Annotated in this window: 54 protein-coding genes and 1 tRNA gene (1 of these 55 running past the window's edge); 22 read left to right on the top strand and 33 right to left on the bottom strand. The window is 51.4% G+C overall.

Annotated features, from left to right (window positions below; translation table 11 throughout):
• From hemN to FH755_RS06520, 4 genes are all read left to right on the top strand, one after another.
• Positions 1-579, top strand: partial view of an oxygen-independent coproporphyrinogen III oxidase gene (gene hemN, locus FH755_RS06535; protein ID WP_292439804.1) — the end only. Its footprint begins 801 nt before the window's first position; the window shows 579 of its 1,380 coding nt (coding positions 802-1,380); its start codon lies beyond the left edge, outside the window; it ends in the stop codon at positions 577-579.
• 140 nt (positions 580-719) lie between these two features.
• Positions 720-2,453 (top strand): chloride channel protein, encoded by a 1,734-nt coding sequence (locus FH755_RS06530; protein ID WP_292439802.1) that lies wholly within the window; start codon positions 720-722, stop codon positions 2,451-2,453.
• A 38-nt stretch (positions 2,454-2,491) separates the two neighbouring features.
• Positions 2,492-2,578: transfer RNA gene (locus tag FH755_RS06525), tRNA-Leu, on the top strand.
• Positions 2,579-2,867: 289 nt separating this feature from the next.
• Entirely contained in the window at positions 2,868-3,083 is a 216-nt protein-coding gene (locus tag FH755_RS06520; RefSeq protein WP_292439800.1) for a YdcH family protein, read from the top strand.
• A 337-nt stretch (positions 3,084-3,420) separates the two neighbouring features.
• Here FH755_RS06520 and FH755_RS06515 read toward each other — a convergent pair whose 3' ends face one another.
• The gene (locus tag FH755_RS06515) at positions 3,421-5,703 is read right to left on the bottom strand and encodes a retention module-containing protein (RefSeq protein ID WP_292439799.1); all 2,283 of its coding nucleotides are present in this window, start codon (positions 5,701-5,703) and stop codon (positions 3,421-3,423) included.
• A gap of 319 nt (positions 5,704-6,022) precedes the next feature.
• Here FH755_RS06515 and FH755_RS06510 point away from each other — a divergent pair, with 319 nt between their 5' ends.
• On the top strand, positions 6,023-6,211 hold the full coding sequence (locus FH755_RS06510; protein WP_292439796.1) for a DUF6435 family protein: 189 nt from the start codon (positions 6,023-6,025) through the stop codon (positions 6,209-6,211).
• Positions 6,212-6,419: 208 nt separating this feature from the next.
• On the opposite strand, the gene FH755_RS06505 is transcribed toward FH755_RS06510, so the two are convergent.
• Positions 6,420-7,115: a VC0807 family protein gene (locus tag FH755_RS06505; RefSeq protein ID WP_292439795.1), complete on the bottom strand. Its 696-nt coding sequence runs from the start codon at positions 7,113-7,115 to the stop codon at positions 6,420-6,422.
• 348 nt (positions 7,116-7,463) lie between these two features.
• Here FH755_RS06505 and FH755_RS06500 point away from each other — a divergent pair, with 348 nt between their 5' ends.
• The 3 genes from FH755_RS06500 to FH755_RS06490 are packed head-to-tail and all read left to right on the top strand — an operon-like array spanning position 7,464 to position 10,013.
• Positions 7,464-8,867, top strand: a complete 1,404-nt coding sequence (locus FH755_RS06500) for a cytochrome ubiquinol oxidase subunit I (protein WP_292439793.1) — start codon at positions 7,464-7,466, stop codon at positions 8,865-8,867.
• Positions 8,868-8,869: 2 nt separating this feature from the next.
• Positions 8,870-9,889 carry a cytochrome d ubiquinol oxidase subunit II gene (gene cydB / locus FH755_RS06495; RefSeq protein WP_292439791.1) on the top strand — a complete coding sequence of 340 codons (1,020 nt, stop codon included), beginning with the start codon at positions 8,870-8,872 and terminating at the stop codon, positions 9,887-9,889.
• Positions 9,873-10,013 (top strand): hypothetical protein, encoded by a 141-nt coding sequence (locus tag FH755_RS06490; protein ID WP_292439789.1) that lies wholly within the window; start codon positions 9,873-9,875, stop codon positions 10,011-10,013. The genes cydB and FH755_RS06490 overlap by 17 nt, the downstream gene beginning before the upstream one ends.
• A gap of 76 nt (positions 10,014-10,089) precedes the next feature.
• On the opposite strand, the gene FH755_RS06485 is transcribed toward FH755_RS06490, so the two are convergent.
• The 3 genes from FH755_RS06485 to FH755_RS06475 form a co-directional block, all read right to left on the bottom strand.
• Positions 10,090-11,085, bottom strand: coding sequence for an L-histidine N(alpha)-methyltransferase (locus FH755_RS06485; protein WP_292439787.1), 996 nt, complete (start codon positions 11,083-11,085; stop codon positions 10,090-10,092).
• Between the two features lie 14 nt (positions 11,086-11,099).
• Entirely contained in the window at positions 11,100-12,371 is a 1,272-nt protein-coding gene (gene egtB / locus FH755_RS06480; protein WP_292439785.1) for an ergothioneine biosynthesis protein EgtB, read from the bottom strand.
• Between the two features lie 235 nt (positions 12,372-12,606).
• Complete coding sequence (locus FH755_RS06475) at positions 12,607-13,230, bottom strand: arylesterase (protein ID WP_292439783.1); 624 nt, start codon at positions 13,228-13,230, stop codon at positions 12,607-12,609.
• Between the two features lie 26 nt (positions 13,231-13,256).
• On the opposite strand from FH755_RS06475, the gene FH755_RS06470 reads away from it, so the two are divergent.
• Positions 13,257-13,934 (top strand): ABC transporter ATP-binding protein, encoded by a 678-nt coding sequence (locus FH755_RS06470; protein ID WP_292439781.1) that lies wholly within the window; start codon positions 13,257-13,259, stop codon positions 13,932-13,934.
• A gap of 2 nt (positions 13,935-13,936) precedes the next feature.
• Positions 13,937-16,396 (top strand): FtsX-like permease family protein, encoded by a 2,460-nt coding sequence (locus tag FH755_RS06465; RefSeq protein WP_292439780.1) that lies wholly within the window; start codon positions 13,937-13,939, stop codon positions 16,394-16,396.
• Between the two features lie 69 nt (positions 16,397-16,465).
• Here the strand turns inward: FH755_RS06465 and FH755_RS06460 are convergent, their stop codons facing one another.
• Positions 16,466-16,642, bottom strand: coding sequence for a hypothetical protein (locus FH755_RS06460; RefSeq protein WP_292439779.1), 177 nt, complete (start codon positions 16,640-16,642; stop codon positions 16,466-16,468).
• A gap of 178 nt (positions 16,643-16,820) precedes the next feature.
• On the opposite strand from FH755_RS06460, the gene FH755_RS06455 reads away from it, so the two are divergent.
• The 5 genes from FH755_RS06455 to FH755_RS06435 all read left to right on the top strand — a co-directional run bounded on the left by FH755_RS06455 (position 16,821) and on the right by FH755_RS06435 (position 23,614).
• On the top strand, positions 16,821-17,438 hold the full coding sequence (locus FH755_RS06455) for a DUF2238 domain-containing protein (RefSeq protein ID WP_292439777.1): 618 nt from the start codon (positions 16,821-16,823) through the stop codon (positions 17,436-17,438).
• A 98-nt stretch (positions 17,439-17,536) separates the two neighbouring features.
• Positions 17,537-18,997, top strand: coding sequence for a sensor domain-containing diguanylate cyclase (locus FH755_RS06450; protein WP_292439775.1), 1,461 nt, complete (start codon positions 17,537-17,539; stop codon positions 18,995-18,997).
• Positions 18,998-19,158: 161 nt separating this feature from the next.
• Positions 19,159-21,537 (top strand): phosphoketolase, encoded by a 2,379-nt coding sequence (locus FH755_RS06445; RefSeq protein ID WP_292439774.1) that lies wholly within the window; start codon positions 19,159-19,161, stop codon positions 21,535-21,537.
• Between the two features lie 4 nt (positions 21,538-21,541).
• Positions 21,542-22,747 (top strand): acetate kinase, encoded by a 1,206-nt coding sequence (locus FH755_RS06440; protein WP_292439772.1) that lies wholly within the window; start codon positions 21,542-21,544, stop codon positions 22,745-22,747.
• A gap of 123 nt (positions 22,748-22,870) precedes the next feature.
• Entirely contained in the window at positions 22,871-23,614 is a 744-nt protein-coding gene (locus FH755_RS06435; RefSeq protein ID WP_292439771.1) for a DUF4168 domain-containing protein, read from the top strand.
• Positions 23,615-23,678: 64 nt separating this feature from the next.
• Here FH755_RS06435 and FH755_RS06430 read toward each other — a convergent pair whose 3' ends face one another.
• Entirely contained in the window at positions 23,679-24,194 is a 516-nt protein-coding gene (locus FH755_RS06430; protein ID WP_292439770.1) for an ankyrin repeat domain-containing protein, read from the bottom strand.
• Positions 24,195-24,586: 392 nt separating this feature from the next.
• Between FH755_RS06430 and FH755_RS06425 the strand changes: the two genes are divergently transcribed.
• Positions 24,587-26,035, top strand: coding sequence for a catalase (locus tag FH755_RS06425; RefSeq protein ID WP_292439768.1), 1,449 nt, complete (start codon positions 24,587-24,589; stop codon positions 26,033-26,035).
• A 171-nt stretch (positions 26,036-26,206) separates the two neighbouring features.
• Positions 26,207-26,512 (top strand): hypothetical protein, encoded by a 306-nt coding sequence (locus FH755_RS06420; RefSeq protein WP_292439766.1) that lies wholly within the window; start codon positions 26,207-26,209, stop codon positions 26,510-26,512.
• Between the two features lie 110 nt (positions 26,513-26,622).
• Here FH755_RS06420 and FH755_RS06415 read toward each other — a convergent pair whose 3' ends face one another.
• Positions 26,623-27,033, bottom strand: coding sequence for a hypothetical protein (locus FH755_RS06415; protein WP_292439764.1), 411 nt, complete (start codon positions 27,031-27,033; stop codon positions 26,623-26,625).
• A gap of 314 nt (positions 27,034-27,347) precedes the next feature.
• On the opposite strand from FH755_RS06415, the gene FH755_RS06410 reads away from it, so the two are divergent.
• Positions 27,348-28,445 (top strand): GGDEF domain-containing protein, encoded by a 1,098-nt coding sequence (locus tag FH755_RS06410; RefSeq protein ID WP_292439762.1) that lies wholly within the window; start codon positions 27,348-27,350, stop codon positions 28,443-28,445.
• A 27-nt stretch (positions 28,446-28,472) separates the two neighbouring features.
• Here FH755_RS06410 and FH755_RS06405 read toward each other — a convergent pair whose 3' ends face one another.
• The 12 genes from FH755_RS06405 to FH755_RS06350 all read right to left on the bottom strand — a co-directional run bounded on the left by FH755_RS06405 (position 28,473) and on the right by FH755_RS06350 (position 39,156).
• A complete protein-coding gene (locus FH755_RS06405; protein WP_292439760.1) occupies positions 28,473-30,188 on the bottom strand; it encodes a pilus assembly protein TadG-related protein in 1,716 nt (571 codons plus the stop codon).
• A 9-nt stretch (positions 30,189-30,197) separates the two neighbouring features.
• On the bottom strand, positions 30,198-30,470 hold the full coding sequence (locus FH755_RS06400) for a DUF3613 domain-containing protein (RefSeq protein ID WP_292439759.1): 273 nt from the start codon (positions 30,468-30,470) through the stop codon (positions 30,198-30,200).
• Positions 30,471-30,481: 11 nt separating this feature from the next.
• A complete protein-coding gene (locus FH755_RS06395; protein ID WP_292439758.1) occupies positions 30,482-31,147 on the bottom strand; it encodes a hypothetical protein in 666 nt (221 codons plus the stop codon).
• On the bottom strand, positions 31,147-32,073 hold the full coding sequence (locus FH755_RS06390; RefSeq protein WP_292439757.1) for a type II secretion system F family protein: 927 nt from the start codon (positions 32,071-32,073) through the stop codon (positions 31,147-31,149). The genes FH755_RS06395 and FH755_RS06390 overlap by 1 nt, the downstream gene beginning before the upstream one ends.
• A gap of 1 nt (position 32,074) precedes the next feature.
• A complete protein-coding gene (locus FH755_RS06385) occupies positions 32,075-32,977 on the bottom strand; it encodes a type II secretion system F family protein (protein ID WP_292439756.1) in 903 nt (300 codons plus the stop codon).
• Positions 32,977-34,263, bottom strand: coding sequence for a CpaF family protein (locus FH755_RS06380; RefSeq protein WP_292439755.1), 1,287 nt, complete (start codon positions 34,261-34,263; stop codon positions 32,977-32,979). The genes FH755_RS06385 and FH755_RS06380 overlap by 1 nt, the downstream gene beginning before the upstream one ends.
• Entirely contained in the window at positions 34,260-35,489 is a 1,230-nt protein-coding gene (locus FH755_RS06375) for a hypothetical protein (RefSeq protein ID WP_292439753.1), read from the bottom strand. Before FH755_RS06375 ends, FH755_RS06380 begins: the two co-directional genes overlap by 4 nt.
• A 6-nt stretch (positions 35,490-35,495) precedes the next feature.
• Positions 35,496-36,860: a type II and III secretion system protein family protein gene (locus tag FH755_RS06370; protein WP_292439751.1), complete on the bottom strand. Its 1,365-nt coding sequence runs from the start codon at positions 36,858-36,860 to the stop codon at positions 35,496-35,498.
• Between the two features lie 2 nt (positions 36,861-36,862).
• Positions 36,863-37,825: a Flp pilus assembly protein CpaB gene (gene cpaB, locus FH755_RS06365; protein WP_292439749.1), complete on the bottom strand. Its 963-nt coding sequence runs from the start codon at positions 37,823-37,825 to the stop codon at positions 36,863-36,865.
• A 110-nt stretch (positions 37,826-37,935) separates the two neighbouring features.
• Complete coding sequence (locus FH755_RS06360) at positions 37,936-38,415, bottom strand: TadE/TadG family type IV pilus assembly protein (RefSeq protein ID WP_292439747.1); 480 nt, start codon at positions 38,413-38,415, stop codon at positions 37,936-37,938.
• Between the two features lie 16 nt (positions 38,416-38,431).
• The gene (locus tag FH755_RS06355; RefSeq protein WP_292439745.1) at positions 38,432-38,959 is read right to left on the bottom strand and encodes a prepilin peptidase; all 528 of its coding nucleotides are present in this window, start codon (positions 38,957-38,959) and stop codon (positions 38,432-38,434) included.
• Between the two features lie 14 nt (positions 38,960-38,973).
• Entirely contained in the window at positions 38,974-39,156 is a 183-nt protein-coding gene (locus tag FH755_RS06350) for a Flp family type IVb pilin (protein WP_292439743.1), read from the bottom strand.
• A gap of 465 nt (positions 39,157-39,621) precedes the next feature.
• Between FH755_RS06350 and FH755_RS06345 the strand changes: the two genes are divergently transcribed.
• The gene (locus tag FH755_RS06345) at positions 39,622-39,831 is read left to right on the top strand and encodes a hypothetical protein (protein WP_292439741.1); all 210 of its coding nucleotides are present in this window, start codon (positions 39,622-39,624) and stop codon (positions 39,829-39,831) included.
• Positions 39,832-39,842: 11 nt separating this feature from the next.
• Here the strand turns inward: FH755_RS06345 and FH755_RS06340 are convergent, their stop codons facing one another.
• From FH755_RS06340 to pqqA, 7 genes are all read right to left on the bottom strand, one after another.
• Positions 39,843-41,384 (bottom strand): S8 family serine peptidase, encoded by a 1,542-nt coding sequence (locus tag FH755_RS06340; RefSeq protein ID WP_292439739.1) that lies wholly within the window; start codon positions 41,382-41,384, stop codon positions 39,843-39,845.
• Positions 41,385-41,386: 2 nt separating this feature from the next.
• Positions 41,387-41,959 carry a hypothetical protein gene (locus FH755_RS06335; protein ID WP_292439737.1) on the bottom strand — a complete coding sequence of 191 codons (573 nt, stop codon included), beginning with the start codon at positions 41,957-41,959 and terminating at the stop codon, positions 41,387-41,389.
• Complete coding sequence (locus FH755_RS06330) at positions 41,952-42,509, bottom strand: sigma-70 family RNA polymerase sigma factor (protein ID WP_292439736.1); 558 nt, start codon at positions 42,507-42,509, stop codon at positions 41,952-41,954. Before FH755_RS06330 ends, FH755_RS06335 begins: the two co-directional genes overlap by 8 nt.
• 9 nt (positions 42,510-42,518) lie before the next feature.
• A complete protein-coding gene (locus tag FH755_RS06325; protein WP_292439734.1) occupies positions 42,519-43,562 on the bottom strand; it encodes a hypothetical protein in 1,044 nt (347 codons plus the stop codon).
• Between the two features lie 58 nt (positions 43,563-43,620).
• Positions 43,621-45,669 carry a hypothetical protein gene (locus FH755_RS06320; RefSeq protein ID WP_292439732.1) on the bottom strand — a complete coding sequence of 683 codons (2,049 nt, stop codon included), beginning with the start codon at positions 45,667-45,669 and terminating at the stop codon, positions 43,621-43,623.
• 92 nt (positions 45,670-45,761) lie between these two features.
• Positions 45,762-47,090, bottom strand: coding sequence for a hypothetical protein (locus FH755_RS06315; protein WP_292439730.1), 1,329 nt, complete (start codon positions 47,088-47,090; stop codon positions 45,762-45,764).
• 369 nt (positions 47,091-47,459) lie between these two features.
• The gene (gene pqqA, locus FH755_RS06310; RefSeq protein WP_081443609.1) at positions 47,460-47,531 is read right to left on the bottom strand and encodes a pyrroloquinoline quinone precursor peptide PqqA; all 72 of its coding nucleotides are present in this window, start codon (positions 47,529-47,531) and stop codon (positions 47,460-47,462) included.
• A 182-nt stretch (positions 47,532-47,713) separates the two neighbouring features.
• Between pqqA and FH755_RS06305 the strand changes: the two genes are divergently transcribed.
• Positions 47,714-47,914 (top strand): hypothetical protein, encoded by a 201-nt coding sequence (locus FH755_RS06305; RefSeq protein WP_292439728.1) that lies wholly within the window; start codon positions 47,714-47,716, stop codon positions 47,912-47,914.
• 22 nt (positions 47,915-47,936) lie between these two features.
• Here FH755_RS06305 and FH755_RS06300 read toward each other — a convergent pair whose 3' ends face one another.
• Entirely contained in the window at positions 47,937-48,887 is a 951-nt protein-coding gene (locus FH755_RS06300) for a LysR family transcriptional regulator (RefSeq protein WP_292439726.1), read from the bottom strand.
• A 117-nt stretch (positions 48,888-49,004) separates the two neighbouring features.
• Here FH755_RS06300 and FH755_RS06295 point away from each other — a divergent pair, with 117 nt between their 5' ends.
• Together FH755_RS06295 and oadA are read left to right on the top strand one after the other, a co-directional pair.
• Positions 49,005-50,420 (top strand): acetyl-CoA carboxylase biotin carboxylase subunit, encoded by a 1,416-nt coding sequence (locus FH755_RS06295; RefSeq protein WP_292439724.1) that lies wholly within the window; start codon positions 49,005-49,007, stop codon positions 50,418-50,420.
• Positions 50,421-50,447: 27 nt separating this feature from the next.
• A complete protein-coding gene (oadA, locus tag FH755_RS06290; protein ID WP_292439721.1) occupies positions 50,448-52,241 on the top strand; it encodes a sodium-extruding oxaloacetate decarboxylase subunit alpha in 1,794 nt (597 codons plus the stop codon).
• Positions 52,242-52,298: 57 nt separating this feature from the next.
• Here the strand turns inward: oadA and FH755_RS06285 are convergent, their stop codons facing one another.
• The 5 genes from FH755_RS06285 to FH755_RS06265 form a co-directional block, all read right to left on the bottom strand.
• On the bottom strand, positions 52,299-52,844 hold the full coding sequence (locus tag FH755_RS06285; protein WP_292439719.1) for a Slp family lipoprotein: 546 nt from the start codon (positions 52,842-52,844) through the stop codon (positions 52,299-52,301).
• An 87-nt stretch (positions 52,845-52,931) separates the two neighbouring features.
• On the bottom strand, positions 52,932-53,795 hold the full coding sequence (locus tag FH755_RS06280) for an HDOD domain-containing protein (protein ID WP_292439717.1): 864 nt from the start codon (positions 53,793-53,795) through the stop codon (positions 52,932-52,934).
• Positions 53,796-53,800: 5 nt separating this feature from the next.
• Complete coding sequence (locus FH755_RS06275; protein ID WP_292439715.1) at positions 53,801-56,056, bottom strand: EAL domain-containing protein; 2,256 nt, start codon at positions 56,054-56,056, stop codon at positions 53,801-53,803.
• A gap of 385 nt (positions 56,057-56,441) precedes the next feature.
• On the bottom strand, positions 56,442-56,825 hold the full coding sequence (locus tag FH755_RS06270) for a DUF6173 family protein (protein ID WP_289285362.1): 384 nt from the start codon (positions 56,823-56,825) through the stop codon (positions 56,442-56,444).
• A gap of 105 nt (positions 56,826-56,930) precedes the next feature.
• Positions 56,931-57,578 (bottom strand): TOPRIM nucleotidyl transferase/hydrolase domain-containing protein, encoded by a 648-nt coding sequence (locus tag FH755_RS06265; protein ID WP_292439713.1) that lies wholly within the window; start codon positions 57,576-57,578, stop codon positions 56,931-56,933.
• Positions 57,579-57,671: the final 93 nt, after the last annotated feature.

Raw genomic sequence — 57,671 nt, 5'->3', positions numbered from 1 at the left:
GGCGAAAAGCTGGATATTCTGCAAAGCACCATCGAAAAACTGACCGATGCAGGCTATGTTTATATCGGCATGGATCATTTCGCCAAGCCGGACGATGAGCTGACTCTTGCACAGCAGAAAAAGCAGCTTTATCGTAATTTTCAGGGTTATTCCACCCATGCTGAATGCGATCTGATTGGTTTCGGCGTCACCTCTATCAGCATGATCGGTGACTCATACAGCCAGAATGTCAGAACCCTGCTGGAATATGACAGCGCTATCAAAGCCGCTGATCTTGCCATCTTCCGGGGTGTCGAGCTGGATCAGGATGACAAACTGCGACGCGACATCATCTCCCAGCTGATCTGTCACTTCTCACTTGATATCGCCGACATTGAACGCCGCTACCCAATCGATTTTGCCGAGTATTTCCACACGGTCTTCCCGCAACTGGAACAATTTGCCCGTGACGGGCTGTTGCAGTATAACGGGGAACACATTGCGGTATTGCCGGCCGGGCGTCTGTTGATCCGCCATATCTGTATGGCTTTCGATAAATACAGTCAGGTCACACAGCAGCGCTTTTCCAAAGTAATTTAAATCCGGCAAGCACACTTAGCCAGTCAGCACCGCTTCAGCTACACTGAACTACAGCAATCGCGGTCCCTTCTTCCACGGAGGATATCGGGGAGGGGGCGCCGCAACTCTAATACTTATTCTAAACGGGTAAACTAGGCGAGATGCTGGAGAAAATCAGACAATATTTCATATTCGGTGATTCGGCAGTCAAACTCTACGGCCTCGCTATCCTCACCGGCCTGTTGGCAAGCCTCGTTATCATCGCCTTGCGGCTTTTTATCGACTCCGGCCAGATTCTGATTTTTCCCACCGCCAAAGTCGAAGACTTTGCCAACCTGCCCTGGCCATGGGTGCTGGGACTACCGATAGCTGGCGGACTGTTAATTGGCTTGCTACTTTACGGGCTGAAACCTGAGGAACGTAACACCGGCGTCGTCCATGTCATTGAACGGCTATCCTCACATCAGGGTCGACTGCCCTGGCAGAATGCTTTACGCCAGTTTTTCGGTGCCGGTATTGCCCTCATTACCGGTCACTCAGTCGGTCGTGAAGGTCCCAGCGTTCACCTGGGCGCGGCCAGTGGCAGTCAGCTTGCCACCCTGCTGGAACTGCCCAATAACAGTGTACGCATTCTGGTCGCTTGTGGCGCCGCTGCCGCCATCGCTGCCTCATTTAATACCCCTGTAGCCGGTGTGATCTTCGCGATGGAAGTCATCATGATGGAATATCACATCGCCAGTTTTATTCCGATCATCCTGTCTTCGGTAACCGGTGCGGTATTGAGTCGCCTAACCTTCGGCGAAAGCGCGATTTTTGCCAATTTATCAGCCGACATGCAGTCTTTATGGGAAATTCCTTACATCGTACTGATGGGCATTGTTATCGGCGGCCTTGCTACCCTGTTCCTGCGCAGTCTCAGCTTTTTCTCCGGTCTGTTCCTAAAGCACCCGTTCTGGCTGCGTACCACCTATGCCGGTATTCTGGTGGGACTCATCGGCTTGTTAGTGCCCGAAGTCATGGGCATGAGCTACAGCATTATCAGTGGCATCTCGACCAATGAAGCGGCTTTATCCGCATTGATTGTGCTGATGATGCTGAAACTAGTCCTGTCCACAGCCTGCGTTGGGTTCGGCATTCCCGCCGGGCTAATTGGTCCGACCCTGGTTGTTGGGGCCTGCGCCGGCGCCGCATTGGGTATTGTCGGTAGCGCGGTATTTCCGGACCAGTCTTCCACCATGACTTTCTATGCGGTTATCGGCATGTGCGCGATGATGGGGGCCACGCTCAAAGCGCCACTGGCCGCCTTACTGGCCATGCTCGAACTCACCGGTAATCCCAATATTATTCTGCCCGGCATGCTCGCTATCGTTTTTGCCAGTCTGATCAACCATGAATACTTCAAACAGGATCCGCTGTTTATGAAACTGCTGCGCACCCGCGGGCTAGATTATCGGCATGATCCGATCACCCAGACCTTGCGCCGAATCAGTGTCGCCAATGCCATGCAGCGTAACTTCATCATCCTGTCACAACATGTCAGCACGCAGGCTGCCGTGCATGCCCTTGAGTCGAACCCTGACTGGGTCTTAATCAAAAATGAAAAAGAAACCGTGGCCCTGATGCCGGCCGGTGATCTGGCCCGTGCCGTCAGTACCGAGGAAGGCGAGGAAATCGATCTGATGCAGATCCCGGCCAACCGTCGCAATGTGCATAAAATCTCGCTACACACCAGCCTGCGCGAGGCGGTCGAGGTATTAAATCAGAATGACGTGGAAGCGCTGTATGTGACCCGGATGACAGCCCCGATGATCGAAAGAACCTACGGCATCCTGACCCGTGAAACCATCGAATCACACTACCAGTTACCTTATGCTGTGACGGCCAAACACCAATAGTCCAATCTCAGTTAATGCGTTATAATGCGCGGCTTGTTGCCCAGGTGGTGAAATTGGTAGACACAAGGGACTTAAAATCCCTCGGCCTTGCGGCCGTGCCGGTTCGATTCCGGCCCTGGGCACCATCAAATATCAAAGCCTCGATGCGGAAACGTGTTGGGGCTTTTTTTATATCAAAATGAGATTTCTCTAAATGAGAAAAAGCTCTCTCATTGAAGTTATGAAAATGCCCATTTCGAATTAACGATCAAGCCAAGCAGTTTGATGATCTACATCAATGACAAGATCCCGCCAGACTCCTATGCTTAATGCATTAAATTAACAACTGAAGAGGCTTAACACATCTAACCAAGGCTCTATCAGCACTGATAATCAGCAATTTCTTTAAGCGAAGAAACATATTGGAGATAAAACATGTTCCCCGAACATCGTGACCTGATCACCAAACTTAAAAATAAGGATCACCATTTCACACAGCTGTTTGAAAAACACAACGAACTTGACCAGAAAATTCAAAACATGGAAGCACAGATTGTGCATGTAAGCCATGATGAGATTGAGGGGCTTAAAAAACAGAAACTGAAAATCAAGGACGAATTGTTTGCTTATTTAGAGTCGCTCAGTTCTTAATCGCTCGTCGTGGAATTTCGCGCCGAAGAATATGCAGTATTCATAAGTTAAACTGCGGTAAAGCTCAGAATAGTCTCGAAAAAAGCGCTATAGGTTCAGCCAGAGTATCTATGGCGTGGTAAGCCTAGAAAGACTGGTATTTCTAGGGCCTAATCCCCCTCAAAAACCTCGAGTTCTAATTGAATCCCTTGGCCTTGCGGCCGTGCCGGTTCAGTTCCGCCCCTGAACGCCATCAATAATTCAAAAGCCCAATGCGGAAACGCATTGGGCTTTCTTATTTTCAATCGATAAAAAAGGGTAAGACGCCACGCTAATTTAGCATGGGTTGATAACTATCTCAGCTTTGCTCAACCACTAAATCACCATCAATAATCAGTGTGGAAAGATCGGTAAAGTCACCTGCTACAACAATCGTTTGTGTTGCTGTTGCTGTATCTTGCGCGGCATCACCATTATTGTAAACTTCAAAAGTGGTGTGAGTGCCATCAAAGCTTGCTTTCAGGTAATCATCGAGGCTGTGTACACCACCGATATCCAGTGCGCCTTCCGGATCCAGAAGCTGGGATATATCAATCACATCACTGCCTTGCTCAAAGTCAGTCAGTGTATCAGTGCCCGATTCTCCTGCATCCCAGACCAAGTGATCATTACCGTCACCAGTGGTAATAGTATCGTCACCACTACCACTTTTGATGACATCATCTCCACTGGTACCCATCAGTACATCATCTGAAGAAGTCCCTGTGATAGCTTCCAGTGATAATTCAGAGCCATATTCGCCCTTCAGAACAAGGTCAAAAGACTGACTGGCTGAATCTCCATCTGTATCCTCAATTTCAACAGTGATACCGTGATATTCGAGATCACCTGGGACAGTCTGCAGTGTTGTCGTCACTGAAATATCGTTTAGACGAAATCCATCATTATGATCCTGAGCCGAGGAATCACTTTCTACGTCCACAGCCCAGAATGAGCTGCTGCCAGTGAGATTGGAGCCAAAACCATTGAGTTCATCAATATGGATCAATTGATTGGATTCGGCTGAGACCTGAAACGTCTCATAGTCAGTCATGGCTTGATCATAATAGACGGTAATGTTGAGTCCAACATTACCCTCGGAAGGCCCGCCTGTGAAACCATTCGCCACAAAACTAAAATTGCCGACAGGGCGATCAAACGTGAATGTGATCGACTCTGAAACATCAATCTGATTGTCATCTACAGCCCAGCCTCTGTTACTGGGATTAACCTCATCTTGAGGCTCGTTTGCCACACTATCGCCATCGCTGCCAGTAATCGCTACATTCAAGTCTTCAGTATTGATATATTTGACCAGTTCGGGGCCTGAGGCAGTGGCCGATTTCGTCAGCAATGGAATCGTTTGCGTATCATAGTCACGGTTGAATACCTGTAAATTGTCGTGACCATCCGCATTCAAGGTCAATGTTGCAGCGACCTCCTCCCCATCGAAGAAATTGATAATGATACTGTCCTGACTCTGAGAGACGACTTCTGCGTTAACGCCATCAGGGATGGTGACGGCAGCGTTCTCAAAACCATCTGCACCCAAAACCCAGTCAGCCAGCTGTATATCGTCATACACCATTTGATCCGGCTCAGAGTTATATGCCGTTACCGATACCAGTGTGCCGGTATCTGCATCATCATTAACCACTCTGAATACCGGGGAGTCATCGATCACTTGAAACGCCACAGCCACGGGTGAGGAGAAGTTAATACCATCATCAGACACAGCCAGACTGAAAAAGTCTTTTTCGTCGGTATTTTCAATATCAACAGCTGGATTAGTGAGGTGATATTCGAATATCGCTTTGCCTGTCTCACTGTCGTAATCAATGATAATGAGCTGGCCGTATTGCCCCTGAATCAGGTTGTCGCTGCCCAGGTCATCAATGTCGATGGTAGTGCTGTTAATTTTGACGTGGGTAATGTCATCAACCCCATCAGGGTCGAAAAGTGAGAAGCTTCCCGTCATTGTGTGAATGGTTTTGCCAACGTTTGAGCCTGACGGTAAGCCGGCTTCAAAAAGCAGGCCGGTCTGCCCTTCATTCACAATGAGTGTAGGGGGCTGATTCTCTACCGGCACATCATTGTCTGGCTGATTGACAGGATCATTACCCTCTTGCTCAGTGACGATAATGTCTTCTTCAGGAAAGCTATATTGATTCGTCACGCCAGTTGTATCAAAACCGGCTTCCGGGGTAACTTCAGGGTTAAGGTAATCGACAAAAACCGCCTCATGTCCCTCATTGCCAGTTTGAACTCCGGCACCTGCTGCCGTTGCCTCTTCATTGACTGTCGGATCCCCCCCTTCCAACAAGGCCTGCTGAATAGCTTCAACATCCGCGCTGGTTGATTCCTCAACTGTTTCTGAGAATGAAGCGTCATCTATCAGGCTTTTTAGTGAAACCTCTGAGTTTCTGCCTAGATCTATTGTTTGATTATTGGCCAGACCAATTTCGACAAGACCATCTTCACCAGTAATGATGACGTCATCATCGAAAATTGGGTCTTGTATCCGAAGCGTTCTCGAGTCATTGGTGTTAGTTGCAATGACATCTCCAGATAGTGCTGTGACTGTACCCAATTGCTTAGCCATGACTACTCTCCTCAAATGCAGGTCTGGGCTTATTCAGATTATCATCATGTAATCATATACATGTTGCGTCTTCCACCCCGATTCGGCCCCTATCTTATCAGCAATTACATATAAACCTCAGTAAAAATAAGGTTTTTATTTATCTCTATGTAATTGCCATCCGTATTTGAGTCAAATTGGCTATCCAGCTTGAATGTTCATGAAACGGTTCTTGAACGTTTATTTACGATGTTGGTCTTCTTATATCCAATGGTAACCGTCAATCAATATCGTGATCGTCTGCTAAACCTAAAACCCTCTACTAACAGGTAGCTCATCCATGCTGTCATTTTTCAAATCTGTCCCCCTCAAAAAGCTAAAAAAGGCTCATGCTAAGAAGCTGGAACAGGCAATGCATGCGCAAAGAAAAGGAGACATACGCAGTTTTGCCACAATCACCAGTGAGGCCGAGGAGTTGAAGCGAGAAATCCAAAAATTACAACAGGAGTCTGCTCAGGAAAAAGCTTGATGAGAGTCACTCAGCCTTGCTCATACCGCCTGATTCAGACCGCGCTTATGAATATACTTTTTTAGCCTGAAAGCGGAAATGTAAAAGCTGTCTAATCGATCAAAGCTGAGAGTCTTCAGAGGCTTTGTGTGAGTGTTTAATCAGCCACTGCTCACTAAAGGCTGTCTCATTCAAAGCGACCATACTCAAATCAACATGGAATAGAGGACTACTTAGACCGAACGACCTGTTCCAGCTTGAGCCCGGTCAAATCACGAATGCTTTGCCATAAATAATAAAGTATGCCCATTGTCATGAGCATCGATGGCACAGCAATAACCGGATAACTGTACAGGGTCAGCTGGCCCAGTTCCTCATTGAAGGCCTCGGTCCCGGCCGGACTTGTCACTATGGTTTTGGCCAGGACATAATTCATGACAGCCGAAAAAGCAAAAGACCCCGCCACAAAATAAGTGGCCTTCATCAGGCGATCTTCAAACTGGTGACGGTTATTGGATTGCTCCAGCTTCTCTTCAATGAGTTTGATATTCATCACCGCCGGGTTGTACAGAAAAGTTCTCACTAAAGGATAAGGCGTAAATACAGAGAGCAGCACCGCAATACCAATCAGCCCGGGCACAGCTGCCTCCTTAACCGCCAGCCATTTCACATCCAGCGCCAGCAGGCCAATACCCCCTGTCAGTAAAATGCTGATCAAACCCAGCAAGGCGATAAAGTTAAATTTTCGATACTTGATCAAATCAAACAGGCCCCAGCCCAAGGGAAAAGCAAGTGCAATAATTAAACCGCCTGTGGGCCCGAAATACTCCTCTGTACTGAATTTCATCAGAATAATGGAAGGTAGAATGATACTGAGCAGGAGGTCCAGCATCGAGTTGGATTTCTGATTTGGTGATCTATTCATTTGTCTTTTTGCGTTAATTTTTTTATTTCTCAAGCCCTGGTCATCAAGACAACCAAGCAGCAGAGAAATTGCTTGGCCAAACTTTATAAACTGACTTTTTCTGCCTTCAATTTCGCTTAAATGCCCGCTAAATGCTACCGGTCCGGGTTAAAAAAGCAATTGAAAACGCCACATAATCTCAAACAACGCTCCGAATAATTCGCTTTTGTTCACTCCACTCCGGTCACCCTGCTGAACACAACATAAAATTTCTTTCTATATTTATGCATAATCCTGAATATTATTGTCTTGGCTGCGAGTCACATATTTGACTTGCTGACTCTGCGAATATGATGAATGGGATTTGAAATGACCGGACTGGAACTCGACCCCGTACTGCTTTCTCGATTGCAATTTGCTTTCACCATCAGCTTCCACATCATTTTCCCGGCATTCACCATCGGCCTGGCCAGTTGGCTGGCGGTGGTGGAAGGACTTTACCTGAAAACAGGGCGTCAGGTTTATCAGGACATCTACATGATGTGGATAAAAATCTTCGCGGTCTGTTTTGGTATGGGGGTGGTCTCCGGAGTAGTACTTTCCTACCAGATCGGCACCAACTGGTCGGTTTTCTCGGACAAAGTCGGCAATGTCATTGGCCCCTTGCTGGGGTATGAGGTGTTAACGGCATTTTTTCTGGAAGCTTCATTCCTGGGCATCATGCTGTTTGGCTGGGGCAGAGTCAGTCAAAAAATGCATTTCGCATCAACCGTCATCGTAGCTATCGGCACCATCATTTCTGCCTTCTGGATCTTGTCGGCCAATAGCTGGATGCAAACACCGCAAGGTTTCGAGATCGGGGCTGATGGCATCCTGTATCCCACCAATTGGTTGGAGGTTATTTTCAACCCCTCTTTTCCTGTCCGTTTTTTTCATATGCTGACCGCGGCCTATCTGACCACGGCTTTTGTTGTCAGCGGTGTGAGCGCATTCTATTTATGGCGTAAAGTCCATATTGAACATGCCAGGGTCATGTTTGCCATGGCGATGCTGATTGCGGTCTTTGTCGCACCGGTGCAACTGCTGATTGGCCATGCGCATGGTGAAAACACCCTGCATCATCAGCCGATTAAAGTGGCTGCCATGGAAGGTAACTGGGAACAGGGCGCAGATAAACCGCTTTATCTGTTTGGCATACCCAACGAAGAGAATGAAAGCACGGATTACGGCGTGACGATTCCTGGCGGTGCCAGCTGGATATTGACGGGTTCAACCGATGGCATCATTCCCGGACTCAAGGATGTCCCGAAGGATGAGCGCCCGCCAGTATCGGCGGTTTTCTGGTCATTCCGGGTGATGGTCGGTATCGGTATGGCCATGATTTTCACCGGTATTATTGCCGTCATCCTGTTCTTTAAAAAGCGCTTATTCGAATCCAGAAAGTTTCAGCTCTGGTGTATGGCCATGACGCCCAGTGGCTTCATTGCTGTATTAGCAGGCTGGTTTGTGACCGAAATCGGTCGGCAACCCTTCATCGTGTATGGGGTATTAAAAACGAGTGAGAGCATATCACCCGTGATAGCTGAACAAATATTTCTGAGTCTGTTGATATTCATTGTGGTGTACACAGTGATATTCGGCGCCGGCAGCTATTACATTCTGAAACTGATTGCAAAAGGTCCGCTGCAGTCCAGGCAGGCGGAAGGCTATTATCAACATGGCCATGAGAACATTGCTCCGCTCATTGCCAGTGATCGTTCAGGGGGTGCGTAATTATGTTTGATTTTTCATCATGGCTGGACTTGCCTCTGATCTGGGCCGGGTTGATTGCTGCCGCAATATTCATTTATGTACTGCTCGACGGCTTTGATCTCGGCTGCGGCATCCTGTTTCCCTTCGCGCCGTCTGATAAATCCCGCGACACCATCATGAACTCTATTGCCCCTTTCTGGGACGGCAATGAGACCTGGCTGGTGTTAGGCGGAGGTGGGCTATTTGCGGCTTTCCCGCTTGCTTACGCAATACTGATGCCCGCGTTTTACCTGCCGGTGATATTGATGCTACTGGGGCTCATTCTAAGAGGTGTCGCCTTTGAGTTTCGTTTTAAAACCGAAGGACGCGACCGCAAGCTATGGGACTTATCCTTTCACGTCGGCTCCATGCTGGCTGCTTTTATGCAGGGGGTTATTCTCGGCAATATTGTCCAGGGCGTTGATGTTGCTCAGCGAAGCTTTGCAGGCGGCCCGCTCGATTGGGCAAATGGCTTTGCCACGGTGACCGGCATAGCGCTGGTCTTTGGCTATGCACTGATTGGTGCAACCTGGCTGATCTGGAAGACTGAAAACGACACGCAAATCTGGGCGCGGCGAATTGCCAGTTATGTCAGTGCCTATGTCATTCTCGGGATGCTTATTGTCAGTGTGTATATGCCCTTGAGTGATGCCCGCATCGAGACACTCTGGTTCAGTTTACCCAATATCTTCTATCTGGCGCCGATTCCAATTCTGACGCTGGCCGCGTTCTTGCTCCTGTGGCGGACAATACACAGCAGCCGGGAAGTGAGTCCGTTCTTGTTGACGATGGTGATATTTCTGCTGGGCTATGTCGGTGTGCTGATCAGCATCTATCCCTGGATAGTGCCTTTCAGCTTTACGCTATGGGATGCGGCGGCTGCCGCCACATCACAGTCTTTGCTTCTGATCGGAACCGCCGTGTTGCTGCCGGTTATTCTGGCCTACACGGCCTATAGCTATTATGTTTTCAGAGGAAAGACCAGTGATGAAATGCATTACTGATTTCATTAACCGGCATTTTACCAAGAAGCAGCGTCAGTGGATCTGGTTTGTCGCCTTGTGGTGCTTTGGTCTGATCGCTGCCTTTACGCTGGGCAGCTTGATCAGAATACTGATGGGCTTATGAACAACGCCTATGCTTCATATTAAAAACGCTGTGCTGGTGGTTTGTAATGAGTCCCTCAGAATTTGTCCTTTCTCACTTACCCGTTCCTCAAGGTCACCTGCCACAGTGAGTCGATAAAACGATCCTGTTTATCACTGAAATTTTCAATGCGCTTGTAACCTGTTTGCTTACAGAGGGAGTCAATTTCAGCCGGCAGAAATTTAAAGGAATACTCCAGGTGCAAGGGCTCAAAGGCTTCAAACTCAAATTCCTGCTGCAAGGCCTCGATAAAGACTTTTTGTTCTCCAAGTGCCAGCAGATAACTCTCCATGGCGCCCAACTCGGGGTTGTAGACAGCATAATGCTGGAAACCTGACAGATCGAAATTGCCGCCCAGTTCGCGGTTGATCCGGGCCAGCAGGTTCAGGTTGAGATCACGGGTGTAGTTACTGGAGTCACTGTAGGCGTTAATGAGTTCATTGATGTTTTTTTTCAGATCAAAACCGATCAGCAGGTAATCGTCAGCGTTGAGACTGCTCCAGAGTCGACGTAAAAAGGCTTTGCTTTCAGTGTGGTTGAAATTGCCGATATTGGATCCCAGAAATAGCACCAGCTGGCGTTTCGATGTGCGTCCTTTAAGAAAGCGGAGTCCCTCAAAATAATCACCGATCAGGCCGTGAACACTGAGGTTGGGCCGCTCCAGAATGGTCTCACCGAGCATATCAATCGCTTTTTCGGAGATATCGATGGCGTGAAAGTTGACTTTCACTCCGGCCTCGAGAAAGCGGTTGATGACCAGTTCACTCTTATGACCGTCACCGGCACCGAGTTCGATAATATCAATCTCATCTTCGCCCAGCAGGGCGGGCAGATACGGGCTGTGGCTGTCGAGTATCTCGTACTCGGTGCGGGTGAGGTAATAATCCTCGTGCTGACTGATAGCCTGAAACAATTCACTGCCGGTGTCATCATAAAAATACTTGGCTGACAGGTATTTCGGATCACTGCTCAGTCCGGTGAAGACGTCGGCAGCAAACTGTTCCAGTTCCTGTTGATCGTCATTATTCACTTGCGCTAATTGCGATACATTCATCAGTCTTCCTTTGCTTAATGATGTTTGGCCAGCTTGATACCGGAGAACATCCATCGCTGTTCCGGTTGATAGAAATTCCGATAGCTGGCCCGATAATGACCGGCCGGGGTAGCAACACAGCCCCCACGCAAAACGAACTGATTACACATGAACTTGCCGTTATATTCGCCTAACATGCCAGAATAGGGCTGATATCCAGGATATGGAGAATAGTGACTGGCAGTCCAGTACCAGACCTGGTTAATGGCTTGCTCAGCACGATTGGGGTGGAGCAAAGCCGTTCTGGGCGATAACATTTCAGGCTGTTCTTCAAGCCAGAGTTCCAGTTCGGCTTCAACCGGCAGACGACAGCCCTTCCAGCGGGCAAACGCATCCGCTTCGAAGTAGCTGACATGCACGACGGGTTCATGCGCTGGCACGGGCTTAACACCATGCAAGGTGTACTGATGCCAGATTCCATCTTTCTTGAACCAGTAAAAAGGCGCGGTGATCTGATTATGCCGCACCCAGTCCCAGCCCTGACTTAACCAGAGTCCGGGGTTGCTATAGCCACCAGCGTCAATAAACTCGATGAATTCTCCGCAGCTGACCGTATTGTCTCGCAGGGAGAACCGATGCAGATACTGTTTATGACGAGGGGTCTCGTTATCATAGGCAAAGCTATCGCCTTCGTGACCGATCTCATAGATGCCCTCAGGAAATTCCGTCCAGTGCTCTGCCACCTCGGGGGCCGACCAGTGCGCTTCGGTGTAGGCAGGCATGGAAAGATTGGTCGCCAGAATGCGCTTGATATCCATCAGCAACAATTCCTGATGTTGCTGCTCGTGATTGAGACCCAGCTCCAGCACTTCCAGCATCTCACTGTTGCTGATTTCCTCATCGAGCAGATGCAGCAGACACTTATCCACGGTTCGTCGATAGTTGTAAATCTCGTCCACGGTTGGACGCGACAACTGACCCCGTTCACTTTGCAGCCAGTGCTCGCCGGCCGACTTGTAATAAGAGTTGAAAAGGCGGGAGTAATCCTCGCTGAAAACCTGATAACCCTGACTAAACTGCTTGAGAATGGCCTGTTCAAAAAACCAGGTGGTATGGGCCAGGTGCCATTTCGGTGGACTGACCTCGGCATGCGGTTGCACCACAAAATCTTCTGTCTGTAACGGCGCACAGAGAATCAGTGAATGATCACGCACCTGCTGATAACGCTCAGAGAGGGTATAAGCGCGGGAAAGACTGTGTTCTGCTCTCCCGGCATTGGTATTTAGTGCATCAGTTTGAATGTTCATGTCGTCCTTTATAGTTTTGCAGCTATTAGTTAACGATTTACGAACTTACTGAGTAAACAACCTATCACGGTTGCCCGGAACCGGAGCGATAACTGCCTCACAGAGATGAAGTTTCCAGTCACCCGGTCACTTTGAGCCAGAAAACAACCGTTATAGTCGAAGACAGCTTGGTTGGCAGGAGGTTCTATCTGTTTCGAAATTACCCGCCCTGCTCAGCGCTGAACTCATCCTCTGTTTATTCCGAGTTATCCAGCAAGGTTTGCAGTTGAGGATAAATATTCTGCAGCACCACCGGTTGGCCGTCTTTGTTGGGATGAAGGCCGTCGTCCTGCATCAGGCTCTTATTAAGGGCCACCCCTTTCAGCATAAAAGGCACATAGGCCAGTTGGTATTCTGCTGCCAGGTTCTTGTAGAGATTGAAAAACATCTCTGTATAACGTTTGCCGTAGTTCAGGGGGATCTGATTGCCAACCAGCAGCACTTTGGCATTAATTTGATGCGCTTGCTCAACCATGGTTTTCAGGTTCTGGGTGGTTTGCTGCAACGGATAGCCCCGCAGCGCATCATTTGCGCCTAATTCCAGAATCACCCAGCGGGGCTGATGCTCTGAAAGCAACTTATCGAAACGGGCCAGGCCGCCTTGTGTGGTCTCACCGCTGACACTGGCATTGATGACCTTAACCTCGGGGTGTGTTTCAGAAAGTTGATTCTCCAGTAAACTTACCCAACCGGCTTCTGGTCGCATGTTGTGGGCAGCGCTGAGACTGTCACCCATCACGAGCAATGTCGAGGCTGATGCCAGCTTGCTCAGGCACAGCCCAACAACCAGAAAAAGCCAGATTTGTCTTTTAAACAACATAAAACCCTTTTACAAAGTGAAACCACATGGCAGTTAAGACAGCAATAAAAGTAAAAAATTTAACCCATACTGTCACTGCCAACACCGGCGACTTAACGATATTGAAAAAAATCAATATGGAAATCAAGGAAGGTGAGTCGGTGGCGATTGTGGGTGCTTCCGGTTCGGGTAAATCAACATTACTCGGTCTGTTAGCCGGTCTTGATATCAATACTTCCGGCGAGATTTATCTTTATGACCACGCTTTTTCTGACATGGATGAAGAAGCGCGTGCGCTGTTGCGCGGGCAATATGTAGGCTTTATTTTCCAGTCTTTTCACCTGTTACCGAGCCTGCAGGCGATTGAAAACGTGATGTTACCCGCCGAATTAAAAGGCGATAAAAATGCCCGTCAGAAGGCAGAGGCTTTACTGGCGAAAGTCGGTCTGTCCGAGCGTCTGACCCATTATCCCAGCCAGCTTTCCGGCGGTGAGCAGCAACGTGTTGCGATTGCCCGGGCCTTTGCTTCCAGCCCCAGAATCCTGTTTGCCGACGAACCGACCGGGAACCTGGATGAAGGTAACGGCAGCATCATTATTGATCAGTTGTTTGAGCTTAATCGCTCCCAGGGAACGACATTGGTAATGGTCACGCATGACAATGAACTGGCCAAAAAATGTGATCGGCAGCTGGTGATGTCTGCCGGCCAGTTGCTGGAACACTGATTATGCAGTTTGCCATACGCTTACTGCTGAGAGACCTGCGAAGCGGCGATATTCTCACGCTGATTATCGCCCTGATTATTTCCGTCAGTACGGTCACCGCCATCAGCCTGTTTATCGACCGTTTACAGCTGTCTTTCGAAAAAGAGTCCGCCAGCCTGATGGCCGCAGATCGTCTGATTCGAAGCGATGACGCGATTCCTCAAATCTGGCGTGATAAAGCGCGTGAACTCTCGCTGCAACAGGCCGAAAACACCTCTTTCAGAACCATGATTTTCGCCGGGGAGGCTTTACAGCTCAGCCTCTTGAATGCCGTCACCGACACGTATCCACTGAGAGGCCAGTTTCTGGTCGACGACACCCTGTTCGGTGCTGGCAAAACCACCCGCCAACCGCCGCAGCCAGGCAAGATATGGCTGTCATCGCGGCTTGCCAGCCTGCTCAATGTGCAACTGGGTGAACAGGTCGAAGTCGGTGAGACCACTTTGACGGTCGCCGGCTATCTGGTCAGAGATCCCGGTTCCAGCAGTTCCGCCTTTGCAGTCTCACCCCGCGCAGTGATGAATATGGCGGATCTGGGTGCCACCGGGGTCATTATTCCAGGTAGCCGGGTGCGATACAGCCTGCTGCTGGCCGGTGAACAGGAAGCACTCGAGCAATACGAAAACTGGGTTAAACCCCAATTCAATGAAGGTCAGCGCTGGCGAACCCCGATACAAAAAGGCGAAAGAATCGGCGACACCATCGGCAAAGCGCAGTCGTTTTTATTACTGGCCGGGACTTTAGCGGTCATCCTCTCCGGCATCGCCATCGCTCTGGCTTCATCGCGGTTTGTGAAGCGGCATTTAATGCAGGTCGCGGTATTAAAAACCCTGGGCGCGACACCGGCGACGCTGATCAAAACTTTTTTGATTCAATTTTCACTACTGTTTGTGATCGGCGCTGTTATTGGGCTAGCGCTCGGCTGGCTGATTCAGGGATTGATTTCATCACTGTTGTCCGGGTTGATGTCGACAAGCTTACCCGAGCCTTCAGCGGCTCGTTTATGGTTAGGCATTGCAACCGGTTTGGTCTCTATGCTGGCCTTTTGCCTGCCGCTGATGCAGCGCCTGATAAAAATTTCGCCAATGACGGTGTTACAGCCCGCAATCAGGCTGGAACAGAACACCCTTATCATTTACAGCATCGGCTTTATCGGCATGTTCGGGCTGATGTGCCTCTACACACAGGGCTTTTTACTACCCACTATTATGACTCTGGCCATTGCCGGAATTGGCGCTTTGGTGTCTTTGCTTGGCTTTGGCGTGTTCCGACTGGGAAGGTCATTAACCTCGGGGGCTACCAGCGGCTGGCAGATTGGTCTGGCTTCGCTGTACCGGCGACTGATACCCAACTTGTTTCAACTGCTGGTGTTTACACTGATTATTATGCTGGGTCTGATTCTGGTGGGCGTCAAAACCAGTCTGGTGTCAGACTGGCAGCAACAGCTACCGGCCGATGCGCCCAATCACTATCTGTTCAATGTACAGACTGAGCAGATTGATCCCATCAATCAGATCATTGACGAACTGGGCGTCCCCCGCTCCGATTGGTACCCGATGGTCCGTGGCCGGGTTATTTCGGTCAATGGCACGACGATCCAGTCGCTTTATCCCGAAGGCCGGGGTGAACCCGAGCTTTATGAGCGTGAACTCAACCTCACCTGGTCAGACAGTATCGGCAAAGGCAATAAGCTGGTGGCCGGTGATTTTGATGCCGAGGGGCTATCTGTGGAACAGGCTGCTGCGTTGGAAGCTGATCTTAGCCTGGGGGATAAGCTGGAACTCAATATCGGCGGCAATGTGGTGACCTTGCCTATTACCTCGGTTCGCGAAGTTGACTGGGGCTCAATGCAGCCCAATTTTTACCTGATCCTGCCAAAAGAGATACTGCAGGACTATACCGCCAATTTTGTCAGCAGCGTCTATGTCAGTGACGCCAAAGCCCAGGCTTTCTATAATGAAATGGCGCAATTTCCGACCGTATCAATGCTCAATGTGGGCGAGTTGCTGAAACAAATACAAACCATCATCAGCCAGTTATCACAGGCCATACAACTGGTGCTGATTTGTATTCTGGCTGCAGGCGGGCTGGTGTTGCTGGCCAGTGTACGTGCCACTCTGGAAGAACGCCTCGAGGAAGGCGCATTACTACGGGTTTTGGGCGCCAGAAAAGCGCTGGTGCAGCAAGCACTTTTTATTGAGTTTGGTTCGCTTGGGCTGTTATCAGGTCTGATAGCTGCTGCCGGCGCAGAAGCTTGTCTGTATGGCTTACAGGTCTTTGTTTTTAATGCTCAGGCCAGCTGGCATCCCTTGCTTTGGGGACTGGGTCCTTTTATTGGCGTGGTGATTATCTGTGCCATTGGCCTATCCGCCAGCAGAACAGTATTAAAAGTACCGCCGATGCATTTATTGCGTGAGTTTTAATTACACAAAAAAGCCCCGGCATCATTGATGCCTGGGCTTATTGGTCAGACATTGGGTAAATAGCAGCGACTAGTCGCTGTCCCCTCTGTTTTTGACACCCTGATTACCCGGCAGGGTATTTGAATCCCTTGGCTCAGGCAGATTGGGATCGTTTTTCTTCTCTTCATGTGCAATGAGTTTCTTAAACACAAAGCCAATAACGATCAGCGCGGTAACAGCGATAATCGTGATGGTGGTTTTATCCATTCAAAAGTTCCTTCAATGATGTCAATGTAGATGAGACAGAGCCATTTGCCAGGCCCTCGTATCTTAGCAAAAATTGTCCTTAACCCCGCACAAATTCTGTTATCGTCGGAAAAAAAGGATTTCAAGTTATGGATTTAACCAGCCTCGCTGGACACTATTTGGAGGAATTCTGATCGTCATGAGATTTTCCAGAACTCAACTTGGCATCCTGATCTTCACTGTGCTGTACACAGTCGCTTTTGCTGTCTTTTATATTCATGAGCTGAATGCCGAGTTTATCGGCTATGTGGGAGTGATTGTGTTTATTTTCACCCTGCTCTACAGCACGCTTGATAAAACCCGAATCCCGACCTTTATCCTGGCCGGCCTGTCTTTGTGGGGACTGATGCATATGATGGGCGGCAGCATACAGACAGAAGATGGCGTGCTCTATGCCTGGCGGATGTATCCTTTTTTCGACGGCGGCGGCGAGCTTTATATTCTCAAGTTCGATCAGTTTGTTCATGGCTACCTGTATGCCGTGGTCGCTTTATTGTTTCTGCACCTGCTACGGAATTATTTTGGCAATCAGCACAGCCAGATACTGGTAGGCTTTATCTCGCTGGTCTCAGCGCTGGGTGTCGGCGCCCTTAATGAAATTATCGAATTTATCGCTGTGCTGACAGTGCCGGATGACGGCGTCGGTGGCTACTTTAATCTGGCTCTGGATATAGTATTTAATTTTGCCGGCGCACTGCTGGGAATTTCAGGCTACTATCTTTTTCTCGGTTTCCGCCGACCTTCAGCGGAACGCTGATCCAGCTCAATTTTTTACATCAGGAAAATTCTCAGTTTCACCGGCAATTGTTAAACTTAGGATAATTAAATAAAACGACCGCCCCTCAATAACTGCAGATGAACAATTCGGAACAATATCTCCCCGCAGATTCCCTGAAAGAATTCAGCGATGAAGCACTGGCTGAACTGCTTGAAACCAAACAAAAATATCAGGCCTTTCTGGAAGGTACCAATGTAGGCACCTGGGAATGGAATGTTCAGACCGGCGAGACCAAGTTCAATGACCGCTGGGCACAAATCCTCGGTTACAGTCTTGAGGAGTTAGCGCCCACCACTATCGACACCTGGCTTGAACTGGCTCATCCGGATGATCTGGAAAAATCCAATCAAGCACTGCAAGCCTGCTTTTCCGGCGAGGCCGAGTTTTATGATGTCGAATGCCGCATGCGCCACAGTGACGGCCATTGGATCTGGGTACTGGACCGGGGCAATGTGTTCAGCCGCAATGACGCTGGCGAACCGTTGATGATGTACGGCACTCATCTGGATATCAGTGAGCAGAAAAACCGCGAGGAAAAGCTACGCAAGAGTGAACAGGCCTTCAGCAACAGCTTTCAATATGCCGGTATCGGCATGGCCATTGTCGGCACTGATGGACACTGGCTGCAGGTCAATCGTGAACTCTGTCAAATCCTGGGCTACCCGGAAAATGAACTGCTGAAGCTGACATTTCAGGACATTACGCTCAGAGACGATCTGGAAAAGGATCTGTCACTGTTTGAAGAGGTGATTGCCGGTAAGCGCAATAACTACCAGATTGAAAAACGCTATCTGCACCGTGACGGCCATATCGTTTATGCCGTGCTCTCCGTCGCCGTGGTCAGAAGAGCAGATGGCTCGGTAGACAACTTTATTTCCCAAATCCTGGATATTTCCGATCTTCGTCTGGCTCAGGAGCAAATCACCGAGCTGTTGGAGAGAGCTGAACGGCAAAACCAGCTACTCAGAGACACCCAGATCAAACTGGAAGCCGCCAATGCCAGCCTGCTTGAGCAAAGCGTGACCGACCCGCTCACCGCGCTGGGTAACCGCCGCGTACTTAATACGGCGCTGGATAGGGAACTGCAACGCAGCAGACGCTCAGAGGACGGCAAGCTCTCAGTAATTATTCTGGATGTCGATTTTTTCAAAACCTACAACGACCGCTTTGGTCACCCTGAAGGCGACCGGGCGCTGAAAATGCTGGCGGATATTTTGTCCCGTGAATGCCGTGCCTACGATATTGTCACCCGCTTCGGCGGTGAGGAATTCGCCATCTTATTGCCCGATACGGATCGCAAAACGGCTTTCGAGGTGGCTGAACGAATACGCTCAACGGTGGAACAGGCCCAGTGGCCCAACCAGTTACTTACCATCAGTCTGGGGGTTTGCGGCTGGATGCAGGGCATGGAAGGCGAGGAACTGATCCGTTTTGCCGACAATGCCCTCTACCAGGCAAAAAATAAAGGCCGGAACTGCACGATAAGCTGGTTGCCGCGGAGAGAGGTGACGGATGAGAGAATAGCCAAGGCCTCCTGATCTTGTTATCAGCGGCTCTGGCAACAGATTAATCAGCCTCTGCTCTTGAAAAGCACCGCCAGATGATCAAGTCTGGTGTATGTCATTTAAATCTGCTGATTTAATCACTCTTACATCTTAAGCCGTTACAGTTTTCACATCATTGCTTGAGGACTGAATCAATGGGTGCTTTTCAAGATATACAACTCGATAAAACCACGCTGGAACAGATGCATGCCTACTGGCGTGCCTGTAATTACCTGGCTGCGGGAATGATTTATCTGCAGGATAATCCGCTGCTCCGGGCCAAACTGAAACCGACTCACATCAAAAACCGCTTGCTCGGTCACTGGGGTGCCAGTCCGGGTTTGAGTTTCACCTACATTCACATGAACCGGCTGATCAACAAGTTTGATCTCAATGCCATCTTCCTGGCCGGTCCCGGTCATGGCGCGCCCGGCGTACTGGCACCGGTCTATCTGGAAGGCACTTACTCCGAAATCTATCCCAATAAAGGTGAAGATGTTGACGGTATGCGCCGGTTCTTCAAATCCTTCTCTTTTCCGGGCGGAATAGGCAGTCACTGTACGCCGGAAACGCCGGGCTCGATTCACGAAGGCGGTGAGCTGGGATACAGCCTGTCCCATGCCTTCGGCGCCGCTTTCGATAATCCGGATCTGCTTGTCACGGTAATGGTCGGTGACGGCGAGGCGGAAACCGGGCCATTGGCGACTTCATGGCATTCCAATAAATTTCTGAACCCGGCCCGTGATGGCGCAGTCCTGCCGGTACTGCATCTCAACGGTTACAAGATTAATAACCCGACCATACTGTCGCGAATCTCGCATCAGGAACTGGAGGATCTGTTCAAAGGTTATGGCTGGACGCCCTATTTTGTTGAAGGCAGTGAGCCAATGGAGATGCATGCCAAGATGGCCTCGGCAATGGAGCAATGCCTCAATGACATCAAAGCCATTCAGGAGCAGGCCCGTTCCGGGGATAAAGTCGAGCGTCCGCGCTGGCCGATGATTGTGTTACGCAGTCCCAAGGGCTGGACCGGACCGGACTATGTCGATGGTCATAAAGTCGAGGGCTTCTGGCGTGCACATCAGGTCCCGCTGGCCGGGGTAAAAGACAATGCCCAGCATCTGAAACAGCTGGAGGACTGGCTGCTCAGCTATCGTCCGCATGAGCTGTTTGATGACGAAGGGCGTTTGATTCCTGAACTGAAGGCACTGGCCCCCAAAGGTCACAGACGCATGAGCGCCAATCCCCATGCCAATGGCGGCCTGGTGCGCAAGGATCTGAAAATGCCCGACTTTTATGATTATGCCCTCGAGATCAATTCGCCCGCCACAGAATCGGTCGAAAATACCCGCCCCCTGGGTCGCTTTCTGCGGGATATCATGACAAAGAACATGCACAACTTCCGCGTGTTCGGCCCCGATGAGAACACCTCGAATAAACTTGATGATGTCTACGACGCAAGCAAAAAACTGTGGATGGCCGATCTGCTGCCTGAAGATGAAGACGGCGGCCAGTTATCTCGCGATGGTCGGGTGCTGGAGATGTTGTCGGAGCATACGCTGGAAGGCTGGCTGGAAGGCTATCTGCTGACCGGTCGCCATGGCTTTTTATCCAGCTATGAAGCCTTTGTGCATGTCATTGATTCGATGTTCAACCAGCACGCCAAGTGGCTGGATATCTGCAATCAGATTGACTGGCGGGCGCCGCTGTCATCACTCAACCTGCTGATCACCAGCACGGTCTGGCGTCAGGATCACAATGGCTTTACTCATCAGGATCCGGGCTTTCTGGACCTGGTCGTAAACAAAAGTCCGAGTGTCTGCCGCATCTACCTGCCACCTGATGCCAACTGCCTGTTGTCAGTGGCGGATCACTGTCTGCGCGCTGATAACTACGTCAATGTCATCGTCGCCGATAAACAAAAACATCTGCAGTTTCTGAGCATGGATGAAGCGGTCAAACACTGCACCAAGGGGCTTGGTATCTGGGACTGGGCCAGCTCTGATCAGGGCCAGGAACCCGACGTGGTCATGGTTGGCTGTGGCGATATTCCAACCCAGGAGGCGCTGGCTGCGGTCGCTTTGTTGCATGAACACTTCCCGGATTTGAAAGTTCGCTTTATCAATGTGGTGGATTTGTTCAAATTACTGCCCGATACCGAGCATCCGCATGGTCTCACTGATAAAGACTTTGACAGCCTGTTTACCCGCGACAAGCCGGTCATTTTCAACTTCCATGGTTATCCCTGGCTGGTACATAGGCTGGCTTATCGCCGTAGCAACCATAAAAATATTCATGTCCGCGGTTACAAGGAAAAAGGCAATATCAACACACCGCTGGAGCTGGCGATCCAGAATGAAATCGACCGTTTCAGCCTGGCAATGGACGTGATTGATCGTGTCGACCGGCTGCAGAGCATTGGCGCCCATGCCAAGCAACAGCTCAAGGACGCGCAGATTGACTGTCGCCTGTATGCCTATGAATACGGAGTCGACAAACCTGAATACGCGGACTGGATCTGGCCGGGGGAATAAGCGCTTGAGCCATTATATTCTGGTGCTGAACTGCGGCAGTTCGTCGGTCAAATTCAAAATCATCGATCTGTCGACAGCTGCCACAGTACTGAGCGGCGCAATTACTGGCATTGGCGAAAAATCAGGTGAACACTCTCTCAAAGCCGCTTCAGATGAAACAGCAAACATGGAAAAAGATCCGTTTCCTGATTATGCCGCAGCATTCGATGCGGTGCGCCGCGACATTGATGCGCTACTGGAAACCTTTCCAGAATTGGTGATTGAGGCAATAGGTCACCGGGTAGTTCATGGTGGTGCAGGTTTTACTGAACCTGTTCAGTTGACAGCTGCAGTTGTCGAGGAAATAGCGGCACTTGAACATCTGGCCCCGCAACATCTGCCCGGCAACCTGATGGGAATCCGCTTGTGCATGAAACAGTTTTCCAATATTCCACAGGTGGCGGTATTCGACAGCGCCTTTCATCACAGCATGCCTGAATATGCCTATCGCTATCCGGTGCCGGAACGCTGGTTTAAAGAGTTTGGCATTCGTCGTTATGGCTTTCATGGCAGCTCGCATCAGTATGTGGCGAACAAGGCGGCTGAAATGCTGGCTAAACCAGTGGCTGAACTCAACCTGATTACCTTGCATCTCGGTAACGGCGACAGTGCCTGCGCTATCCGCAAGGGACAAAGCATAGATACTTCGATGGGCTTTACCCCGCTGGAGGGATTGATGATGGGCAGCCGCAGTGGCGATCTGGATGCCTCAGTACCGCTTTACCTGCAGCAAAAACATGGCTTTTCCGCCGATGAGATCGCTCGTCAACTGAACTTTGAGTCCGGTTTGCAGGCTATCTGTGGTTCGCATGATATGCGCGAGATTGTCAGCCGGGTGGAACAGTCAGATCCCGAGGCCACCCTGGCGCTGGAAATGTTTGTTTACCATGTCCGCAAATACATCGGGGCCTATCTGCTTGCCCTGGGGCAGGTGGACGCCCTGGTCTTTACCGGTGGCATCGGCGAACACGCCCCGCTTATCCGTGAACGTTGCTGTGAAGGGATCGACCAGCTCGGTATCGCGCTGGATCAGCAGAAAAACCTCAATATTGATGACGCAGCGGCCGATATCTCGGAAAAAAGCAGCCTAATAAGGGTGCTGGTTATCGCCACTGATGAAGAATTACAGATAGCGCAGGAAGTCAGTTCACTGCTGGGTTTGAATGGTTGAAGCCTTCGACGCCCCCCAACCGGACTCAGAAAAATGCTGAGGGTAAACTCACCAGAATAACCATTGTTCAGCGCTAACAGCTTTGTAGCATAGGACACGTGTTTCGAAATCAACGGAGGTTTTATGACTACCGCACTAAAAACGTTTTCCCTATTTGCTGCTGTAATCCTGGCATCTGCGACCACCACAATGGCTTATGCCAAAGATGACAAAGTCCTGGAATCCTACAAAGAGGGCCCATGGGTTGAAGTGGTCGAAACCAGCACGGTCACTGACGAGCAGCTGGAACGTTACGCGGAGTTACAAAAGGAAGTTTCAACCATCAACCAGAACTTCGCCAAGAAGATTGATGAGGTACCGAATAATGTGATGAAACAATCACTGATTCGTCAGGCCACCATCAGCCGTTACACGGTTATCACTGACAGTGGTTTTGATTACGATTTGTACGAAACCATTGACGTGGCCGTCAAGACTGACCCGGTCATGCGGGCCCGCGTCAATAACCTGGCTGATGTGGATGTGGGTGTCGATATGATCAAAGGCGTCGCTTATACGCCCAAAACCGAGCGTGAACCGGTACAGGCTGAAAAAGTCGACGCCGATTTTACCCAACAGAAACTGAAGCAATACGTCTCAGTTCAGGACGATATCAAAATGATTCGTTCTGACTATTCTGAGAAAATCGCCCGTGCCAACACGAGGGCAGAGGAGCGTGACCTGATGGTTGAGGCACATCGCAAGATTGCCGACGCCATTGAAGAGGCGGGTCTGTATCGTGAAGAGTACGCCAATATTTCACTCTCGATGCAACAGGACCCTGAGCTTCGCAGTCAGGTTCAGAAAATGATCAAGCAAAGCACTTAATCAGTGATGAGCTCAGGCCCGGGCCGGCAATGCCGGCCCGGGCATTTTTATGCCTGAAAACCTGTCAGCGCTGCAGTTTTTCCACACTGTCTTTGGCCCCCATCGCTTCGGCCAGCATCAACGCCGTTTTACCGTCTTCGGTAGCAGCATCCTTTTCGGCCCCTTTTGCCAGTAACAGCTCGATAATCGCCGTCTGATTAAACATCGCCGCAAACATCAGCGGTGTTTTGCCATCAGGCGTTCTGGCATTCACATCCGCGCCATATTCAATCAGTAACTCGGCAACCTCCGTATAACCTTTAAAGGCAACACCGGCGAGCGGTGTTTGCTGGCGGTCATTGGCCAGCTCCGGATCGGCCCCGTTGTCCAGCAGCAGTTTGCTCATGGCATACTGCCCGTTATACGTCGCCAGCATCAACAGGCTGTCGCCATTGCCATTACGCAGGTTGGCAGGCAGTCCCATGGCCAGCGGCTGTTCCAGCTCGGCAGTGCGGCCAGATCGAACCAGTTCAAACACCTGTTGCGCCAGTTCATAGGTCTGCTCATCCATCTCTGTGGCTTTTTGGTTATCTTCGCTCATCATGACTCCTTTATATGACCTGCTGATACTGACCTCATCATCGTTCGCTTTGCGTCAATCGCGTTCAAAATGACAGCGACCGATATCGAGCCGGATCAATGCGCTGTCGGCATTTTGGCAATAACTCAGAAAAATCCTGATTTTTTGGCGGTAAATTTCTATAGGATCCAATGACCCTTTTAAAGTAGGGTAAACCAGTAACAACAAGCAACAATGATTCATTTCAATGGCTTTGTAAGCACAGAGGCTGAGTCAGCTTGATGTAACAACCTGATGTCATCGCCCTTGCTTTGATATCCACGCTCTTAGTCTTAGCAAAGCATTGCTTATGAAGCTGCCTGCCAGGAAAGCACATCCCTGTCAGTTCAAGGATTTTTGAGAGGAGGCAACGAATGAGCAAGCACAATAAACCCACCACCACCGATGCCGGTATCCCGGTGAACAGCGATCAACATTCCCTGTCTGTTGGTCCTGACGGTCCTATTCTATTGCATGACCACTACCTGATTGAACAGATGGCCCAGTTCAACCGTGAGCGGATTCCGGAACGCCAGCCGCATGCGAAAGGGGGTGGCGCTTTCGGTCACTTTGAAGTCACCAATGATGTCAGCCAGTACACCAAGGCAGCCGTGTTCCAGCCCGGTATCAAAACAGAAGTATTGATCCGCTTCTCCACCGTGGCCGGTGAACGTGGCAGCCCTGATACCTGGCGCGACCCACGTGGTTTTGCAGTCAAGTTCTACACCAGCGAAGGTAACTATGATCTGGTCGGGAACAACACACCGATCTTCTTTATTCGCGATCCGCTCAAATTTCAGCACTTTATTCGCTCACAGAAACGTCGTGCCGATACCAATCTACGCGATCATGATATGCAGTGGGATTTCTGGACGCTGTCACCGGAGTCGGCTCATCAGGTCACCTGGCTGATGGGCGATCGCGGCATTCCCAAAAGCTGGCGTCATATGAACGGGTACGGCAGCCATACCTATCTGTGGGTCAATGCCGAAGGCGAAAAATTCTGGGTGAAATATCACTTTAAAACCGATCAGGGTATCGATTTTCTGACTCAGGAAGACGCCGACAGACTGGCCGGTGAAGACGGCGATTACCATACCCGCGATCTGTATCAGTCGATTGAGAAAGGTGATCATCCAAGCTGGACGCTGAAAATGCAGATCATGCCGATGGCCGATGCGGAAAATTATCGGTTCAATCCTTTTGACCTGACCAAGGTCTGGTCACACAAGGATTATCCGCTGATTGAAGTGGGTAAGCTGACCCTGACCCGCAACCCGACTGATTATCATACCGAGATTGAACAGGCTGCTTTTGAGCCCAACAACATGGTCCCCGGCATCGGTGCCAGTCCCGATAAAATGCTGCTGGGTAGAATGTTTGCCTATGCTGATGCCCACCGGGCCAGACTCGGTGTCAATTACAAACAGATCCCGGTTAATCGCCCTAAAGTCGAGGTCAACAGCTACAGCAAGGATGGCGCGATGCGGGTTCAGAATGTCACCGATCCGGTCTATGCACCCAATTCCAAGGGTGGACCTCATGCCGATTCGGAGCGTTACCCGGAAGACACCACCTGGCCGATTGACGGCCAGATGATGCGCCAGCCCTATACGCTGCACCCGGAAGATGATGATTTCAGTCAACCACGCACGCTCTTACGCGAAGTCATGGATGATGCAGCCCGGGATCGCTTTGTCTCCAATGTGGCCGGGCATTTATCCGATGGTGTATCCGACGCAGTCCTGGAGCGGGCTTTTGAATACTGGCGTCATGTCGATCAGGAAATTGGGGATCGCATCGCTCAAAAAGTCAAAGGCTGATCCCGTTCAGCATGGATTTCAGAGGGCCGCCCACCGGGCGGTCTTCTGTTTTGTGGCTTAATCATCGGTTAAATCGATGTCCTGTTTTGAACCTCATCGCTGAAAAAACCTCTAAGCATCAACCCGCCCTGCCTAACTGGCCGGATTGATTGAACTGAACAGGATAAAAACATGAAATTGGTTTCACTTATCACTGTGTTACTGCTGGCATCCTCAGCACAGGCCAGAGACATCGAAGAATGTGAGGGCTGGAAAGAAAAAGCCAATCTGTTTATGAACTGGCGCCAGCAGGGTGTGCCTGTCGCAGAGGCAGTGAAAGAGACCGCCGGTAATATTTCCCGCGGTCTGTTACTGCGTGCTTATGCCACGCCGCGCGAAACGGACTTCCAGATGCAGTACCGGATAATTGATGAATTCAGTGAACAGATTTATCAGGAATGCCTGGCTGAACAGAACGCGGACGCCTCTCGGCGCTAAATCAGCACTGCCGATAGCCTGCTGCATTGGCTATAAAACCGACTTGCCGGCCAGCCTGTATGGCTACGGGGCTTAATTACTTTCTGCTATAGACCGAGTAAGCCAGTCTTTCAGGCATCAACACTACGGGTATATTCCATTTCCAGGGCAATCTCCAGTTCTTCCTGTTTCTTCTTGGCCTGTCTTTCCACTTCCAGTACACGCTCAAGAAATGGCTCATCGGTGGGCGCCACTGCGACCCTGGCCTTTTCCAGCCAGCATAGGGCCTCATCCGGGTCCTGATGTTCGATGGTGTTATTCACCAGGGCTGTGGCGAGCGCCAGGAGATCCTCAGGCGCGCCATCTTCTGCAGCCTGACGTAGATCAGACTCCGTTTTACATGGCGGCGCCGCCTGATCGATCAGGGCCGCTTCATCATGTCGTTCGTTCAGGGTCTTGGTAATAATGGCCGTTCTCCTCTGGTTTGTTGCCTTTATATTTGGGACGTATTGCAGCGGCCGAAGTTTCCATCCTGCAGCCACTATTAGTCCATTGTCCAGTATCGAAATTCAGCTTCATGCATACGCCATTTATTCTGCCATGCTTTAGTTATGGCTTTGTGAATTAAACCCTACTTTGATTACAATTCTGTGTTTGCCGAGTAGCGCTGAAACTCCTGTATCAGAGCAGCTCCTTCACAGCGTTTTATTCGTGCCGGAATACTCAGCAAGGGCTTATCAGTTGTTGTAAACTGGCGGCGTTCAGTAGTAAAAGGTTTTCCTGCGGTTATTCACCCGATGGATGATGGGATTCAGCATGATGCACAGTAATTTTTTCTTAACTCAGGAAACAGCTTTTGATTAATCCTCATCAGTTATCAACTTATCTGTTTCGGGAGTTGCATCGCCATCCGACGGTCTCCTTTATTCATCACAGCGTGTTCGCAGCCTTGCTGGCGGTGTATCTCTGGCCTCAATTGCCGACGCTGGAATTCAGCGTCTGGCTGATTCTCGTATTCAGTGGCGGCATCTGGCAATGGCTGGTCAGTCGTCGCTACAATCAGCAAGTCGCAGCCACCGTCAAACCGCAAAGCCTGTCACAGTTCACCAGTGCCTCCCTGGCCGCCGGACTGGGATTTGGCCTCACTGCACTGTTATTACCTCAACTCAGTTTTGAAACCCGGCTGTTTGTGATTTTAATGCTGAGTGCGGTGGCGGCCAGTGAGCTGCTCAAACTCAGTGCCTACCCGAGTGTTTATGGGGCTTTTCTGGCCGGTCTCACTATTCCGCTTATCATTATGCTGGCCCTTGTCAATGACAGTCCCGGCTGGAAGATCATCCCTGCAATCGTCCTGATGGTTCTCGTGCTCTATTATTCGGCGATCCAACGCCGCAGGGATTTGATGGATGATCTGATGGCCCGTTTTGGTCTGGAAACCGATGCCAGCGAAGACAAACTGACCCATATCGCTAACCGGCGCCGGTTTGACATGATTCTGGAACAGACCTGGGCTCTGGGCAGACGTTCTGGTAATCCTATCTCGCTGATCATGGTAGATATCGACTATTTCAAACAGTTTAATGACCAATATGGTCATCAGGCCGGCGATAAATGTCTGGTCCAGGTCGCCAGCGCTCTGGCTGAATGTGCCCGTCGGGCCACCGATTTAGTGGCTCGCTACGGCGGGGAGGAATTTGTTGTCCTGCTGAATCAGACCACCCGCGATGATGCCTATCAACTGGCTGAACGGATGCGTAAAAAGGTGGAAAACCTGAATATCAAAAATGAAAACACACCCAGTGGCCAGGTCACTATCAGCCTGGGTGGCATCACGGTGTTCGCCGAGGACTATGAGAAATCCGCCAACCCCCTGCAACTGGCGGATAATGCACTGTACGCCTCCAAGGCAGGCGGCCGTAACCGGATAAGCTGGCATCAGCTTGGTGAGTCTTAAAGCCTTAACCTGCATGACGCTGATCGGCTAGCGTTGCATTTCCGGCCGGCTGATATCGACACTGATCAATTTCACATCCATACCGCCTATCTCAATGCCTAAAAGTGTGAGCAAAGGATCCAGCGTCGCTGTGGACAGCTGACTGATAAGCGGTGTCAGTACCTGAGCCAGCAACGCCTCTTCTATCAGGGTATCAAGCAAGGGCAGACTGATCGCACCTAGTAGGGTCACATCGGTCTGAAAGTTTTGCGGCAGATTGGACAATGCCAGGCCGGTCGCCGTACTCGCGGTCTGGGTTTGCGGCAGATCATCCTCCAGCGGATTCACCTGATAAACCAGCTCAGTAGACGAAGGGTTTTGCAGCGGCGCATCAAGGCCAATCTCGACCTCAGCGACCGGCACCCGCACAAACAAAAGTATCGCAGACACATCTGCCGTCGCCGCCGCGGCAGAAGGATTGCCGGCCTGGGTCAGCGCCAGCGTTGCCGTGCCGGGTTGGGAGCCGATAGTGACCTGACTCTGGTAACTGTTAATCATGCCGCACTGAATACTTTTCAGCCAGCCCCGCCCCTGAGCGATACCAAGCTGCAGTCGTAAGTCAAGGTTGACCTGGGCGCCGGTGAGCCCGGCGATATTCAGATCAATATTGCTCTGCACATCACTGGCCAGTTCAAGTTGCGCCGTTTTCAACTGGGTTTTCCAGTTGCCATCTTCATCTCTGCCCGGCGGACCGATAGCTATCTGCGGAGCCTCGGTCACCGTCAGCGCGCTGCTGACATTCAGCAGGCCAGCGGGCAGGCTGACATTCAATGGCAGGTTGATAGCTTCATCACCGTTGGCCACCAGGGCGCTGGTACTGATCAAATCCATCAGATTAATATCCGCTTGAGCCGCCTCCTGAGGATTTTCTGTGGTGACGGCGACAATCTCACCGAAATTAGCCGTCACATCACTGACATTAGCAGCAATCAGGCTGTCAAGGCCATTAGCCACATCGACATTGGCAGCATCGGATGCGGCTACCGCATCGGCATACAGATTGAGCATCTCGTTCATGCTCAAATCAGCACTGAGCAACTCTTCCACGCTGCCAAACGAGGTCGAAGCCTCAACCAGTTCCCCCAGACTCAGATTAGTGTCAGCAATCCCCTGATAGGAAATAAGATCCAAACCAACCGGCGCCCCCAGAATGCTGCTGAGCAGCGTATTCAGTAGCGTGGTTTCTTCATCTGACAGCGACACCAGCATGGTACCGGCGGAGAAGCCGGCCAGCGCATCCCGCTCAGCCACAGCCATGGCCTGCAATGTCGTGTCGCCGCCCAGCGTCCCCCCCGCAAACAGGCTGGCAGGTACGGTTCTGGCTGCCACTACACTCACTGCTGTGGCCGAGGCGATATCCGTTTCCGAGAATTCACGCAGTCCGTCTGCCCCGACCGTAATTTGACCGACACGGACTGTCAGCGCTCCGCCTGCATGATTGTTGCGTGCAGCACTGGCTGCCGCCAACGCTTCTATTGAGCTGAGTTCACCGTTACCACAATGTCCGGCCTGCGCGGCAGCATCCAGCGCCGCCATGTCAGCTACCGTCTGCAGACGGCGCTGCTCCATCATCAAGCGACCGGTATCCACGGCAAGAGCCGTGAATAAAATGGCAAGCAGCAAGGTCAGAATACCCAGCAGGCCCAGAGCACCCCGCTGCCTTAGCGCGGTGCTCTGACACTGCAGCTTGAGGCTTGCTGTCATGAGGGAGGCCTAGTCTCCCAATACCGACGCATCAGCATCATTGCCGCTGTAGTACTCGGGAATGGGATAACGGAAACTTTCCTGATAACGTTCGTAGATTCTGGCCGCGACCGGACCTGCCATGGGCTGCGGCTGCGCTGAAGCAGCCTGTCCATCCCGTTGCAGTGCCAGCCATGAGCGGGTTTGCTCGCCGATTTCCGACGGGGCGTTGTGATGCTGCGTAAATACCGGGCTACTGCTCAATGCCAGTCCCAGCCCCGCAATAACCGAAAGTATGCGCATAAAATCTCCTCTCAGGGTTGAGCCCTGCTCAGTTCTGCTGCCTGCTGCTGCAAATCAGCCAGCGTTTGCTGGTCCATTTTGACCCGGCGGGCAAAAGCCTCCGCTTTTTGCTGATCCCCGTTCATATAAAGCAGGATCACCAGGTTGGTTTCGGCCAGCGTGGCCTCCGGATCAAGTTCAATAGCCGTCAGAAACTCATGCTGCGCCGCTACGCTGTCGCCTTTCAACAACAGCGCGTAGCCATAATCATTTCGTACGCGCGGATTGACCGGCAGTAAATCTACCGCCCGGGCCAGTTCACTCACGGCATGGTTAAGCTGGCCATTGCGGCCGGCGATCAAACCAAGACCGTGATGTGCCTCTCCTTCCAGACAGGTGTCCAGCAGGCTTTCATAAATCGGCCTGGCTTCGGCACTGCGATCGGATTGGCGCAGAATATCGGCGCGTAAATATGCGGCCTGCAGTGAGGCTGTGTCGATATCGTCCAGATGAGCCAGCGCGGCATAAAGCCGCCCCTGTTCCATGACTTTGCGTACCACGTCAAGCCGCATGGCGGTATCCGCATCCTCTGCCTCACCACAATGCTGATTTGCCTGGCTGCTGGTCCGGCGCGGCTCGTTCATACCTGTACAGGCGCTGAGCAGACTTAAAATGAGTATCAAGAACCATAACTTCATCAAAACGCTCCAGTCAGGCCCTTGCTGAGGGCGAGGAACCCAGGCCCGGCGAGAAATATCAGCAACGCCGGAAATAAAAACACCATCATCACAACCGACATCTTGCCTGACAGCACATTGACGTACTCGCGCAAGCTCGATAACTGACGATCCTCCATCAGTTTGGCAAACTTGATCAGCGTCTCGCGGATATTGCCGCCGTGCCGGCTGACCTGTTTGAGGATGGCCACGGTATCGTTAAGCTCGTTGACGTCAAGCGGCGCAGCCATCTCTGCCAGTGCATCAGCCGGATCAAGACCGGCATCAACCTGACGCAAAGCCACTTTCAGTTCTTTCGCCAGCTCGGGAGTCAACAGTTGCCCTTCGACATGTAGCACCCTCAATGCATGCTCCGTCGACAAGCCGGCATCAAACAGCATGCGTAACAGATAAACGGCTGTAGGCATTTCCCGCGACAGGATCTGGCGACGAGATTTGGCCTTTCTGCGCAGTACATTTTTAGGTAGCAGAAAGCCCAGCGCACCGGCCATAAAAAGCTGTGCCATGGCTTCCCGGTTCAGATTGCCGGTGGTGAGAACAAATATAAATACCAGCAGCATCAGCAACAGCGGCATGATCCATACAGAAAGATAAAACACCGCCCTGCCACTGGCGTTGTACCAGCCTGCCTGACGCAACAGCTGCACGGTTTCCGGCTGTTCGATTTTGGGGATCCAACTGGCCAGGCCGCTCTGTCCCATCCGTCTGACGACCCCGCGTGCCCAGCTACGTTCAGCAGCGGCATCACCGGAATTTTTTTCCAGTAATTCATAAAATCGTCGCTGCGAAGCGATATCGGCACTATGGGACTGATATTGCGCTGCCACCAGCAGGCCGGCGGAGAGCAGCACAATTAAACCCAGGATAATAATCAGCCACAATGACATATCAGATACTCTTGATCATCCGCCACAGCGTAAAAGCGCCTATCGCCTGCAATACCAGCGCCGCCGCCAGCAGGATCCGACCGCTGCTGTCATCCCACATGGTCATCATATAATCCGGATTGACCATGACAATATAGCCAGCAATCAGGAGTGGCAGCAGACCGAGCACCCAGGCTGTAACACGGGTTTCACCGGTCATGGTTCTCAATTCCCGACGGGCTGCCTCGCGATCATGAATCATCTTGACGATATTATTGAGCAAGTCGCGCACACTGCTGCCGTAAGTGCGGTTGACGCGAATCGCCAGCGATACCAGATACAGTTCCTGGACCCGGTAAAGTTCAGCCATTTGCTGGATAGACTGGCTCAGATCGTCACCCAGACGATTGACGCGCAATACCTTCTCGAAAATTTCCTTGAGCGGATCGGGAGTTTCCGCGGCTGCCAGTTGCAGGGCACTTTCCATGCTTCGTCCCGTCCCCAGGGCACGCAATACCTGATCCAGAAACAGAGGCAGTTGAAACAGGATAGCTTTGACCCGGTTATTAGCGCGATGCCAGAGCCACATATACAGCAGTAATGCCACCAGCAGCGGAACCATGAATGCAGCCAATATTCCATTGCCGATTCCCACCAGCAGCGTCAGCAACAGGGTGACGGTGGCAACTATCACGGTATCGCGCTGTTTGGGCTCAAGACCAGCACGCCAGAACAGTTGTTTGATAGGCGTCATTTTTCGCCGCCGGTCTCTGCTGCGAACGCCGTCTATTTTCAGACCGGCTGTATCAACAAAGTGTCGATAGGCTTTTTCATTCAGTTCCTGGCGGCTGCTGCGAAATACAGCCACCAGTGCCAGCACGATCAGTAATGCAGACAACAGATAGGTCCACATCAGAACTGACATTATCTACCCCGCTCGCCTGTTATGCCGCTGTCGCGTTCCCCCAGCGGAGTGGTAGCCAATTTAGCGTTAGCAGGCCGTACGTTCTGATTCACATGACGCTGGCCGTCGTAAAAGAACAGCTCGTTTAGCATAAACTGACCGTCACGATAGCCGGTAACCTCGGCAATCGAGGTAATGCGTCGTTTACCGTCACTGAAGCGGGAAATGTGCACGATCAAATCCAGCGCACTGGCAATCATTTCCCTGATAACGTCGGTACTTCCCCGGAAGTTAGCCAGCGAAGCCAGCATCTCCAGCCTGACCAGCGCATCACGGGTATTATTGGCATGCACGGTACTCATAGAGCCGTCATGGCCCGTATTCATGGCCTGCAGCACATCCAGCACTTCCTCCCCACGCACCTCGCCGAGAATAATCCGATCCGGACGCATCCGCAGCGCGTTGCGAACCAGATCCCGGGCACGAACTTCGCCTGCCCCTTCGACATTGGGCGGACGGGTTTCCAGTCGCACCACATGGCTGTGACCAAGCTGCAACTCAGCCGCATCTTCAATCGTGACCAGCCGTTGGGAGGAATCAATAAAACGGCTGAGAATATTCAGCAAAGTGGTTTTACCGGTACCGGTTCCGCCACTGACCATGATATTACAGCGGCCCTGCACCGCCTTGACCAGCAGATCCAGCATCTCCTGATTCAGTGACCCGTAGACCAGCATATCGGTCTCACGCAACATTTCACGGCGAAATTTGCGCACCGACAGACAGGGGCCATCCAGCGCCAGCGGCGGAATAATGGCATTAATGCGGCTCCCGTCCGGCAACCGCGCATCGACCATCGGACTGGACTCATCAAGGCGTCTGCCCATCGGCGCGATGATACGTCTGATAACCCGCAGCACATGCTCATCATCGATAAACCGCAGCGAGGATTCCTGTACGCGGCCGTTTTTTTCGAAGAAGATATGATAGGCGCCATTAACCATGATATCGCTGATAGAATCATCGGCCAGCAGTGACTGAAGAGGACCATAACCGACCAGTTCGTTGACCATTTCCTCAGTCAGTTCATCCAGATCCTGGCTGCTGACCGCGAGCTGGCTCTGGCTGGCGTATTCAGTGACATGGTCAAACACATAATCGCTCAGCCGGTCCTCCGACCATTCAGTAACAGGAATTCCGTCTTCCTCTACCCGCGCAATCAGATAGCGATGCAGCGCGTATTTAATATCCTGATAGGTCTGCGTGTTTTTAAGACTGAAATCGAAATGCGGATACTGAAAGCTCATGCTGTGGCCTCGGCATTCCGGCTCAATATGCCGCGCAGACGACGCAGCATACTTCGTCGGGGTTTATCAGCCAGAGCGGTTTGTTCAGTATCCGCCAGTTTTCTGGCCATTTTCCTGACCGCCAGGGTATAGGGATCGCGCGGAGCGCACTCGAACAGACTCTCGCCTGAATTCATCATCTTTAAACGGGCCATACCAGATGACGGCAGGGTCGTCAGCAGACTGATATTGAGTCCGCGGGCGAGATTCTCAGCATCGGGTGGCAGATTGGGCAGGTAACGATCGACCACCAGCTTGACGCTGTTCATATCTAGCTGCGCCTGTGACAGCTTGCGGATAAGCTGCATGTTCTGTTTGCAGCTGGGCACACTCTGCTCCAGTAAAGCCAGCGTGGTATCTGAATTGCTGACCAGCAGATGCAGAAAATCCGAATACGGCACCCCGCCCAGATTGATAATGATATGACTGAAATATTGCCGCAACACACCCAGCAGAACATAAATGTCCGCTGAAGTCAGTTCCCCCATGCCACTATGTTCTTCCGGCAAAGCGAGTAATTTCAGGCCGCTTTCATGCTTGGCAAAGGCACTGTCGATCAGGGTCGAATCCAGCCTCCGTAAGCTTTGCACGGCATCAAGAAAGCTATAGGCCGGCGTGATACCGAGATAAGTCAGCGTGTCTGCGGCCGGCGTGCCCAGATCCAGCAACAGTACCTTGGCCTCCTGGCTTTCGGTCTGTATCGACAAGGCCAGATGCAGGGCCAGCATCGGCGAATCGGCACCGGGGCGGGCACTGATAAGTGAAGTGACCTGACCCCGTTTGTTTTCACTGCGATGAGCGACCGGCGTCCGATGTTGCAGACGATGAACCAGCCGCATGACTTCATTGTGACGGGTACCGGTAGTCACAAAGTCTCTGGCACCGGCGCGGATCGCGCTGAGCACCAGGTCGTTATTGGCTTCAGCAGCCACAGCAATCACCAGCAGCATGGTTTTGAAAGTGACCAGATCTTCGATAAAAGCGGCTTGCTGACGCAGGTTCTGTTCGGTAATGCCGACAAACACCACCTGGGCACCGGTCAGATCGAGCAACTGACGAACCCGTTCTATCGAGTTGAAATCGGCTTTGACTACCTCACCCTCATCCGACAATACTTCCTGCAACCAATGCAGTTGATTATCATCGCTGGGCACCACTACATAAGAGCTTTTCTGATTCTTTGCCATCACATGCTACCTCGAAAACCCGCTTGAAACCGGCGTTTTATCCCCGAACTGACCGTTTTCCATAAACATGAACTCGGCAAAGCCCGGGTTGTAATGCCGGTAGCGTTCGCCAGGCAGTTCAGGCAGGCTTGCATCGCGCGCCAACGGCTGAACCAGACGGGGTGTTACCACCATTAACAATTCGCGATCTTCCCGATCCAGCTGGTTCTGACGGAAAAAGGCACCGATGATCGGGATATCGCCCAGACCGGGCAATTTATCCACATTGGCGATGGTGTTCTGACTGATAAGGCCACTGATAACAAAGCTTTCTCCATTGCCGAGCATGACGCTGGTATCGGTGCGTCTCACCCGCAGGGCCGGCACGGTCACGCCGCCGGTCTGGATACCGGCATTGAAATCGAGTTCGCTCACTTCGGGCGCCACTTTAAGCGCAATACGGTTCTTATCGAGCACGGTCGGGGTCAGCGATAATCTGACACCGAATTCCTTGTATTCGATGGTGACACTGTTATCAAAGCTGCCGCCGCGTACCGGTACCGGAAATTCACCACCGGCGAGAAAGTTGGCGCTCTGACCGCTCATTGCGATCAGGGAGGGTTCCGCCAGCGTATAGGCAAAGCCGTTACCTTCCAGCATGGACAAAGCCACCAGCAGGCCACTGGACTGGCGGCCGTATATCAGATTGAAGGCATTTCCCTGCGGTATCGGGTTACCGATAAGCGATATGCCGTTATCGATGGTCGCACCGGTGATGCCGCCAGGACCGGCCACCGCTCTCGGTGTTCGTCCGTTAAGCCCTTTGGCGAGAGTGAAGCCTGCTGACTGCAGCCGGCTCTTGCTGATTTCGACGATTTTAATATCGATTTGTACCTGCGAGGTACTGGCAAACTCGCTGCGGTCGATTCCATTTTCCTCATCAAAACCCAAAGATTGCCGCACCGCCGAATGCTGTTCCAGTGAACCTATCTCACCCGCTAAGGCCAGTTGTCCGCCGCGGGCATCGACAGACATCGCCGGAATCTCCATTTGTCTGAGACTCTCCTGCGCAGCCTGCTCAGCCGCCTCAATATTAAGAATAAGTTGCTGAACCCTGTCGCTGTTTCGCGGCCAGATCGTCAGGCTGGTGCTGCCGGCCGTCAGCGGCGTGATCAGAACTTCATCATCATCAATGACGGTGACATCCGCGACGGCGGGATCGCCCACTGCGACCCTCTCAATGGCTTGTCCGAACTGGTGGCGCTGTTGCAGACCGACTTCAAGAGCCAGGGTTTCAGCCTGCAGCGGCGGTATGAGCAATATCCACAGCAGCGGGGCCATCAGCCACGGGCAAAAATCATCAACGGTCCTGTTTCTGTGGCTGCGCAGCATACTCAATTCTCCCTGGCTACGGATATGGTTGATTGCTGCGTACCCCGGTGTATGGTCACGCTGGCAGGTGTCGGGGGTGAATATGCCTGTTTCGGCGCAGCCTCGGTGACGGTTTGCGGTGGCATGTCGGCAACAGGTTTATATTGATCCAATGTCACCAGTTGCCGTTTTGCTTTGTCAGAGACAGTTTCCTGTGGAGTCTGCGGGCCCCTTTGTTTACCAATCAGAGCAAGCCGGAGCCGGCCGGCCGATTCTGCCAGAAGTAGATTCGACAGCGCTGTTTCAGCGACGGCAAGAACGGCCGTTTTACTTTTTTTACCGCTGGCCTCATCCTTTTTTTCGGCTTGCTCTGATGTCGCCTCACTGGTCATGGCTGGCGCAGTTTTGTTCAATGTGGCCTTACGTTTGATGGCATCTGCATCGGTATCATCCACACTGTTGCCATAAGCCAGTACCCGGACATCTGACAGAATACGCTGCGCAGAACTGTCTTTTCCCGTCTCATGTCCCGCGGCCAGATACAGCAATACATCGACACTGTCACCCGGCTCAATAAAACCGCCGGCGCCCGTGACTTCATCGACCCTGACCGCAATTGCCCGCTCTCCCGGCCTGATTGATGAGACCAGTGAACTGAAATTGTGAAAATGGTCTTTGAGCACCATTTCACCGGCCGCAATCGGTAGTTTAAGCTGTCGGCCCGTTAGCGCTTCAAAGCGCTGAAAACTGTCAGGTGGAGAGGACTCGACCAGGAGGGTGGTCACATCCTCGAGTTCGATATATTGATCGGCCGCGATATCTTTTGCTGCAACCAGCACCGGCACTTTCTGTGGTTCGGGTTCAGCCTGCGGACTTATCTGATCGGTCTGCACAGCGATCTGACTTGTCCGGTAACCCATATAACCGAGAATTATCGCTCCCAGCGCCAGTAAGATGGCTATCACCCTTAGTGTCGAACTACTCATTAATCATCCCCTGGCATAAATTTTCTCCAGCCCATCCTTTTTGTTAGTAACGCTTCCCTGCGCTTTTATTGTCTTTTACGGCATTAGCTCTGCCGTGCTTCTCTATTCTTTTAAAGCGTGACCGATGCCGAACCACGCAGATCCTGCGGTAAGCGGGGTATATCGCCGATACCCGGCAAACTCAAGGTCGGTACCATCGGTGATTCACGGTAAGCGGGATAAACAATGCTCACGCCAAGGACACCCGTTGCCTGATCAAAATTAACCTGTACCTGGCTATTGTTATCGCCAAGTACTGCCTGGCTTGCGGAATCTGGCAACCAGCCAAGGGTATTGCCAACCACTGTTCTGACTCTGGGAATGACACCGGACTGGATGTAACTGTCGGTGTCCGTAAAAGCATCCGGCTCCACCGCCACCGCGGAGCGTGCACCGGATGCGGCGGCATGATTAAAAGCCTGAACCAGCAGCAAAGGTAGCGAATAACTGACAATGGCATAAAACAGCGTGAAAAAAATCACAAACATCAGTGCCGCTTCGATAGCGGCCGCGCCCTTTTGCAATTTTGCTGATGTGGCTTTTCGCTGCATAAACTCAGAGCCTCAGTTAACGAATCACAGCAGAAAATTGCAGAATCAGGACTGTCAGGCCAGCCACAGCGAGCAGGCCGCCAAATGGCAGCGCTTTGCCATTCAGCACCGCTACAGGCGGGATTTGACTGTCCCATCGGGCCAGCTTCAAATTCAGGTAAGGAAAAGAGCGTTGTGCCAGCAGCCAGAGCAGAACGATGATGCCGGCTAATAGCCCGGCGATGACAAAGCTCAGTAAAAGAAATTGCCAGCCCGTCATCAAAGCCAGCGCTGATAACATTTTGACATCGCCGGCCCCCAGCCAGCGGACAGCATAGGCCGGCAGGGTCAATAACAGCGCCAGCAACCAAGCATACACAGCAGACAGCAACGGCTCCCCCATCAGGCTCTGATGAAAAATAATCAGTGCCGTGATGGCCGGCAAATGCGCACCTAAGGTCAGCAGATTTGGCAATCTGCGGCTGCGCAGGTCAACGTAGCCGCAGAGCATCAGCCAGCCACTGAACACCACCGGTAAAACAACCGTGAATCCTGGGTCAGGCATGACTCAAAGCTTACTTAAGAGCCACCACCCACATTTCCGAGTTCCGTTTGTATCTGAGTAAAAACAGTCACGATGGCTTCGCGTACCGGCGTCACAAAAGTCACGATGCCAATAGCGACCATGGCAGCGACCAGGGCGTACTCGATACCGCTCGCACCTTCTTCATCGCGAAGAAAATTCATTACTGCATTTGTCATAACGTTCAGCTTCATATCTCTCTCTCTACTTGGTTGTGAACTCAAATCTAATTCGCCGCTTCTTCATGGCAGCTTTAAAATCAGACCCTTTAATTTTTTAAAGGAAATATTTCCCGACTTCAAGCAAAATGTGAATAATTCAGCAGACAGCAGGCTCATTGCCATTTGCTGACAGGTTGATAAACTCGTCCGTGCCTTACTGTTAATAACCGCAGCGTTTGTTATGTTTTCTGCGGCTTTAGGGGAATTACCGATCATTCTGTCAATCCCCCCATTTACGTTATCGGCTAGTCAAGACTGCACTTTAGATGTTTTGATTTTTCGCTTAATTCATAAAAGGCACAAGTAAAAAAATAGTCTATGCCGGGGGACACTCAAAGCGAGCTTCTTGAATCGGCTGAAAGATCTTCACATCACTTAATGGATGCTTTATAGTGAAATCAAGTATTTAGCTGGGAAAAAAGCATGGATATTGAAAGAACGCAAAATGTGTCGCCTATCCTGTCAGCAGAACGTATTGCAGCACAGCATGACATTGCCGCCATCAAACTGAGTAATGACGCAGTCAAAGCACAGGGCCAGGCCAGCATTCAGCTGATTCAGGCAGCCGTCGGCGCCGCTACGCCGGCACAACCCTCAGCCAGTATCGGCAATAACCTCAATATCAAGGTCTGAGCTTTTCCGCTTTACTGACAAAACTGCTGAGGATACTGCAGCAGTCCCCAACCGTATTTTTCATCATGACCTTGCGCGCCCAGGTCTTTGCTCAGTCGGCGCAAACTCTCGTAAACCAGTTCCGCTGGCAAAACAGGATTCACCTGCAGCAAGACAGCGGTCACTGCCACCGCATGAGGGACAGCATAAGAAGTGCCGGAGCGATATTGACCGGACGCAGTCCAGACATCAACACCGGGGGCTGCAAAATCAATAAACTCGCCCTGGTTGGCAAGCGCATACAATCGCTCGGCAGGATCCACTGCCGTCACCGCAAACACACTTTCAAAAGCCGCCGGGTAGGCAGGCTGTTTCCGCCCCTCATTGCCGGCTGCAGCAAAGATCAACATACCCTGACGTCGTGCATATTTCAGGACCGATTCCAATACAATATTCGCCTGGCTACCGGCCAGCGATAAATTAACCAGCCTTACCTGCTGCTGATGCAGCCAGTGCAAAGCCCGGACAATGGCAGAAACACTTGCCATCTCCCCATATTCTGTCATTTCGACCACAGACGCCGAATACAACGCCGCTTCTGTAAGCAGACCGTTGTGCCCTGCTGCACGATTATTGCCTGTCAGAATTACAGCAATAATCGTGGCATGATCGCTGTCGACTTCGACTGGGCTGACAAAATGCTCAATGAACACAGCACGATCCTGCAGTGAGGGGTGGGTATTATCGACTACACTATCGATAATGCCGACTTTAATTGTTCCTTTAGCTGCCTGCAGACATCCTGCCTCAGGCCAGTTCAGTATGTCTCTGGCATACAGCCTCGGTGATGCTGCGGGGGCATAATAATCATTGAAGTCAATAATCAGATCAGGAAAAAGTTGTCTCAACTTTTGACGCTGTTGCTGCGCCCACTGGTTACCGTGGCCACGCAGGGTCAGCAAAACCTGCCCGGCTAGCAGCGGGCTCTGCTCTGCCACTGTCAGTCCCTGCTGTTCAAGCTGTTGCACAATAAAGTCCAGCTGCATTTGCGGCACCAGAATCAGTAATTCACCTGCCCGCTTTGCCGTTGTTTCTGTCTGTTCCGGGCAGAAAAAGACCGTCTGACCGGTATAACTCAAACTGTGCTCAGCGCTTGATTTGAAATACAGCGGGTATGCCTGCATCGGAGTTAGGCTGAGCGAGCCGGGCACTAACAGCCTTAGCTGACCGTAGCCGGTCAGCTTTGCTGTGAGTCTCGCCATGCTTTCCGGCGTTTTTAGGTACCACTGGTGATTTGGCGGTGTCTGGCCCGTTTGAAAAATAACAGAAATCTGCTTACCCGCAATGCAGCCTTCCTGATCCAAGCGGTAAGACCCGGTTTCAGGCAGCGGCGCATTGACCGTCGGTCGCCGTGCCGGTGCTGGCGGCTGACTCAGACCCTGCCTCTGTGCTGGGGGTGAAGAAGTGGGTTCCGAGGGTCTTTCCGTTGTAGGTCTACCTGCCGGTTCGGTCGCTCCGGCCTGCAGGGTCAGCGGGATGAGCAAACCGGCAAGGATAATCAGACCATACCGCATGATCAGCGATTCAACTGTACCGACTCAACAAGATCGCTTTGTTGCAACGACTGCAGAAGCGTTTCCGGTTCAGTCGCCGCTGACAGTTTGTACAGGCCCAGTACCGAAGGCCCCTCGACGATGGTCAGCTGATTTTGCAGCAGGAGTTGTCGGATCTCGGCTTCCGTTGCCTGCGGTTCAAAGGTGATTATCAGCAACGGCGTCTGCTGCTGCTCGCCAGCCTGTTGATAACCTCCCGGCACGGATGTCAGCATCATCACACTGGTCTGAACCACCAGCAGGAATGCGGCTGCAACCGCGGCCCAGCGCCAGCGGGGTGAAATTTGTTTTGGCTGTGAACTGGCCGGCAATTGCTGTTGCAGGCGCCTGAGTCCCAGTTCACCCGGGCTGTTGCCCGCTGCTGGCATCGCCTGCACTTCTGTCTGTAGCTTGCGAAGAAATGTCAGCTCATCCCACAGTGAAGGATGTTGCTTCAAAACGCTTTCCACCTGCTGTTTTTCCGCTGCATCCAGCGTGCCGTTCACATAGTACGGCAACAGCATTTCAACCTGCTCACGGCTTAGTGACTCATTCATGGCTCAACCCTCCGCCGGCCAGTCGTTGCAGGCATTTTTTCATCGCCTGCTTTGCATGAAACATCCGGGTTTTGACCGTATTTTCCGGGCAGTTGACCACGGTCGCGATGTCGCGGTATGACATTTCCTCAAAAAACGTCAGCTCCATCACCGCCCGGTGATCAGGTTTGAGGGTGCTGACACAATGCCGAACCTGATCGGCCTGTTCTGCCTGAATCAGGCAGGTCAAAGAAGCCGGCGAATCGTCTTCCAGGTTATCCAGTGCTTCTTCAGATAAGGCTTCTGGCCGCGTTTTTCGCAGCCGGTCTACTGTTTTGAAGTAGGCAATGCTGAACAGCCAGGTCGAGACTTTGGATCGCTGCTGAAATTCAGCCGCTTTTTGCCAGACTTCAAGAAACACCTCATTAACCAGATCGGCAGCTTCAAACTGATCCGGCATTTTGCTGCAGATAAAACGGTACAGGCGTGACTCATAGCGTCGGTAAAATTCGGCCAGCGCCTGCTGACTGCCGGCAGCGATCTGATGGAGAATCGCGATATCGTCGTTCATGACACGCCCTTAAGGGGTGTTAACCGGCATTCTCGCCGAAATTGCCAGCAATTGCCCCTGTTTATCGAGCGCTCTGACCTGCCACTGATACCGGGTATTATCCTGCAGCCAGTCCAGCGACATGCTGGACAGGCTGAGCTGCTGTTCCGAAGCAGGCACCAGCTTGCCGGTCAGTGGTTGCGATTCACCTGTGGCAAAAATCTCTACCTGATAAGCACTGGCTGTTGCTACCGGCTGCCAGGAAAAGACCGTCTGATCATTGAGTGTTGCACCTGCCGCAGGCGATAACGTTGTCATCGGGAAGGGGTCAATAATCGTTTTTTTGCTTTGCTCAATCACAAAGTAACGCAGTACCGGAATCTCAATTTCAGCCTCTTCCTGTTCCACAGCAAACGCCAGCAGGTACAAACCACTGCGGTCGGTCGGCAGTTTGGGACTGGTGATACGGGTTCTGCCCTGACCGGCACTTAACAGGCTCTGACGAACCACCTGTAATACCCTGCCGGACTGACTGCCGAGACTGGTGCCGGGATCAATCAGCCGCCATTCGCCCCGCAACACACCACTGCTGGAAAAAGCGATATCAGCGACCGCAAACAGGCTCTCATTCTGCTTGACCACTTCAGAGCGGGCGGCATTCTGAAACGCCAGATCAATACGTCTGACCGTGAGTTCACCACTACTGCCACTACCGGCATAGACGTTAACAATGCCGGTCGCGGTGGTTTGGGTATCACTGAAAGTCCGTTCAATACGGGCACTGCCGGCCGCACTGTCCGCCAGTAAACGCAGTTGGTTGGGATTCAGGGTGAATGATTCGGTCAAGGTCACGGTGCTGGTGCCACCCGATAACAATACCGAGGTGGTCGACAGGCTGCCTGCCACATTCGCCACGGTCATGCCGTTGATAATCAGTGATGCCCCGGGCGAGCTGACCAGGCGGGTAAAAGGCCCGCCACTGGAATCGGTTTCAGTGCGGTTCACCCGCCACGAAATGGTAACGGGACGTGTTTGCCCCAACGGCACGGTGACTGATGCCGGGCTCGCGGTCACACTGTTTATATCCGCATGAGCCGGGTCTGAGTGAATCAATCCGGCCAGCAGGATAAGGCTAACGACGAGCGGCAAATGGCGCCGTAATCCGTACAATCGCAAAAACCTGATAGTTATCCTCATAGAGAGAAAGCTGTTCGTGTCCATGATATCGCTCCAATGCGCCGCGAAGGGCAAACGCCACTCCCGGATTATTCTTAGATGCTGGGAGATAGGTCCAGCCGAGTTCAGCATTCAGCAGCTGTCTATCAGGTGAGTCGTTGTCACCGCCGGCCAGGTTCAAATTATAATTCAGTGCCAGATCCAGTTTGTTGGGGATCAGCAGGCTGCGCACACCGAGATTAAAATTGCTGGTGTAGGCGGTCTGACGTGTGAGGCGTGTTTCAAATGTGCCGTATTGGGCGTCTGCATTGAAAGACAACCTGTCACTGGGCCGCCAGCCGCCGCCCAGGCTGATAAAGTGACTGACCGTATCGGAGCTGACTTCGGCATGATCTTCAAATTCCGACCAGGTATAGCTGGCATTCAAATAGCTCCGCTCATAATTACTGCCCACACCGAGAGTAGTCGAATTGGAGGCATTATCAGTCTCTATCCCCAAATAGTTATCGGGCGTCTCTTTGCGATCAAGGCGGGCAACAAAACCGCTGAACTGCAGGTAGGGCGACCCCAGCCAGGACAATGCTTCCTGCTGTTTTTCAAATGCATAAGTCCCGCTCCAGCTGGCATTTCTGAGCCGGTCAGTAGGTAAGCCAGTCAGTTCATCCACATTATTGGTTTCATGACTCAAATGCAGATTGGCCGAAAAACGATTCCAGTAAAGATGGCTATAAGCCGAGGTCACATCCCGGTCAGCGGCCAGCCCCGGGTTGGCCAGACTGGCAAAGAAGGTGTCAATTCGTTCATAACGCAGCCCGAACAACCAGTCCACCGGTTGGGCATACCAGTTGAGATCGTCAAAGGGATATGATTCCAGCAGCAGGGTATAAGCCTCACTGTTCTCACGCTCAGCAGGCCCGGCATCGCCATCACTGTCATAACTGGCGTGGGCATACTCACCGAACAGGGACAGTTTGCCTTCAAGCAGATTTTTGTCCATTGCCAGCGACCAGCCACGCCCCTCCGCCAGAGGTTCGCCGCCACTGATACCGGCACCGGTCGCCGAGCCTTCGCCATCGTAATACACCGTGGTGATCTTCAAGGCATCAGCTTCGGCAGAAAACGGTTTGATGCTGGCGGTGAAGCCCTCAATCCGGCTTTCCGGTTCCGACAAACCGGTAAAGTGATCAGCACCGACCAGTGCATCCGGCCGCAAAGCAAAAACCTGCGCGGCAACCCGTTCACTGGTATCACTGAGCTGCAGTGAAGCGCCACGCCGCTGATAAGGCGAAAGCAGAGCGGAGTTCAGTCCCAGACTCTGATCTCCCAGCCGCAATCTCGTTTGTCCCCAGTCATCCTGCCGTTTCGCTGAAAGCTGGTATTCTCCGATATCCAGCGAATTACCGGTCAGACTCAAATCCTGCTCCGATTGCAGAAAATAATTGGCGCGAGCCGTCACTTCCCAGTTTTCTCCCTGCACAGCGCCGGAAGATACACCGGCACCCGACATCACAAAGTGCCGGGTATCAGCGGCTGTGTTGTGATCGGCCAAGCGCTGGCTGATTTCGACACTGTTATCGGAATTAAAATGGCCGGATCGTAACCAGCGCTCTGCAGCTTCAAGCTGGGCTGCACTGCTCTCCGTCGTGCCTGACTCAGTCGCCGACGAGCTTTGCGTAGCTTCAAACTGCCATTGCTGGATCGGATGGGGGCCGTCTTCTGTCAGCATTACCAGTTTCAGTACATGTGGTCCCGCTGTCAGTGTCTCCAGTGGTGTGTAGGTAAAATCACCGTCTTCAAAGCCCATCGCTGCCGTGATGTCGATCCCGTCAAGTTCTACCGCCAGTCTTGCCAGCGTGTTGATATCCATGTCCTCAGGTAAATCAATCACCAGCAAATGGCCGCGGCTGCCGTCCTGGATCAATTCCGCCTGCCACTGTGCCTGGGCAAAGGGCGTTAACAGGATCATCACCAGCGCCGGACCATACAGAAATAACTTCGTTTTCATGATCCTCACTCAGATAAAAAAGCAGCGCGCCCTTTGAGGAGCGCGCTGCTTAGTTTCAGATAAGGCAAACGACATGATTCGCTTCCCTGCCATTACTGTTGCGGTACAGCTTTTAATTGCAGCTCAGGGGAGCCCTCTTCCGGTGCCTGCAGTCTGGCGGGACCGGGGACCGGTGTCGGATCAGTGGGTGCCGGACTTTGAACTTTATCCAGGCTCGGTTTGACCGGGACCGGGCTAAGGCGGGATGGGCCTTGCTCAGACTGCCCGCCGTTATTCTGGAAGCCGCCGACCTGACCCGGTGAGTTGAATTGCACCTGGGGTTCGCAACGGTGTTTGAAAACGGCGGTGTCATAGTCCTGCCACTGGCCCCAGTCTTTGCCTTCCGGTTTTATCCTGGCCACGATTTTCATATTGTGATTCCAGACTTTGTTGTCGGAAATCGCCATATACGAATATTTCTGCTGGCTCAACAGCGTTTTCAACGGGAAAGTGAAATCAATATGTTTACTATGCTGGGCATTCACCGGAATGCTGTTGAATTCATAGTAAGTCCCGTAATCGGCATAGACATTACTGACCGGGACCACCTTCAAATCCAGCAAACCAGGCGCATTGCCACTGAGTTGCAGATTAATGCGGATTTTGGTGCCGCCCTCGGGCAAACACTGTCCATAGTAATGTGGAATATTGGGCTGAAAATCCGCTTTATTGAGCACTATCGGCAGATCATTGTTGATTTGATTGGGCGAGTTGGCTAACTGGGCGTTCAGGGTACCGCTCAATTTCAGGTCCGGATCGCCTTCATATTTGATTGTTATTTCGATATTGGCATTGGCATCTGCAGACTGGGAATCGTTCGTGCCTTCAACTTTACACCAGCCCCTCATCGCAACCGGGCGTTCAACTTTGATGAAGTGATCCTGCTGGTAGAAAGACAACTTGGTGCCGCCATCACTCAGGTGTTTCTGCAGCGCCTTATTCAGCTCCTGCAGCGGATCAAAACGAACTGCCGGATGACCTTGCTTGATCTGAGCCAGCGGCACGCTGAACTTGCTATCATTCCCTGATTCGGTGATTCTGAATTGGCCTTTGCCGTCAGTGATATTCGGTGAGTAAGTCGCAGAGTAAAGACTGACTTCACTGGGCCCAAAGTAAGCCCGTGCCTTTTCGAAGTTGATCTCTTTATGCGCTTCACATTTCACATCACCAACCAGCGCAATATCCAGGTTGGGTTTGGTAGGGGCTATTTGAATGGCATCGATATGTTTATTGGCAGAGACATTCTTGAGCACCACCATATTGGTGTTGATGCCCTGCTCACCCACAAGCGAAACCGATTCTACATAGTGTGGTGGTAAGGCTGCCCAAACCGCGGCAGAAGTGAATAAACCTGAAAGGCTAATAGCTAGACAGACAGGCATGAATTATTGCGGTATTCCTTTGTTTCATTTTTAGTCTCCTCACGACAATCACAGAAAGACACTGTGTATCCGGTAAGTCGTAAGTGGTCCTTATCAGGTTCAAACAATTTCCATGTTTGCCACGGGGCACTCTAAATATATGAAAATAACTGTCTTTTCTCTTAAATGATTATCAAATTCCGCATTTAAAGCAAGGTTTTTTATCCGAAGTTGACTTACGGTGGTGATGGACGCAACAACGGAGCGCATAAAAAGCCATGCCAGGGTCAGACTGGCGGGAAAAGAGGCCAGAGAAGATCGTAGCCGCAAAAACGACAGGCAAAAAAAAGCCCCGACGTTCCGGGGCTTTTTTGGATTCGGCTGAATCTGTTATCTGTTGCAGATATACATAGTGACTTCAAAGCCGAAACGCATGTCTGAGTATTCTGGTTTAGTCCACATGATAATCACCTCGTGTTGATTTAATTGCAGCTTGCAGTTCATATATTAGTCTGCTGTTTGCCTTGCCAATAGCGTGATTTGCTCGATAAGGGTCAGGATTTTCCTGATTCGTACAATTGTGCTTTACCGGCGAGAGGAATTCGGTGACGATCAGGAGCAAACGATGATTCGGAGTAAACATCATGAAACCGCAGGCAACAATTGAAAAGACCGCAACAGGCTTTGTTATTAGTAAGGAAGAAGCAGGTGAAACTGAACAGCTGGAAACCCATTTTGAGAGTTATCAGGCAGCACTGGATTTCATTCTCGATCAGGGTTGGCAACTCAAACGTGAACGCCCGGACAGTTCGTTGCATGTCGAAACCCGCTTTCTCAAACCCTGATCCCGCTTTTCTCAGGTCCTGATTAAAGTGCCTGCAGCTCGGTAAAGTGCTGGTTAATCTGTTTCAGATGTGACTGAATATAATCCAGAAAGGCCTGCATCACCGGAGTCGGATGTTTACCCTTGGGGTAAACCAGACACCAGCTGCGGCGTAGCGGAAAGCCTTTCAGAGCCGGGCTTACCAAACTGCCCTGCCTGAGTTCGGCGAGCACACTGAGCTTGGGCAGAACGGCAACGCCTAAACCTGCCAGCACACCATGCTTAATGGCATCATTCGACCCTATCTCGATATAAGAGCGCAACGTTAAACGCTGTTGCTGGCAATGCTGCTCCAGGGCCAGACGGTTACCGGAACCGGGTTCGCGCAGAAGCAGGCTGGCATTCAGAAACTGCTGCGGTGTCAGTTGCTTTCTGGCTGCCAGCGGATGATTTGCGGCCATCACCGGAATCAGCTCATTATCCAGAAACGGCAGCGAGGCGAGGGAACGATCACTGGGCACCAGTCCCATAACCACCAGATCATCCGTGTTGTTATTCAACTGCTCAATCGCCCGCGCCCGATTCATCACCCGCAGGCTGACATCCACCGCCGGATGGCGGCTTAGGAAGTCCTGCAGCAGATGCGGGACGGCATATTGAGCCGTACTGACAGCGCAGAGACTCAGCGCACCGGACAATTGTCCCTGCAGACTATGTAGATCTGTCTGTAACAGCTCGACCTGCTCAAAAACAGTATTAATACGCTCGGCCACCTTTTCGCCGGCGCGGGTACAATAAAGCTGCCTGCCCACATATTCAAACAGCGGTTGCCCCAGCGCCTGTTCCAGCTTGCGGATTTGTGAACTGACAGCTGGCTGGGTCAATCCCAATGCTTCCGCTGCCCGGCCGTAGCCCTGATGTTGGTACACCGCCTGAAAAACCTGCAGTTGGCGAAAGGAAAGACGGTTCAGTAATTGCTGTAATGACAATGACATAAGAGACTTAAGACTCAACCCATAACTAATTACTTATTGCTGACAAAAATTATATCAATTTTTCATTATGGCTGGCTTTATCTAAGCTAGGCGGCATCTGATTCAGGAGTCTGCACCATGCTGAAAAAAGTTCTGATAGCCAATCGCGGTGAAATTGCCGTACGCATTGTGCGGGCCTGTGCCGAAATGGGCGTTCGCTCGGTAGCGATCTACACTGAACCCGACCGCTATGCGCTGCATGTCAAACGCGCAGATGAATCCTATTCACTGGGCGAGGATCCGCTGGCCGGTTACCTGGATCCATTGCGTATCGTTAATCTTGCGGTGGAAACCGGTTGTGATGCCATCCACCCCGGTTACGGTTTTCTTTCCGAAAATGCCGAGTTTGCCCGTCTTTGTGAAAAGCATAATGTGACCTTCATCGGCCCCAAGTCGAGCGTGATTGAAAAAATGGGTGACAAAACCGCTGCCCGTAACAGCATGCGCGAGGCCGGTGTACCGATTACACCCGGTTCGGACGGCAACCTGGAAAGTCTGGAGGATGCCCTAAGCCTCGCCGAAGAAGTTGGCTATCCGGTGATGATTAAAGCGACTTCAGGCGGTGGCGGCCGCGGTATTCGTCGCTGTGACAATGCCGCTGAACTCAAACAGCAATACCCCCGCGTAATTTCAGAGGCCACCAAAGCGTTCGGATCGGCTGAAGTATTTCTGGAAAAATGCATTGTTAATCCGCGTCATATCGAAGTCCAGATCCTCGCTGACAGTCAGGGTAATGTGATTCACCTTTATGAACGTGACTGCTCGATCCAGCGACGTAATCAAAAGTTGATTGAAATTGCACCCAGCCCACAGCTGACACCGGAGCAGCGCGATTACGTCGGTGATCTGGCGGTGCGCGCCGCCCAGGCCGTGGGCTATGAAAATGCCGGCACGGTCGAGTTTCTGCTCACCGGCAATGAAGTCTACTTTATGGAGATGAACACCCGGGTTCAGGTCGAGCACACCATCACCGAACAGATTACCGGTGTTGATATCGTCCGTGAGCAGTTAAGAATCGCTTCAGGCAAGCCGCTCAGCTACCGTCAGCAGGATATCCATTACCGTGGTTTTGCGCTGCAATTCCGCATTAACGCCGAAGATCCCAAGAATGACTTCCTACCCAGTTTCGGACGCATCACCCACTACTATGCACCGGGTGGGCCGGGCGTACGGGTCGACACCGCGATCTATACCGGTTATGACATCCCGCCCTATTTCGACTCCATGTGCCTGAAGCTGGTGGTCTGGGCACTGGACTGGGAAGATGCGATTAACCGTGGTCAGCGGGCGCTGGATGATATGCGCCTGCACGGTATCAAAACCACCGCAAATTACTACAAACAAATCCTCAATCATGCTGACTTCCGATCGGGTCACTTCGATACCAGTTTCGTCCCGGCCCATCCGGAACTGCTTGAATATTCCGATAAACAACGCCCCAGCGCCGTTGCGCTGGCTTTGGCCACCGCTATTGCTGCCCATGCCGGCTGGTAAGCCGCCTTCAAGCTGGAGAATTTTCCTATGAGAAAAATAGAAGTTACCGATGTCATTCTGCGCGATGCCCACCAGTCGCTGATCGCCACCCGCATGCGCACTGACGACATGCTGCCCATTTGCGACAAGCTCGACAAAGTCGGTTTCTGGTCGCTGGAAGTCTGGGGTGGCGCTACCTTTGATGCCTGCGTCCGCTATCTGAAAGAAGACCCCTGGGAACGTCTGCGCCAGCTGAAACAGGCGCTGCCCAATACCCGCCTGCAAATGCTGCTGCGCGGCCAGAACCTGCTGGGTTACCGCCATTATGCGGATGATGTGGTAACGGCTTTTGTTGAACGTGCCGCCGAAAACGGCATTGATGTATTCCGTATATTTGATGCCTTGAATGATCTGCGTAACCTTGAAACTGCGATGAAAGCCGTCAAGAACAGTGGTAAGCATGCACAGGGCACTATCGCCTATACCACCAGTCCGGTGCATACAGCTGAGCTGTTCGTGAAGCAGGCTAAAGATCTGCAGAATATGGGCGCCGACTCGATCGCCATCAAAGATATGGCCGGTCTGCTGGCCCCCTATCCAACCTATGAGCTGGTCAAGGCCATCAAAGCCGAAGTGGATCTGCCATTGGTAATACATAGCCACGCCACCTCGGGCCTGGCGGCGCAATGTCAGCTCAAGGCCATCGAAGCCGGCGCTGATCGTATCGATACCGCGATTTCGTCATTTGCCTGGGGCACCAGTCATCCGGCGACCGAATCTCAGGTTGCTGCCTTGAAAAATACCGAATATGACACCGGTCTGGATTTAGTCCTGTTATCGGAAATTGCTGACTATTTCAGCGAAGTTCGTAAAAAATACCATCAGTTTGAAAGTGAATTCACCCGTGAGGATGTCTCGGTACAGATCAATCAGGTGCCGGGCGGCATGATGTCCAACCTGGCGAATCAGCTCAAAGAGCAGAACGCGCTGGATCGGATCCGTGAAGTTTTCGCGGAAATCCCGCGGGTGCGTGAAGATCTCGGCTATCCGCCGCTGGTCACACCGACTTCGCAAATCGTGGGTACCCAGGCTGTCTATAACGTGCTGGCCGGCGAACGCTATAAAACCATTACCAATGAAGTAAAACGCTATCTGCAAGGTGGCTATGGACAGCCGCCAGCCGCAGTGAATACTGACTTACAAAAGAAAGCGGTGGGCAATGAAGAAGTGATTGAATTCCGCCCGGCCGACGCCTTGAAACCGGAATTGAACAAGCTGCGTAGTGACATCGGGGAGCTGGCCATAAGCGAAGAAGATGTGCTGACCTATGCGATGTTCCCGGATCTGGGCCGTGAATTCCTGCAGCAACGGGCAGACGGCACATTGAAACCGGAACCGCTAATGCCGGTCACCGATGCCAGCAGCAACAGCAAAGAGCCCGTCGCTACCGAGTTTAAGGTCGATGTTCACGGCGAGAGCTACGATATTGCCATTACCGGTGTGGGTGATGTTGGTGGCGGCAAACGTAAGTTCTACATATCGATTGATGGGATGCCGGAAGAAGTCACCTTCGAGGCGCTCAATGAGTATGTCAGCGAAGGTGGCGGCGGCCGTAAAAAGGCGGCTAACCCGGGTGATGCCAGTGCTCCCCTGCCCGGTAATGTTGTTGAAGTTCTGGTGGCTGAGGGCGATACGGTCGAGGCAGGTCAGGCCCTGCTGGTGATGGAAGCGATGAAAATGGAAACCGAGTTAATGGCTAATATCGCCGGCACTGTTAAAGCCGTCCATGTTAAGAAAGGTGACCGGGTTACCCCCGGTGAAACCCTGATTGAGATTGCCTGATTAAATACACTAAGCCGGATCCAGCAAAATCTTGCTGAATCCGGCGTTTATTCTCTGTTACCAGTAGTAGCCATGGCGGTAATACCAATGTGACCGCCAGTACGGGTAGGTGATGCCGTAGCCGAAGCGGTCATAATAATACGGGTAGTCATACCAGTATGGATCACGGCGGTAGTTCTGCGGCTGCCAGCGGTACATTTCGCGGATATCAATGATCGGCACCGTCATCGATTTTTTATCAATATTGATGGTTTTCTGTCCGGCGATATTGCCTGCAATGGTAATTAAAGTGCCGGATTTATAGATATAGGGATCAATAAAATCCGCGGTTCTGGCCAAAAAGCGGCCCTGACTGCGACGGTCAATATCGGGTCTGGCATAACTGTTGAGCGGAAACTGCACAACATGTAATGTCGAGCCTTTTTCCTCATTTTCCACTTTGACAATCTGGCCGCCCCAGCGAACCGGCTCACCCTGGTGACGGTCAGCCTTGCCGCTTACCTGTGCCAGCTGCCAGTCCGGTTGGGGAGCTTCTTTGATAGCGACCGGCACATTACTGCAACCGGCTAAAAACAGGAATAAAACAGGAATAAGCGCTTTCATTTGGCCTCCAGCTCTGATGCGCGAACAATCAATACTCTTGCTGTATTGACTGTTTCCCGGGCTGAGGAGTTTCCAGCTGCTTACTCCTCAGAGTTGGCCGAACTGGGCATGGTAGTTCTCCAGTAAATCCGCCATCATTTCATCAAAATCGATATCACTCATGCCCAGATGAGTCAGCACCGCTTCCGATGTCATTGGCCACTCACTGTCGGTTTTAGCGTATTTATATCGGGTTGCAGCTGCTGAAGCGATTTTCATCAGGGCGTACAAATCCTTTTGCTCTTCGCTTGTCAGCTTATCAGTCAGGAAATGGGGATCATGATGGCGCAGAATCAGCTCGCACAATGACTTGGGCAAATGCCAGGACGAAGCGACAAAATAACCGATAATGGCATGATTGGTCTGATAATGACCTTCTTCCACTTCAGTGAAACAGTGGTGTGGTGAGTGATTGGCCTCATACAGCACATTACGGTAATCGCTGTATTTCATGGCCATCAATGGAATACCACAGTCACGGAACAGACTCAGTGCATACAAGGCATCTTCATCAACCTCGACCTTAGCCTCCAGTTGCTCCAGCACAAACCGTGACATGGTCGCAACTTCCATCGTATTGTCCCAGAATTTCTCCAGCGAAATCGACGCTTTGCCGCGTATCGACTGTCTCAGGGCAAAATACGACACAAGATGCGTCAATCTGTCAGCACCCAGCATCACCACGGCCTGACGAATATCCGAAAGTTCACGTTTCAGACCGAAAATGGGTGAATTAACGGTTTTGAGAACGAGGGCAGACAGGGCGACATCCTGGCTGATGAGTTCGGCATAGGCGCGCGGATCCTGATCCTCTTTTGTCAGTTCCTGTTGTAGTGAAATCAGTAGTGCCGGTTTGGGCGGAATACGGAATTTATCGATGATATCTTTGGCGTTGCTATCAGTGAGTTGCATATTTCTCAGTCTATGGCCCTGTCTTTTTCAGGGTTATTATCCTCTTGCCGAGGACCGCTTACAACCTGTTTTAACGGGCTTTGTGCGCTGTTTATGATGGCCTGCATGGCTTCAAATCGACTCACCATCTCGTTCAGATACTGGCGGCTTTTTGCCGCCTGCCCGGTCATGCACATTTCCCGTATTTTAATGGCGGTTTGATGCCATGCGGCATGCGCCTGTTCAAGCCGGTCCAGCCACAAGGCATCAAACAGGCCCTGGGTTTTGACCCGCTGGATCCAGCTGCCGCAATGACATTTACGCTGGTCGATAATGGGCCAGCTTTCGGGCTGCTCATCAGACTGGTTCATTGCCGCCACAAACTGCTGGTACCAGCGTTGTGAAGTCAGCTCAAACAGATACAGGGCCTGTTGTCTGGCTGTCAAAGGCCTGGCAGCGCAATTGATCCATTCCGGTTCAGCCTGATAATGATTGAGCCAGTCGGGGACTTTATCAGCAGCCATGGGCCTGGCGATGCCGTAACCCTGGGCATGATCACAACCAATCATCAGCAACATCAGGCCATGTTCAACAGTTTCGACCCCTTCCGCGATGACCTGGCGGTTAAAAGCCTCAGCCAGCCCGCTGACACCATCGACAATGGTGTAGTCCTGCGGATCATCCAACATATCGCGAACAAAACTCTGATCAATTTTGATCGTGCTGGCAGTTAAGTGTCGCAGATGGGTAAGTGAAGAATAGCCGGTACCGAAATCATCCAGCGCCACCGAAACACCCAGCACATCGCGGCAGAGTTTTATCACTTTGGAAATAGCGGCGATGTCCCCGAGCGCGCTGGTCTCGACCACTTCCAACTGCAGATAGCGCGAATCCAGTTGCGGATGCTGTGCCAGTGCGATTTCGACATCATCAATAAAGTGCGTTGACTGCAGGTGCGAGGTGGCGATGTTAACACTCACTTCGATTTTATAACCGGCATGATGCCATGCTTCCAGTTGCGAAAGTGACTGTTTCAGTACCCACTGCCCCATTTCAATTTCGATCTCGGTATCCGCTATCAACGGCAGAAACTGCGAAGGAGCCAGCAGTCCCCGTTCCGGGTGCTGCCAGCGAATCAGCGCTTCCATGCCGAAGACTTCTCCGCTGCGCATATTCAGTTTGGGCTGATAGAAAAGACAGAACTGTTCATCGTTCAGGGCCTGGCGGATCTGCTGCTGCCACTGTTGTTTTTCCATCGTCTGGCGGTTATGCGCCGGGTTGAACAGCTTGTAAGTGTTACGACCCGACATTTTAGCCTGATACATGGTCTGATCGGCATGACGTAGCAGGGTATCCAGATCGGCATTATCGTTCGGGTAAAAGGTCACTCCGCTGGAGGCACTGATCTCCAGCCTCAGGTCATTCACGCTATAGGGCTGGGACAATGACTCGTGAATACGCCGCAGCAGAAATTCACACTCATCCTGCGAGTCGATGTCACGGAACAGAATCGCGAACTCATCACCACCAAAGCGCGAGATGGTATCTTCATCCCTGACATTCGCGCGCAGTCGCATGGCGACCTCGATCAGCAACTGGTCTCCGACTTCATGACCATAGGTGTCATTGACCGGTTTGAAATTATCCAGGTCCAGAAAACAGATAGCCAGCAGAGTTTCTGTCCGTTTGCTATGAGCCACAGCCTGGGTGAAACGGTCGGCAAACAGCACGCGGTTAGGCAGTTTGGTCAGCACATCGTAGTGGGCCATCAGCTCCAGCGTTTCCTGCTGCTGCTTGGTCTGAGTAATGTCTGAAAACAGCCCGACAAAATGACGGCTCTGCCCATCGTCGTCGGTTAAGGCCGAGATCGTCAGCAGTTCCGCATACAGTTCACCGTTCTTACGCCGGTTCCAGACTTCGCCCTGCCAGTAACCATGCTCGGTAATCGCAGTCCACATGCGGTTGAAAAAATCCGGCGAATGTCTGCCGGAATTGAGAATATGCGGTCCCTTACCAATCACTTCTTCACGCCGGTAACCGGTGATTTCGCAAAAAGCGGGATTCACATCGGTGATGATGCCATGGATATCAGTGATGATAATGCCCTCATGCGCCTGGTTGAAAACCCGCGATGAGAAGCGCAGCTGTTCTTCGGCCTCCTTGCGTGCCGTGATGTCATAGACTACCAGCAGCATTTCCTGCTCCAGGGTATCCTGCAACATGGAAATACTGAGCAGGGCTACCCTGCGCTGGCGGTTTTTGGTCAGCAGTTCCAGCTCCATCGGCTCGGCGGTTTTATCCGTCGCTTTGCTATGTGAGCGGCGTTTGCGCAGATAGCTTTTGAATTCAGGCTATTTGCAAAACAGGGTTGGAAATCATGCTTTATAACTCCATATATATAATTCACCATACTTAATGTTTAGGTTGGAATTAAGGTCAGAAAACTATTCAAAATAAACAACATGGTTGGTTGGAACTCTGTCCTGATTGGCTTAAATCAGATGTCTAGACGTGATGAGAAACTAGTCAATATGAAAATATCTAAGTACACGGCCTGAGTTAAATTATTAAGAGCTAAATCCAGACTGGGTAACGCTTAAATGAGATTTGCCTATATGACGCACTGTTTCATTAGCCGAAGTGTTAGCGTAGGACTGTATTGGCTTGTTATGACTTCGTTTCGTCGTATTCTTCCCAACTCATGAAACCAATAGGTCTTTTGGGCTGTTCTATATTCTCTCTCTTCAAAGCTATAAGCAAAATACTGATCTGAGAAATATGCTGAACTAGCTCTACAGGTTCTCCATTCTCGTTCTTTCCTTTGAATGAAATTAGCGAAGGATTCCAGTACCCAATATCTTCAATATGGAATGTTACAGACTGGCCGAAGTTGACCAACCTAGCTCCAACCTCATGCTTATCATCTAACGATCGGTGAAAATCATTTATCCACTCTATCAAGCGACGGTGGAATTCATCTGCTAAATTCTGATCTTTAAAAGGCATAAAGTGTGCGGGTGTAATTCGGGGGGGCAAATCTTCCATATCCATTAATTTGTCCTTTGCAGCATGTGCGCTTATGAAATAGAGCCAAAGGCACGATGTTAAGTTTGTAGCCGTTTTTAAACCGTCCGTAGAATCGGGGTAACACCTGACCTAACTCAAGAATTGGTTGATCGCCTTGAAAGCAGCTTCAAAACGATCCAAAGATTCATTAATCTCTGGTGTATCACCATCAAGAAGGTCTGGATGTCGTAGTAACCAATCTGCAGGAATAAAGTGTCCGAACTCAGGGGTTTCTGGAGGCAGTGTTCGACACGCTGCTTCTACCTGCTTGACTAGACGCTCAGTATTTGGTTCTGCATCAGCGACAGACTTTGGCGAGATTTGTTGTTTCTTGTTTAAGTTAAGGGCTAAATTGACAAGGTTGCAATAGAACCCTGGAGCGAAAAGATCCTCGATGTCGCTTTCGGATTTATCGGTAAAATCAGCTGCTGTGAGGACCTTCTCCGTCGTCAGTATTTGACTCTGCCGCAATCGTTCTATCTTTGACTTGTCTCCCTTCCCGTAATCACACAGAGCAACTATGTTGAGGTTGTTACCGGCAAATAACGAGGCAAATGATGAGACCTTATCCAGCCCACCTGTAGGGCAAATAGCCCATCGCGGATCCAAATATTCTCTATTTCTAGACTGAAGTGCCTGCGACATAACTTGAAGATAAACTACGTCTGATGGCCCCTCAACTAGAACGCAATTCTTACCAATAAGGGGTCCTAGGGATTTTGCCTCCAAATACTGCAAAAACCTCCGAAGCCCCCGTGTTTGCTAGCCTGTAGAGAGGCATCAATTTTTACTTATCGGCCGATAGCCCTCAATCGGCGCCATTAAATCATC

Origin of the sequence: Methylophaga sp. (assembly GCF_009711715.1) — a bacterium.
Taxonomy (GTDB): domain Bacteria; phylum Pseudomonadota; class Gammaproteobacteria; order Nitrosococcales; family Methylophagaceae; genus Methylophaga.
Note: the sequence above shows the minus strand (reverse complement) of the source record. Positions and strands in the feature narration are given on the sequence as shown.

Bases quoted from the DNA above. Each gene is read 5' to 3' on its own strand.
- FH755_RS06530 (WP_292439802.1), top strand. From the start codon at position 720: ATGCTGGAGAAAATCAGACAATATTTCATATTCGGTGATTCGGCAGTC.
- FH755_RS06520 (WP_292439800.1), top strand. From the start codon at position 2,868: ATGTTCCCCGAACATCGTGACCTGATCACCAAACTTAAAAATAAGGAT.
- FH755_RS06515 (WP_292439799.1), bottom strand. From the start codon at position 5,703: ATGGCTAAGCAATTGGGTACAGTCACAGCACTATCTGGAGATGTCATT.
- FH755_RS06510 (WP_292439796.1), top strand. From the start codon at position 6,023: ATGCTGTCATTTTTCAAATCTGTCCCCCTCAAAAAGCTAAAAAAGGCT.
- FH755_RS06505 (WP_292439795.1), bottom strand. From the start codon at position 7,115: ATGAATAGATCACCAAATCAGAAATCCAACTCGATGCTGGACCTCCTG.
- FH755_RS06500 (WP_292439793.1), top strand. From the start codon at position 7,464: ATGACCGGACTGGAACTCGACCCCGTACTGCTTTCTCGATTGCAATTT.
- cydB (WP_292439791.1), top strand. From the start codon at position 8,870: ATGTTTGATTTTTCATCATGGCTGGACTTGCCTCTGATCTGGGCCGGG.
- FH755_RS06490 (WP_292439789.1), top strand. From the start codon at position 9,873: ATGAAATGCATTACTGATTTCATTAACCGGCATTTTACCAAGAAGCAG.
- FH755_RS06485 (WP_292439787.1), bottom strand. From the start codon at position 11,085: ATGAATGTATCGCAATTAGCGCAAGTGAATAATGACGATCAACAGGAA.
- egtB (WP_292439785.1), bottom strand. From the start codon at position 12,371: ATGAACATTCAAACTGATGCACTAAATACCAATGCCGGGAGAGCAGAA.
- FH755_RS06475 (WP_292439783.1), bottom strand. From the start codon at position 13,230: ATGTTGTTTAAAAGACAAATCTGGCTTTTTCTGGTTGTTGGGCTGTGC.
- FH755_RS06470 (WP_292439781.1), top strand. From the start codon at position 13,257: ATGGCAGTTAAGACAGCAATAAAAGTAAAAAATTTAACCCATACTGTC.
- FH755_RS06465 (WP_292439780.1), top strand. From the start codon at position 13,937: ATGCAGTTTGCCATACGCTTACTGCTGAGAGACCTGCGAAGCGGCGAT.
- FH755_RS06460 (WP_292439779.1), bottom strand. From the start codon at position 16,642: ATGGATAAAACCACCATCACGATTATCGCTGTTACCGCGCTGATCGTT.
- FH755_RS06455 (WP_292439777.1), top strand. From the start codon at position 16,821: ATGAGATTTTCCAGAACTCAACTTGGCATCCTGATCTTCACTGTGCTG.
- FH755_RS06450 (WP_292439775.1), top strand. From the start codon at position 17,537: ATGAACAATTCGGAACAATATCTCCCCGCAGATTCCCTGAAAGAATTC.
- FH755_RS06445 (WP_292439774.1), top strand. From the start codon at position 19,159: ATGGGTGCTTTTCAAGATATACAACTCGATAAAACCACGCTGGAACAG.
- FH755_RS06435 (WP_292439771.1), top strand. From the start codon at position 22,871: ATGACTACCGCACTAAAAACGTTTTCCCTATTTGCTGCTGTAATCCTG.
- FH755_RS06430 (WP_292439770.1), bottom strand. From the start codon at position 24,194: ATGAGCGAAGATAACCAAAAAGCCACAGAGATGGATGAGCAGACCTAT.
- FH755_RS06425 (WP_292439768.1), top strand. From the start codon at position 24,587: ATGAGCAAGCACAATAAACCCACCACCACCGATGCCGGTATCCCGGTG.
- FH755_RS06420 (WP_292439766.1), top strand. From the start codon at position 26,207: ATGAAATTGGTTTCACTTATCACTGTGTTACTGCTGGCATCCTCAGCA.
- FH755_RS06405 (WP_292439760.1), bottom strand. From the start codon at position 30,188: ATGACAGCAAGCCTCAAGCTGCAGTGTCAGAGCACCGCGCTAAGGCAG.
- FH755_RS06400 (WP_292439759.1), bottom strand. From the start codon at position 30,470: ATGCGCATACTTTCGGTTATTGCGGGGCTGGGACTGGCATTGAGCAGT.
- FH755_RS06395 (WP_292439758.1), bottom strand. From the start codon at position 31,147: ATGAAGTTATGGTTCTTGATACTCATTTTAAGTCTGCTCAGCGCCTGT.
- FH755_RS06390 (WP_292439757.1), bottom strand. From the start codon at position 32,073: ATGTCATTGTGGCTGATTATTATCCTGGGTTTAATTGTGCTGCTCTCC.
- FH755_RS06385 (WP_292439756.1), bottom strand. From the start codon at position 32,977: ATGTCAGTTCTGATGTGGACCTATCTGTTGTCTGCATTACTGATCGTG.
- FH755_RS06380 (WP_292439755.1), bottom strand. From the start codon at position 34,263: ATGAGCTTTCAGTATCCGCATTTCGATTTCAGTCTTAAAAACACGCAG.
- FH755_RS06375 (WP_292439753.1), bottom strand. From the start codon at position 35,489: ATGGCAAAGAATCAGAAAAGCTCTTATGTAGTGGTGCCCAGCGATGAT.
- FH755_RS06370 (WP_292439751.1), bottom strand. From the start codon at position 36,860: ATGCTGCGCAGCCACAGAAACAGGACCGTTGATGATTTTTGCCCGTGG.
- cpaB (WP_292439749.1), bottom strand. From the start codon at position 37,825: ATGAGTAGTTCGACACTAAGGGTGATAGCCATCTTACTGGCGCTGGGA.
- FH755_RS06360 (WP_292439747.1), bottom strand. From the start codon at position 38,415: ATGCAGCGAAAAGCCACATCAGCAAAATTGCAAAAGGGCGCGGCCGCT.
- FH755_RS06355 (WP_292439745.1), bottom strand. From the start codon at position 38,959: ATGCCTGACCCAGGATTCACGGTTGTTTTACCGGTGGTGTTCAGTGGC.
- FH755_RS06350 (WP_292439743.1), bottom strand. From the start codon at position 39,156: ATGACAAATGCAGTAATGAATTTTCTTCGCGATGAAGAAGGTGCGAGC.
- FH755_RS06345 (WP_292439741.1), top strand. From the start codon at position 39,622: ATGGATATTGAAAGAACGCAAAATGTGTCGCCTATCCTGTCAGCAGAA.
- FH755_RS06340 (WP_292439739.1), bottom strand. From the start codon at position 41,384: ATGCGGTATGGTCTGATTATCCTTGCCGGTTTGCTCATCCCGCTGACC.
- FH755_RS06335 (WP_292439737.1), bottom strand. From the start codon at position 41,959: ATGAATGAGTCACTAAGCCGTGAGCAGGTTGAAATGCTGTTGCCGTAC.
- FH755_RS06330 (WP_292439736.1), bottom strand. From the start codon at position 42,509: ATGAACGACGATATCGCGATTCTCCATCAGATCGCTGCCGGCAGTCAG.
- FH755_RS06320 (WP_292439732.1), bottom strand. From the start codon at position 45,669: ATGAAAACGAAGTTATTTCTGTATGGTCCGGCGCTGGTGATGATCCTG.
- FH755_RS06315 (WP_292439730.1), bottom strand. From the start codon at position 47,090: ATGCCTGTCTGTCTAGCTATTAGCCTTTCAGGTTTATTCACTTCTGCC.
- FH755_RS06305 (WP_292439728.1), top strand. From the start codon at position 47,714: ATGAAACCGCAGGCAACAATTGAAAAGACCGCAACAGGCTTTGTTATT.
- FH755_RS06300 (WP_292439726.1), bottom strand. From the start codon at position 48,887: ATGTCATTGTCATTACAGCAATTACTGAACCGTCTTTCCTTTCGCCAA.
- FH755_RS06295 (WP_292439724.1), top strand. From the start codon at position 49,005: ATGCTGAAAAAAGTTCTGATAGCCAATCGCGGTGAAATTGCCGTACGC.
- oadA (WP_292439721.1), top strand. From the start codon at position 50,448: ATGAGAAAAATAGAAGTTACCGATGTCATTCTGCGCGATGCCCACCAG.
- FH755_RS06285 (WP_292439719.1), bottom strand. From the start codon at position 52,844: ATGAAAGCGCTTATTCCTGTTTTATTCCTGTTTTTAGCCGGTTGCAGT.
- FH755_RS06280 (WP_292439717.1), bottom strand. From the start codon at position 53,795: ATGCAACTCACTGATAGCAACGCCAAAGATATCATCGATAAATTCCGT.
- FH755_RS06275 (WP_292439715.1), bottom strand. From the start codon at position 56,056: ATGGAGCTGGAACTGCTGACCAAAAACCGCCAGCGCAGGGTAGCCCTG.
- FH755_RS06270 (WP_289285362.1), bottom strand. From the start codon at position 56,825: ATGGATATGGAAGATTTGCCCCCCCGAATTACACCCGCACACTTTATG.